The organism is Duganella vulcania (assembly GCF_009857655.1).
GTDB lineage: Bacteria > Pseudomonadota > Gammaproteobacteria > Burkholderiales > Burkholderiaceae_D > Rugamonas > Rugamonas vulcania.
Window position 1 is genome coordinate 57,672 of the sequence record NZ_WWCX01000014.1, and the last position, 49,626, is coordinate 107,297.

Annotated in this window: 46 protein-coding genes (1 of these 46 cut by a window edge); 30 read left to right on the plus strand and 16 right to left on the minus strand. The window is 65.4% G+C overall.

Annotation, left to right across the window (positions count from 1 at the left end):
• Nucleotides 1–150: the 3' portion of a gamma carbonic anhydrase family protein gene (locus GTP90_RS11420; protein WP_161083636.1), read on the plus strand. 381 nt of this gene lie to the left of the window's left edge; 150 of the gene's 531 nt are visible here — the last part of the coding sequence; its start codon lies beyond the left edge, outside the window; it ends in the stop codon at nucleotides 148–150.
• 5 nt (nucleotides 151–155) lie between these two features.
• Here the strand turns inward: GTP90_RS11420 and GTP90_RS11425 are convergent, their stop codons facing one another.
• Both GTP90_RS11425 and GTP90_RS11430 read right to left on the minus strand, forming a co-directional pair.
• A complete protein-coding gene (locus GTP90_RS11425; protein WP_161083637.1) occupies nucleotides 156–623 on the minus strand; it encodes a hypothetical protein in 468 nt (155 codons plus the stop codon).
• 22 nt (nucleotides 624–645) lie between these two features.
• Nucleotides 646–1,713, minus strand: coding sequence for an extracellular catalytic domain type 2 short-chain-length polyhydroxyalkanoate depolymerase (locus GTP90_RS11430; RefSeq protein ID WP_161083638.1), 1,068 nt, complete (start codon nucleotides 1,711–1,713; stop codon nucleotides 646–648).
• Nucleotides 1,714–1,953: 240 nt separating this feature from the next.
• Here GTP90_RS11430 and GTP90_RS11435 point away from each other — a divergent pair, with 240 nt between their 5' ends.
• The 5 genes from GTP90_RS11435 (at nucleotide 1,954) to GTP90_RS11455 (ending at nucleotide 8,369) form a co-directional block, all read left to right on the plus strand.
• Nucleotides 1,954–4,254: a TonB-dependent receptor domain-containing protein gene (locus GTP90_RS11435; protein ID WP_161083639.1), complete on the plus strand. Its 2,301-nt coding sequence runs from the start codon at nucleotides 1,954–1,956 to the stop codon at nucleotides 4,252–4,254.
• A 9-nt stretch (nucleotides 4,255–4,263) separates the two neighbouring features.
• Nucleotides 4,264–5,436 carry a hemin-degrading factor gene (locus tag GTP90_RS11440; RefSeq protein WP_161083640.1) on the plus strand — a complete coding sequence of 391 codons (1,173 nt, stop codon included), beginning with the start codon at nucleotides 4,264–4,266 and terminating at the stop codon, nucleotides 5,434–5,436.
• Nucleotides 5,437–5,493: 57 nt separating this feature from the next.
• Complete coding sequence (locus tag GTP90_RS11445; RefSeq protein ID WP_161083641.1) at nucleotides 5,494–6,246, plus strand: DUF4440 domain-containing protein; 753 nt, start codon at nucleotides 5,494–5,496, stop codon at nucleotides 6,244–6,246.
• A 112-nt stretch (nucleotides 6,247–6,358) separates the two neighbouring features.
• Nucleotides 6,359–7,645, plus strand: coding sequence for a methanethiol oxidase (gene mtoX, locus GTP90_RS11450; RefSeq protein ID WP_161083642.1), 1,287 nt, complete (start codon nucleotides 6,359–6,361; stop codon nucleotides 7,643–7,645).
• Nucleotides 7,626–8,369 carry an SCO family protein gene (locus tag GTP90_RS11455; RefSeq protein WP_161083643.1) on the plus strand — a complete coding sequence of 248 codons (744 nt, stop codon included), beginning with the start codon at nucleotides 7,626–7,628 and terminating at the stop codon, nucleotides 8,367–8,369. Before mtoX ends, GTP90_RS11455 begins: the two co-directional genes overlap by 20 nt.
• On the opposite strand, the gene GTP90_RS11460 is transcribed toward GTP90_RS11455, so the two are convergent.
• Nucleotides 8,363–9,139 (minus strand): MipA/OmpV family protein, encoded by a 777-nt coding sequence (locus GTP90_RS11460; protein WP_161083644.1) that lies wholly within the window; start codon nucleotides 9,137–9,139, stop codon nucleotides 8,363–8,365. The two genes, GTP90_RS11455 and GTP90_RS11460, sit on opposite strands and share 7 nt — an antisense overlap.
• Before the next feature lie 158 nt (nucleotides 9,140–9,297).
• Between GTP90_RS11460 and GTP90_RS11465 the strand changes: the two genes are divergently transcribed.
• Nucleotides 9,298–9,990: a response regulator gene (locus tag GTP90_RS11465; protein WP_161083645.1), complete on the plus strand. Its 693-nt coding sequence runs from the start codon at nucleotides 9,298–9,300 to the stop codon at nucleotides 9,988–9,990.
• Complete coding sequence (locus GTP90_RS11470; protein WP_371875044.1) at nucleotides 9,987–11,405, plus strand: ATP-binding protein; 1,419 nt, start codon at nucleotides 9,987–9,989, stop codon at nucleotides 11,403–11,405. The genes GTP90_RS11465 and GTP90_RS11470 overlap by 4 nt, the downstream gene beginning before the upstream one ends.
• Nucleotides 11,406–11,474: 69 nt before the next feature.
• Here GTP90_RS11470 and GTP90_RS11475 read toward each other — a convergent pair whose 3' ends face one another.
• Both GTP90_RS11475 and GTP90_RS11480 read right to left on the minus strand, forming a co-directional pair.
• Nucleotides 11,475–12,644 carry a glycerophosphodiester phosphodiesterase gene (locus GTP90_RS11475; RefSeq protein ID WP_161083646.1) on the minus strand — a complete coding sequence of 390 codons (1,170 nt, stop codon included), beginning with the start codon at nucleotides 12,642–12,644 and terminating at the stop codon, nucleotides 11,475–11,477.
• Nucleotides 12,644–15,085 carry a TonB-dependent receptor gene (locus GTP90_RS11480; protein ID WP_254451827.1) on the minus strand — a complete coding sequence of 814 codons (2,442 nt, stop codon included), beginning with the start codon at nucleotides 15,083–15,085 and terminating at the stop codon, nucleotides 12,644–12,646. Before GTP90_RS11480 ends, GTP90_RS11475 begins: the two co-directional genes overlap by 1 nt.
• A 73-nt stretch (nucleotides 15,086–15,158) precedes the next feature.
• On the opposite strand from GTP90_RS11480, the gene GTP90_RS11485 reads away from it, so the two are divergent.
• From GTP90_RS11485 to GTP90_RS11495, 3 genes are read left to right on the plus strand one after another with little or no spacing between them, the layout of a single operon-like run.
• Nucleotides 15,159–15,473, plus strand: a complete 315-nt coding sequence (locus GTP90_RS11485) for a hypothetical protein (RefSeq protein WP_161083647.1) — start codon at nucleotides 15,159–15,161, stop codon at nucleotides 15,471–15,473.
• A gap of 55 nt (nucleotides 15,474–15,528) precedes the next feature.
• On the plus strand, nucleotides 15,529–16,104 hold the full coding sequence (locus GTP90_RS11490; protein ID WP_161083648.1) for a GNAT family N-acetyltransferase: 576 nt from the start codon (nucleotides 15,529–15,531) through the stop codon (nucleotides 16,102–16,104).
• Nucleotides 16,097–16,585 carry an MgtC/SapB family protein gene (locus GTP90_RS11495; RefSeq protein WP_161083649.1) on the plus strand — a complete coding sequence of 163 codons (489 nt, stop codon included), beginning with the start codon at nucleotides 16,097–16,099 and terminating at the stop codon, nucleotides 16,583–16,585. The genes GTP90_RS11490 and GTP90_RS11495 overlap by 8 nt, the downstream gene beginning before the upstream one ends.
• A 63-nt stretch (nucleotides 16,586–16,648) precedes the next feature.
• On the opposite strand, the gene hslO is transcribed toward GTP90_RS11495, so the two are convergent.
• A complete protein-coding gene (hslO, locus tag GTP90_RS11500; RefSeq protein ID WP_161083650.1) occupies nucleotides 16,649–17,608 on the minus strand; it encodes an Hsp33 family molecular chaperone HslO in 960 nt (319 codons plus the stop codon).
• Between the two features lie 3 nt (nucleotides 17,609–17,611).
• Nucleotides 17,612–18,136, minus strand: a complete 525-nt coding sequence (locus GTP90_RS11505) for a gamma carbonic anhydrase family protein (protein ID WP_161083651.1) — start codon at nucleotides 18,134–18,136, stop codon at nucleotides 17,612–17,614.
• Between the two features lie 156 nt (nucleotides 18,137–18,292).
• Here GTP90_RS11505 and GTP90_RS11510 point away from each other — a divergent pair, with 156 nt between their 5' ends.
• From GTP90_RS11510 to bamC, 10 genes are all read left to right on the plus strand, one after another.
• Entirely contained in the window at nucleotides 18,293–19,177 is an 885-nt protein-coding gene (locus tag GTP90_RS11510; protein ID WP_161083652.1) for an alpha/beta fold hydrolase, read from the plus strand.
• A gap of 251 nt (nucleotides 19,178–19,428) precedes the next feature.
• Entirely contained in the window at nucleotides 19,429–20,469 is a 1,041-nt protein-coding gene (locus GTP90_RS11515) for a threonine ammonia-lyase (protein WP_161083653.1), read from the plus strand.
• 29 nt (nucleotides 20,470–20,498) lie between these two features.
• Complete coding sequence (locus GTP90_RS11520) at nucleotides 20,499–21,332, plus strand: 3',5'-nucleoside bisphosphate phosphatase (RefSeq protein ID WP_161083654.1); 834 nt, start codon at nucleotides 20,499–20,501, stop codon at nucleotides 21,330–21,332.
• 110 nt (nucleotides 21,333–21,442) lie between these two features.
• A complete protein-coding gene (gene htpX, locus GTP90_RS11525) occupies nucleotides 21,443–22,327 on the plus strand; it encodes a protease HtpX (RefSeq protein WP_161083655.1) in 885 nt (294 codons plus the stop codon).
• Nucleotides 22,328–22,370: 43 nt separating this feature from the next.
• A complete protein-coding gene (locus GTP90_RS11530) occupies nucleotides 22,371–22,994 on the plus strand; it encodes an L-threonylcarbamoyladenylate synthase (protein ID WP_161083656.1) in 624 nt (207 codons plus the stop codon).
• Between the two features lie 106 nt (nucleotides 22,995–23,100).
• Nucleotides 23,101–23,778, plus strand: a complete 678-nt coding sequence (locus tag GTP90_RS11535) for a site-2 protease family protein (protein ID WP_161083657.1) — start codon at nucleotides 23,101–23,103, stop codon at nucleotides 23,776–23,778.
• A 6-nt stretch (nucleotides 23,779–23,784) separates the two neighbouring features.
• Nucleotides 23,785–24,987, plus strand: coding sequence for a tryptophan--tRNA ligase (locus GTP90_RS11540; RefSeq protein WP_161083658.1), 1,203 nt, complete (start codon nucleotides 23,785–23,787; stop codon nucleotides 24,985–24,987).
• Nucleotides 24,984–25,532: a class I SAM-dependent methyltransferase gene (locus tag GTP90_RS11545; RefSeq protein WP_161083659.1), complete on the plus strand. Its 549-nt coding sequence runs from the start codon at nucleotides 24,984–24,986 to the stop codon at nucleotides 25,530–25,532. The genes GTP90_RS11540 and GTP90_RS11545 overlap by 4 nt, the downstream gene beginning before the upstream one ends.
• A gap of 87 nt (nucleotides 25,533–25,619) precedes the next feature.
• Nucleotides 25,620–26,495, plus strand: coding sequence for a 4-hydroxy-tetrahydrodipicolinate synthase (gene dapA / locus GTP90_RS11550; protein WP_161083660.1), 876 nt, complete (start codon nucleotides 25,620–25,622; stop codon nucleotides 26,493–26,495).
• A gap of 138 nt (nucleotides 26,496–26,633) precedes the next feature.
• On the plus strand, nucleotides 26,634–27,749 hold the full coding sequence (gene bamC / locus GTP90_RS11555; RefSeq protein WP_161083661.1) for an NlpB/DapX family lipoprotein: 1,116 nt from the start codon (nucleotides 26,634–26,636) through the stop codon (nucleotides 27,747–27,749).
• Between the two features lie 177 nt (nucleotides 27,750–27,926).
• On the opposite strand, the gene GTP90_RS36905 is transcribed toward bamC, so the two are convergent.
• The 3 genes from GTP90_RS36905 to GTP90_RS11570 all read right to left on the minus strand — a co-directional run bounded on the left by GTP90_RS36905 (nucleotide 27,927) and on the right by GTP90_RS11570 (nucleotide 30,079).
• Nucleotides 27,927–28,169, minus strand: coding sequence for a hypothetical protein (locus tag GTP90_RS36905; RefSeq protein WP_161083662.1), 243 nt, complete (start codon nucleotides 28,167–28,169; stop codon nucleotides 27,927–27,929).
• Between the two features lie 296 nt (nucleotides 28,170–28,465).
• Nucleotides 28,466–28,942, minus strand: a complete 477-nt coding sequence (locus tag GTP90_RS11565) for a DUF7931 domain-containing protein (RefSeq protein WP_161083663.1) — start codon at nucleotides 28,940–28,942, stop codon at nucleotides 28,466–28,468.
• Nucleotides 28,943–28,957: 15 nt separating this feature from the next.
• Nucleotides 28,958–30,079, minus strand: coding sequence for a cupin domain-containing protein (locus tag GTP90_RS11570; RefSeq protein WP_161083664.1), 1,122 nt, complete (start codon nucleotides 30,077–30,079; stop codon nucleotides 28,958–28,960).
• A 103-nt stretch (nucleotides 30,080–30,182) separates the two neighbouring features.
• Here GTP90_RS11570 and GTP90_RS11575 point away from each other — a divergent pair, with 103 nt between their 5' ends.
• Complete coding sequence (locus tag GTP90_RS11575; protein WP_161083665.1) at nucleotides 30,183–30,725, plus strand: FKBP-type peptidyl-prolyl cis-trans isomerase; 543 nt, start codon at nucleotides 30,183–30,185, stop codon at nucleotides 30,723–30,725.
• 10 nt (nucleotides 30,726–30,735) lie between these two features.
• Here GTP90_RS11575 and GTP90_RS11580 read toward each other — a convergent pair whose 3' ends face one another.
• A complete protein-coding gene (locus tag GTP90_RS11580) occupies nucleotides 30,736–31,722 on the minus strand; it encodes a hypothetical protein (protein ID WP_371875045.1) in 987 nt (328 codons plus the stop codon).
• Nucleotides 31,719–34,409, minus strand: a complete 2,691-nt coding sequence (gene mutS, locus GTP90_RS11585) for a DNA mismatch repair protein MutS (RefSeq protein ID WP_161083666.1) — start codon at nucleotides 34,407–34,409, stop codon at nucleotides 31,719–31,721. Before mutS ends, GTP90_RS11580 begins: the two co-directional genes overlap by 4 nt.
• Nucleotides 34,410–34,631: 222 nt before the next feature.
• On the opposite strand from mutS, the gene GTP90_RS11590 reads away from it, so the two are divergent.
• Complete coding sequence (locus GTP90_RS11590; protein ID WP_161083667.1) at nucleotides 34,632–35,534, plus strand: LysR family transcriptional regulator; 903 nt, start codon at nucleotides 34,632–34,634, stop codon at nucleotides 35,532–35,534.
• Here the strand turns inward: GTP90_RS11590 and GTP90_RS11595 are convergent.
• Together GTP90_RS11595 and GTP90_RS11600 are read right to left on the minus strand one after the other, a co-directional pair.
• Nucleotides 35,506–36,876 (minus strand): MFS transporter, encoded by a 1,371-nt coding sequence (locus tag GTP90_RS11595; RefSeq protein WP_161083668.1) that lies wholly within the window; start codon nucleotides 36,874–36,876, stop codon nucleotides 35,506–35,508. The two genes, GTP90_RS11590 and GTP90_RS11595, sit on opposite strands and share 29 nt — an antisense overlap.
• A gap of 105 nt (nucleotides 36,877–36,981) precedes the next feature.
• Complete coding sequence (locus GTP90_RS11600; RefSeq protein WP_161083669.1) at nucleotides 36,982–37,731, minus strand: CPBP family intramembrane glutamic endopeptidase; 750 nt, start codon at nucleotides 37,729–37,731, stop codon at nucleotides 36,982–36,984.
• Nucleotides 37,732–38,153: 422 nt separating this feature from the next.
• Here GTP90_RS11600 and GTP90_RS11605 point away from each other — a divergent pair, with 422 nt between their 5' ends.
• The 6 genes from GTP90_RS11605 (at nucleotide 38,154) to GTP90_RS11630 (ending at nucleotide 44,867) form a co-directional block, all read left to right on the plus strand.
• Nucleotides 38,154–41,045, plus strand: coding sequence for a reprolysin-like metallopeptidase (locus GTP90_RS11605; RefSeq protein WP_254451828.1), 2,892 nt, complete (start codon nucleotides 38,154–38,156; stop codon nucleotides 41,043–41,045).
• 87 nt (nucleotides 41,046–41,132) lie between these two features.
• The gene (locus tag GTP90_RS11610) at nucleotides 41,133–41,717 is read left to right on the plus strand and encodes a cohesin domain-containing protein (protein WP_161083671.1); all 585 of its coding nucleotides are present in this window, start codon (nucleotides 41,133–41,135) and stop codon (nucleotides 41,715–41,717) included.
• Nucleotides 41,718–41,866: 149 nt separating this feature from the next.
• A complete protein-coding gene (locus tag GTP90_RS11615; RefSeq protein ID WP_161083672.1) occupies nucleotides 41,867–42,340 on the plus strand; it encodes a VOC family protein in 474 nt (157 codons plus the stop codon).
• Nucleotides 42,341–42,352: 12 nt separating this feature from the next.
• Nucleotides 42,353–42,766: a YciI family protein gene (locus tag GTP90_RS11620; RefSeq protein WP_161083673.1), complete on the plus strand. Its 414-nt coding sequence runs from the start codon at nucleotides 42,353–42,355 to the stop codon at nucleotides 42,764–42,766.
• Between the two features lie 33 nt (nucleotides 42,767–42,799).
• Nucleotides 42,800–43,612 carry a YciI family protein gene (locus tag GTP90_RS11625; protein ID WP_161083674.1) on the plus strand — a complete coding sequence of 271 codons (813 nt, stop codon included), beginning with the start codon at nucleotides 42,800–42,802 and terminating at the stop codon, nucleotides 43,610–43,612.
• Nucleotides 43,613–43,643: 31 nt separating this feature from the next.
• Entirely contained in the window at nucleotides 43,644–44,867 is a 1,224-nt protein-coding gene (locus GTP90_RS11630) for an RNA polymerase sigma factor (RefSeq protein ID WP_175048055.1), read from the plus strand.
• 70 nt (nucleotides 44,868–44,937) lie between these two features.
• Here the strand turns inward: GTP90_RS11630 and GTP90_RS11635 are convergent, their stop codons facing one another.
• A complete protein-coding gene (locus tag GTP90_RS11635; RefSeq protein ID WP_161083676.1) occupies nucleotides 44,938–47,598 on the minus strand; it encodes a TonB-dependent receptor in 2,661 nt (886 codons plus the stop codon).
• Between the two features lie 287 nt (nucleotides 47,599–47,885).
• Here GTP90_RS11635 and GTP90_RS11640 point away from each other — a divergent pair, with 287 nt between their 5' ends.
• Nucleotides 47,886–48,629 carry a GntR family transcriptional regulator gene (locus tag GTP90_RS11640; RefSeq protein ID WP_161083677.1) on the plus strand — a complete coding sequence of 248 codons (744 nt, stop codon included), beginning with the start codon at nucleotides 47,886–47,888 and terminating at the stop codon, nucleotides 48,627–48,629.
• Here the strand turns inward: GTP90_RS11640 and GTP90_RS11645 are convergent.
• On the minus strand, nucleotides 48,596–49,465 hold the full coding sequence (locus GTP90_RS11645) for an alpha/beta hydrolase family protein (RefSeq protein ID WP_161083678.1): 870 nt from the start codon (nucleotides 49,463–49,465) through the stop codon (nucleotides 48,596–48,598). The genes GTP90_RS11640 and GTP90_RS11645 overlap by 34 nt on opposite strands.
• Between the last annotated feature and the right edge of the window lie 161 nt (nucleotides 49,466–49,626).

Here is a 49,626-nt window from a genome sequence, read left to right on the forward strand (position 1 = left end):
GTCCCGCCGGGCAAGGTGCTGGAGAGCGGCCACCTGTACGTTGGCCGCCCGGCGCAGAAGGTGAGGGCGCTCACCGCCGAGGAGATCGCCTACCTGAAGTACTCGGCGGAGCACTACGTGCGCGTCAAAAACAACTACCTGGCGGGTTGACCGCCCTATAGTTTCTGGCTGGCCCAATAGCCGAAGTCGACGTCGATGTTTTCCAGCAGCGCCACGAAGTCGGTGGCCTGGCTGGTCATCAGGTCGGCCGATTGCGAGATCAGGTTACCCTGCTTCTCCAGCAGCTTGGACATGGTGTTGGCTTGCCGTAGCTGCGCGTAGTCCTCGGCCAGGATGGCAAAGCCCTTGCGCCAGTTCTGGTTCTGCAGCTGCAGCCGCTGCGCTATGGCCGCCTGCATCTGCGTCAACTCGCTCCACACCGACGGATCCCACAGGCGCGCCGCCAGCGCCATCGACAGGGCGCCATTGTTCATCAGGTGGCTGGTGTCCTTCTGGATCAGCCTTTGCGCGGTCATCGCGTGCGCCAGTGGCGCTACCGTGCCGGTGGCAAACGCGGCGGATTCGGCCACGACGTTCTCGTTCTGGATCGGATTCAAGCTGACAGTGGCGGGAAATTTGTTCATTACGTTCTCCATGAATGCGCGCTCAGGCGCAAAGTCGGTCCAGCATTTTGTGGATGGCCTTGATCTGCACCGCCTCGCGCGAATAGTAGGGCGACTCGGCGTACCGGGTGCTGTATCCCCACCAGTCCCAGCAGCCGTCCGGGTTCTGGATCTCGCCGTTGTCCGTGCCTTCGGCCTGCGGATACAGCACGATGATGTCGTTGCTCTCGGCGATGTGGTTGTAGCCGGTGGTGGTGAAGTAGCGGTTGCCGTACGGTGGCTGGTTGGCGATGTCCGCGCGGCCGTTGACGTAGTCGGTGTAGTTGTAGCCCTGCTTGCAGCCGTGCAGGGCGATGTGCACGCGCGGCTCGGCCACTTCGCCCGCCAGCACCCTCGACGGAATGTAGGCGTAGCCGAACTTGCTCATGCTGGCCCACGGCGCGTCGTCGCCCAAGAATTCGGTCTGGTCGAAACACTGCAGCTGGCCGGTGAGCTGCTCGGCGGGTGGCTTCAGCGGGCCGTAGATGTGGCGCAGGATGTCGTGCGATTGCATGAAGCCGCCGTTGTTGATGTACGGCGGCTGGTTGGTCGCCAGCGCCGAGTCTTCCGGGTTGTCGGTGATGATGCTGTGGCCGGCGGGGATGTTGTCGTGATAGGCGATGTTCTCACGCTTCACGCCCAGCATCTCGTAGAACTCGCGGGTGCGCAGCACCACGTCGGAATACACCACATCGTCCTCGCTGCCGGTGAAGATGTAGAGCCGGTCGTCGGCCAGGTTGGCGACGTCGTCGATCAGGCCGGCCTGGGCCGTGTCGCGCGCCATGTTCACCAGCCGCTGCGCATCCGGGCTGGTGGCCGGTATCAGCGGGTTCATGCAGATGTACAGCGAGTTCTCGATGCGGGAATCCTGCGGCGTCACCATGCCGCCGGCCTGGTAGGTCTCGGCGCAGCGGAACGGCCCGCCGGCAATGATGCCGGCCCCCGCGAAACTGGCCGAGCGCGCCAGGTGCAGCTGCACGGTCATGAAGGCGCCGGACGAAAGCCCGGAGATGGAATTTTTCTGCTTCGACGCCGCATACGATCCGAGTTGAACAATCTTGCCATTGGCCATCGTGGACCTCCTGTTTGAGCTGGGGATGAATTTTCCGGGGGGAATTGGCTGGAAGCGGTATTCTGCGGGCGCCTCGCGCAAGGCCCTTGAGCTTTATCAAGCTAAGCGAAGAACAATTCGATGCAAGAAAAATAATTACTCTCATAGACTTGTAAATGAGAATCATTATTGTTAAGATGCGGTTTTGCCAGCAATCGCCGTAGGTCCGAGAGCCAGCCGTCACCCCACTCCTGGAACTCTATGGCCGCTACCACTTCGGGCGCCCGGCATACGGCCGCGCCTTTCACTCTTCATGCCGTCACGCTGGCGGTGCTCACCTCGCTGTTGCCGGCCCACGCCGCCGACGCGCCCGCCACACCCGCGCTGGGCGAGATCCTGGTCAAGGCCAAACGCGACGACAGCGGCAACACCCGCAACGGCGCCACCACCGTCATCGACGCCGAGCAGATCGGCAAGAACAACGCCATCGACCTGGCCAACATCGCCCGCTATTCGCCGCTGGTCAGCGTGCCGTCCGCCGCCAGCGGCTCCGGCAATATCTGGGATGGCGCCGGCAATACCGGTATCAACATCCGTGGCGCCGAAGGCAACCGCGTCAGCCTGCAACTGGACGGCATCGCGCTGCCCGACGCCGCGCCCAAGCCGGACGCCAACTCCACCAACGCCTTCGGCATCGGCCGCGACTACTTCGATCCCGAAACCTTCCGCGAAGTGCGCATCGGCTCCGGCACCAGTCCAGCCGGCGCCGGCACGCCGGGCATCGGCGGCGCGGTCTCGTTCATCACCAAGACGCCGGAAGAGTACCTGACCACCCGCAAGCTCTACGCCGACTACAAGTTCGGCTACACCTCCGACCACGCGCAGCGCATGCATGCGGTGACTGCCGCCGCCCAGCTCAGCGATGATCTGCAAGGCCTGATCGTCGGCGTGCACCGCGACGGCGAGCAAGGCAAGAGCAAGGGCGGCACGCCGCAGAACCCGGACGACTGGAGCTCCGACGCCGTGCTGGCCAAGCTGAACTGGACGCTGACGCGCGACCAGAAGCTCAACTTCACCGTCGACAATTACAAGGCCCAGCACGACCTGGTGTTCGCCAACAAGCTGGCCGCGTCCTACCCGGAAGGCGCGACGCAGGATGCGCGCACCGAGCGCACCCGCTACAGCATCGAACACCATTACACGCCGGGCGCCGGCCTGCTGTTCGACACGCTGGACACCCGCGCCTACACGCAGAACGCGTCGGTGGTGGACCAGACCCGCGCCAGCTACATCACCGGCGGCCAGCCCTACCTGCGCAACATCTCGACCGGCTTCTACAACAACAGCAAGGGCCTGGCGCTGGACGCGACCAAACAGCTCGATCCGCAGACCATGCTGAGCTACGGCGTCAGCTACGAGCAGCAGGAGTCGCGCCGTCCATGGCTGGAGGACCGCACGGTGATCAAGACCGGCGCGCACCAGGTCACCATGAAGAACCGCATGGCCGACATGGACACCGACAAGCTGGCCGCCTACCTGCGCGGCGAGTTCGGCTTCACGCTGCTGGGCCACCAGGCCACGCTGACGCCGGGCCTGCGCGCCGAACGCCGCAAGCTGACGCCGAAGAACCTGGCGGCCTACCTGATCGCCGTGCCCAGCGCGGCGAAGGAAATCCGCGAGGAGACCGATTCCTTCCTCGCGCCCAGCCTGAACCTGTCGGTCGAACTGGCGCCCGGCTTCAGCACGTACGCGCAGTACAGCCGGGGCACGCGCTTGCCCACGGCGGCCGAACGCACCGGCACCTACGATTCGTTCAGCTACACGGCGACCGGCAACGCCTACGCCGTCCTGGGCAATCCGAACCTGCAAAAGGAAACCAGCAACGCGTTTGAAATCGGCGTGAAGGGCGCGCCGGCCAACGGCGTGGAACTGAGCGCGTCGGCGTTCTACACCCGCTACAGCAACCTGATCGAATACGCCGCGCAGCCGCTGGACCCGGTCAACTATCCGACCATCACCTTCGGCCTGTATCGTCCGGAGAACGTCGGCAAGGCCAACACCAAGGGCATCGAAGTCAGCAGCCGCTTCCTGCTGGGCCAGTGGGCCGAGGCAATGAAGGGCTACAGCGTGGCGCTGGCCGGCGGCATCTCGCAGGGCACGGCGGAGAACCGCCTGACCGGCAAGCAGGCCGACCTGCCGTCGATCCAGCCCTACAAGGCCAACGCGACCTTTGCTTATGACGATCCGGCCTTGCGCGGCGGCGCGGCCTTCGTGGTCAGCACCGTGCGCGGCAAGAAGGCGGCCGACGATGTGATCTCCGACACCAGCGCCGCGCGCTTCGCCGTGCCAGGTTCGACGGTGATGGATGTCACCGCCTACTGGAACATCGGCAAGCATGCCGTGCTCAACGCCGGCATCTACAACCTCGGCGACAAGAAGTACTGGGACTACGCCTCGGCGCGCAGCCTGCCGGCCGGCACCACCGCCGCGACCCTGGCCGATATCGAACGCTATGTCCGTCCGGGCCGCAACTACGCGGTCAACCTCAAAGTGATCTACTAAGGAGTTCATATGAAAGCTCATCACCGTTTTGCCTTGGCGCTGACCGGCGCCCTGATGCTGGCCAATCTGCCGGCCCACGCCGCCAGCCTGTCCGAGCGCTACGACGCGCTGCGCGCCGAACAACCCAGGTTGCAACTGCGCGACGCCGCCAAAACGCTCAATGTCTCCGAAGCCGAGCTGCTGGCCACCGGCATCGGCAAGACCGTCACCCGCCTGAAGGAAGGCGAGAACGTGCCGCGCGAAATCATGCGCCGCGCGCTGGACCTGGGCACCGTGCTGGCGCTGACCCGCAACGACAACGGCGTGCTGGAACGCACCGGCGTCGCCACGCGCCTGAAGCCGCAGGAAGAAATCACCGGGCTCGACGCCGACAAGGAAAAGGAACGCGAAGCCCGCCTGCGCAACATCGCCGGCGGCTACCTCGGCGGCGAGATCGACCTGCGTTTCACTTTCAAGAACTGGAAGTATGCGTTCGCCGTGGTCCAGCCGGGCAAGGATGGCGCGCTCACGCGCAGCCTGCAATTCTTCGACACGCACGGCAACGCCGCCCACAAGATCTACGTGAAGAGCGATGCCGGCGTGCCGGTGTTCGACAAACTGGTGGCCGAGTTCCGCAACCCCGTGCAAAGCGCCGAACTGAAGGTGGCGGCCATGCCGGCCAAGACCGCCGAGAAACCGGACAGCGCCATCGACGTCAAGGAATTGCAGCTGGCCTGGAACGAGCTGAGCGACGTGCACCAGTTCAACCGCCTGCTGACCGAGTTCGGCGTGTCGCGCGAGCAGGCGATGCGGCTGGCCCCGGCCGGCGCCGTGCAGCGCATCACGCCGCTGGCTGTGCGCCAGCTGCTGGAGGAATCGGCTAAACAAAAACTGGACATCATGGCCTTCCTCGGCAACGAGTCGACCATCCAGATCTATAGCGGCAAGGTCGGCAAGGTGCAGGAGGCGGGCGGCTGGTTCAATGTGCTGGACCCGGACTTCAACCTGCACCTGCGCGACAACGCCTTCAACAGCGGCTACGTCATCAAGCGCGCCGGCGTGACGTCGGTGGAATTCTTCGACAAGAACGGCGAGCTGGTGGTGAGTTTCTTCGGCGTGCGTGAGCGGAACAAGCCGCAGCCGCAAAGCTGGGTCGACATGACGGCCGCGCTGCCCAAGCCCGATACCATAGCGCGCCGCTGATTGCTTTAATATCAATGTTTCGCTATGCTGGGGCCCTTATTGAAAAGGGAGAGCTCCATGTGGACCCATGTATCGAGCATAGAAACCAGCGCCTCGCCGGCGGAGGTGTGGGCAAAGTTTGCGGACGTCGCCGGCTGGAAGCGCTGGAACGCCGGCATCGTTAACATCGAGCTGCACGGCCCCTTCGCCGAAGGCACGCGTTTCACGATGCAGGTGCCGGGCGGCGACACCTTCGTCAGCACCTTGCGGGCCGTGCGCGAGAATGAAGAGTTCACCGACGAAACCGTCATCGACGACAACCGCGTGCTGGTGTTCCACCGCATCGAAGCCTTGCCGTCCGGCGGCAGCCGCATCAGCTACAGCACCGAGATCACGGGGCCGCAGGAAGCCGAGTTCGGCCCGATGGTGGTGGGCGACTTCCCCGACGTGCTGGCCGCGCTGAAGCGCCACCTGGAAATCCCCGCCGCCGAGGAGCGCTTGCGGCTGGCGATGCAGGCCTCGGACGTGCAGGAACTGGACCGGATCCTGGCCGATGACCTGCTGTTCACCAACCACATGGGCCATATCGTCAGCAAGGCGCAGGACCTGGAGCTGCACCGGTCCGGCACGATGCGTTTCCGCAGCGTCGAGACGGTCGAACTGCAAGTGCTGGGCAACGCCGCGCTGCCGATGACGTCGATCTGCGTCAAGCTCGACGGCTCGTATGGCGGGCAGAATTTCGAAGCCCTGCTGCGCTTCACCCGCATCTGGCGGCAGGCGGACGACGGGCAGTGGCAATTGGTGGTGGTCCACAGCAGTCCGGTGCATTAATTTGCAGAGTTAAGGCCGCCTGTTGTTTTTCGTTCGCGTGAAAAGTATCGGTTGATTTTTCAAGCTATCGATGCCAAATTGTATAGATTGACAAATACGCACGGAGCGCGAAATGAAATTTCTGCCTGTCGCAAGTTTGTGCTTGTCGGTGTTGCTGGCCTGTCCGGCCGGCGCCGACGAGACCTGCAATTCTCCCTACATGGCCAACCTGATCAAGGGCCAGGAAGACTATGTCCATGTCTGGACGCTGGGCATCAAGGGCATCGGCGACGGCCGGGACAAGCTCGTCACCATCGACGTCAATCCGGCCTCGCCCAAGTACGGCAAGGTGATCCACGCGCTGTCGGTGCAAGGGCACGGCGACGCGCACCACTTCGGCTTCACCGAGGACCGCAAATACCTGTGGGCCGGGCGCCTGGAGGACAGCAAGATCTTCGTGTTCGATGTCGGCACCGATCCGGCCCATCCCAAGCTGGTCAAGACCATCGACAACGTGGCCGCCAAGACCGGCTTTGTCGGCCCGCACACCTTCTACGCGCTGCCGGGCCGGATGCTGGTCGGCTTCCTGTCCAACCCGCGCGACAAGGGCGGCGCCACCGGCATCGCGGTGTACAACAACAAGGGCGACGTGGTGGCCAGCTATCCCAACCCGACCGGCAAGATCGGCGACGTGCAGGGTGACGGCTATGGCTACGACGTGGCGATCAATCCCGCCCGCAACGCCATGCTCACCTCCAGCTTCACCGGCTACGACAACTACCGCACCGACCTGGACAAGCTGATCAAGGATCCGGCGGCCATGCAAAAATTCGGCAACACCATGGTGCTGTGGGATTTCAAGGCCATGCAGCCGCTGCAGATATTCAGCACGCCGGGCGCGCCGCTGGAGGTGCGCTGGTCGCAGTCTCCCGGCGACAACTGGGCGATCACGGCCACCGCGCTGACCTCCAGGCTGTGGCTGGTCCGGCCTGACGCCAACGGCCGCTGGCAGGCGCGCGACGTCGGACCGATCGGCGACCCGGCCAGCACGCCGCTGCCGGTCGACATGTCGATCCGGGCCGACGGCAAGGGCCTGTGGGTCAACACCTTCATGGACGGCAAGACGCGGCTGTTCGACCTGAGCAATCCGGAGGCGCCGCGCCAGGTCTATGAAAAGGTCACGGGCAAGCACGTCAACATGATCAGCCAGAGCTGGGACGGCAAGCGCCTGTACATCACCACCAGCCTGCTGGAACACTGGGACCTGGGCAACGACGACCACTTCATCAAGCTCTACACCTGGGACGGCCACGAGCTGAGCGAACAATGGAAGATCGACTTCTACAAGGAGAAACTGGGCCGTCCGCACCACATGAAGTTCAGCGCGAAGCCGGCTCCCAATGTGGCGTCATTGCACTGACCGCTGGCCGCTGCTGCCGGTCCTGCTCGTGTTCCTGCTGTTGAGCGGAACGGAGAACGTGCCGATAGCAGGCGCTGCGCCACAGCCGGCGCCGGCGCGGCTGATCGTGCCGGCGGCGGGCAGTTACCGCCTGCCTGTCATACAGCCCGGCCCGCGCGGCATGGTGCTCGACAGCGACGGCCGCGACATGCCGCTGGAACGCTACACCACCGGCCGCGTCACGCTGCTCAGCTTCATGTACACGTATTGCACCGACGCGACCGCTTGTCCGGCGCTGTTCTCCACGTTGAACGCCTTGCGCGAACGGCTGCTCAACGCACCCGCGCTGGCGCACCGCGTGCGCCTGGTCAGCATGTCGTTCGACCCGGTCAACGATACGCCCGAGGCCATGAAGAACTATGGCGGCGCGCTGGCGCAGCCCAGCCAGTCGCTGCGCTGGCATTTCCTGACATCGCGCTCGGTGGAACGCTTGCAGCCCATCCTCGATGAGTTGGGACAAAGCACCTCGGTCCAGCTCGACAAGCAGGGCAGGCCGACGCGCCTGTACTACCACCAGGTCAAGCTGTTCCTGTTCGACCAGCGGGGACGGGTGCGCGAGATCTACAGTCCGGCCTTCCTGCAGCCGGAGCTGATCTACCGCGATATCCAGACCCTGCTGCTTGAAGCCGACACGGCGCAAACCCACGCCGCCGCGCCGGCCGACCGGCGCCGCCAGGCTCAGTAGGCGTAGCTGACGTAGACCGCGCCGGTGGGGCTGGTCTTGCGCTGGGTGAGGGGGCTGCGCGACGCGTCGCGCAGCAGGTGGTTGGCGCCCAGCATCGCGGTCACGCCCCATTTCTGGTCGATCTTGTGCTGCCAGGTCAGCATCAGGCCCGCCTCGTACAGGCCGGACTTGGCCTGGTAGGCCTTGAACTGCGACGCGGCCGCCTGCTGGGCCGTGACGCCGTAATAGGTCTGCGCATATTTGTTGTCGGCAAAGCCCACCGTCGCGCCCAGCGAAACCTGGTCGTTGGGCGCGTCGAGCAGCTGGGCCGTCACACCGGCGCGGTAGGTCTTGCCGTTCTCGCGCTGCGACAGCGGGAGCTCCGCGCCGACGTTGAACTCCAGCATGGACAGCGGCTTGTAGCCCAGGCTCAGGTTGGCGGTGGCGCTGCCCTTGACGTCGCCCATGCCTTTCAGTTCCGCGCTGCCGGTGTTGCCGAAGATGCCCTTCTCGTTCTTTTCCTTGCGCTCGCCCCGATAGCCCAGTGCCGCGCTATAGGTCAGCGGGCCTTGCTGGCCGCCGTAGCCGATGCCGCGCAGGGTGCTGGCGAAGAAGCCGCTGGCGTGGCTGTAGTCCAGCAGCACCACCGGCGCCACGGTGTTCTGCTTCGATCCCGAGTAGCGCGCACCGGCCGCCACGCCACCGCCGAGGGTGAACTGGCTATCGTCGGCCGCCAGGGCCAGGGAAGGGAGCAGCAGGCAAGCCGCGATGGAGATCAGGCGTAAATTCATGGTCTATTCCGTTCAGTAGGAGGACCGGCGCCCCAATGGCCCGGTCAACTGCATGCAGTATGGATAACTGCCATGAAGGCAATCTGAGCCTTTGATGAAGAAAACATGAAGACGGCATCTTTAGCTCATCTTCAGATTGGAATGGTCTAATATCGCTCATGAAAATCCTGTTGATAGAAGACGACCTCGACCTGGGCAATGGCGTGCGCATCGCGCTGTCGGAACAGGGCATGGAGGTGGTGTGGGTGCGCACCCTGGACGACGCCACGCGCAGCCTGGCGCGCGACGGCTGCGACCTGGTGTTGCTCGACCTGGGCCTGCCCGACGGCGACGGCCTGACCCTGCTGGGCCAGCTGCGCCGCAACAAGGTGCCGGGCGACAGCGGCGGCCTGCCGGTGCTGATCCTCAGCGCGCGCGACACGCTGGACGACCGCCTGTCCGGCCTGGACGGCGGCGCCGACGACTACCTGGTCAAGCCCTTCGTGCTGGCCGAGCTGCTGTCGCGGGTACGGGCGCTGGCGCGGCGCAGCTACGGCTTCGACGGCGAGACCATCGAGGTGCGCGGCCTGGTGCTGCACGCGCCGACCCGCCGCGTCAGCGTGGCCGGCCGCACGGTGGAGCTGACGGCCAGCGAATATGCGCTGCTCAAGATGCTGCTGATGCGTACCGACCGCGTGCTGACCCGGCGCGTGCTGGAGGAGCAGACCCTGCCCGGCAGCCAGACCAACGCCAGCAACACGCTGGACGTCCACATGGCCAACCTGCGCCGCAAGATCGGCGAAGGCTACATCCGCACCGTGCGCGGCATCGGCTACGTGATCGACCTGCAAGCGCCGGGCGGTGCCGCGTGAGCTGGCTGCGGCGCCTGTGGCGCGAAGTCGCCGAGCCGACCCTGGCGCGGCGGCTGATGCTGGTGCAGGTGGCGCTGGTGTTGGTGATGTGGGGCGGCGTGATCGCCATCATCGTCCACAACGGCGGCGACAGTTCCGGTTACCTGAACTCGGCCAGGAACTTCGAAGCGGTCATCAGCGTGGCCGACAACCTGGCCGACCAGCCCGCGCGCCTGCGGCAGAGCCTGATCGTCATCGACAGCGCGCTGCGCGACGATTTCGAGACCAGCGATCTCGGTGAGCTCGGGCCGATCCTGCTGGTGTGGCAGGGCGGGCGGCTGGTCTACCACTCGAAAGGCGCCCCGCCGGACCTGCGCGCCGGCGCCGTCAACGGCATGGAAACCCTGTACATCCGCGACAAGCGCTACCGCGCGCGCACCGTGCGCTCGCCCACCAGCGATACGCAGGTGATGATGGCGGGGCCGGTAGGCTTCCTGAAAGTGTTCTTGACAATCAACTCACGCGGCTACTTCCTGCTGCCGCTGGTGATCAGCCTGCCGTTGCTGCCCTTGCCGGCGTGGTGGTCGATCCGGCTCGCCATGCGGCCGTGGCGGCGGGTGGCGCAGGAGGTGGCCGCGCGCGGCCCGCAGGACCTGACGCCGCTGACCTTCCGGCCGCCGCACCGCGAGCTGGCGGCGATGGTCGACAGCGTCAACGCCTTGCTGCTGCGGGTGAGCCAGAGCGCGCTGCGCGAACGCAGCTTCATCGCCGACGCCGCGCACGAGCTGCGTACGCCGCTGGCGGCCATGCGCGTCAACGCCGAGGCCTTGCAGGGACAGGCCAACGGGCCGGTGCAACGCGAGCTGTTGAACGGCATCCTCAGCAGCGGCAACCGCGCCGGGCGGCTGGTGGGCCAGCTGCTGCAACTGATGCGCAGCGACGCCACCAGCAGCGAGCCGCACGCGCCGCTGGCGCTGGACGCCTTGCTGCAGGACCGGCTGGCGGCGCTGTCGGGGCTGGCCTCGCGCAACGGCGTGGAGCTGGAACTGGCCGCGACCGAGCCGGTGCGCATCATGGGGCAGCGCGAGAGCCTGGTGTCGCTGGTGGACAATCTGGTGGAGAACGCCATCAAGTACAGCCCGCCGCATGGCGTGGTGCGGGTCGGCCTGGCCGGTGTGGCGGGGAGGGCGGTGCTGACGGTGGAGGACCAGGGGCCGGGCATCGCGCCCGAGTTGCGCGAGCGCGTGTTCGACCGCTTCTTCCGCGATCCGCAGCAGACCAAGAGCGGCAGCGGACTGGGCCTGGCGATCGCCGCTTCGGCGGCGGCCAGCCATGGCGGAAGCATCGCGCTGAGCGACGCGCAGGGCGGCGGCCTGCTGGCCACCGTCGTGCTGCCGCTGGCTGTCATTCCCGCGCAGGCGGGAATCCATACATAAGCGGTAGTCCCGCGACAGCATGCGTGGCATGCACACTGCGTATGGATGCCCGCTTGCGCGGCAAGGACGCTAGGCCAGCGCAGCCCGGCCCAGCGCCGGGTCGTCGGTGAAGAAGCCGTCCATGCCGGTGGCGATGTAGCGCTTGATTTCAGCGATCGAGCCGGCCTCGTTGCGCGCGGCGTCGCCGGCGCTGTTGCGGAAGTCCGCCGCCAGGAAATGGTTCTCCGGACGGAAGGTCCACGGCTCCACCCGCAGGCCCGCCTTGTGCGCGTCATCCACCAGCGAACTCGGCTGGTCCAGGCTGCCATCCTTCTTCAGCGGAATCAGCGAGCGCGTCGGCGGCGCCACCACGTCGGCGTACTGCGCGATGTCGCGCAGGCCGGCCGGCGTGCACATCTGCGCGAAGGTCAGCGTGCCGCCGGCCTTGGCCACGTCCATCGGCCGCACGTTTTCGCCGATCACCAGCTGCATCAGGCGCAGGTTGGCGCGCTGGCCCAGCTTGCCGCGCATGTACTTCAGGTTGGCCACTTCGAACGATTGGATCTCGACCGGGTTGCGGCGCGTGTAGTCGTGCGCGGCCAGGATGGACAGGAAGCGGTCCTCCAGCGGCAGGCCGACGCTGGCGAAATAGGTCGAGTGCTTGAGCTCCGGCACCAGGCCGATGATGCGCCCGCGCGCGGCCGCCTCGGCCGCCGTGAAGTCGATGATCTCCTCGAACGTCAGCACCTGGAACATGCCGTTGTACTGCGCGCTGGCCTGGCGGTATTGCGGCAGGCGCTCCACCGCGCGCAGCGTCTTCAGCTCGGCCAGCGTGAAGTCGTCGACGAACCAGCCTTCGTGGGTTTCGCCGTCGATGGTCTTGCGCGTCTTGCGGCTGGCGAACTCGGGATGGTTGGCGACGTCGGTGGTCTCGCTGAGGAAGGCTTCGTGGCGCGCCACCAGCACGCCGTCCTTGGTGCTGCACAGGTCCGGCTCGATGTAGTCGGCGCCGTCGGCGATGGCCTTGGCGTACGAGCCCAGCGTGTGCTCGGGCCGCAGCGCGCTGGCGCCGCGGTGGCCGAACACCAGCGGCGTCTTCGGACCGGCGCCGACCGGGCCGACGCCCGGCAGGCCGGACAGGTCGGGCGTGGCGGCCGCCAGCACCGGGCCGGGCAGGATCAGCGCCGAGGCCGTGGCGGCAGCGGCGGTCTGGATAAAGCCGCGCCGGGACAGGCGCTTGGGCAGATAAAGATTGCTCATCAGAAGTCAGCCATCAAAGTCAGGAAGCCCTGGCGTGGTGCGATCGGATAGGTATTGTACGTTCCGCTGGCCGCGCCGACCACCACGTTCAGGCTGCCTTCGCGGTTGGCCAGGTTGCTGACGTTGAGGCGATAGCGCGCGTTCTTGATCCAGCTGTTGTTCAACATCGGCAGCTTGCCCGACACGCCCAGGCTCATCAGGAAGTAGCTCGGCACGTCCAGGTCGTTGGTGTAGGTGGCGTAGCGCTTGCCGACGTAGTCGCCGATCAGCTGGAACTCGGTGTCGGCCACGGTCATCGTGGCGACGAACTTGTTCATCCACTCAGGGCTGCCCGGCACCGACTTGCCGGAGGTCGGCACCACGTCCTTGCCGTTGTTGTAGTTGTCCGAATAGGTCGAGCGGTTGAACGACAGCGCGTCGTAGAACGAGAACATGCGGCCGAAGTGCAGCGTGCCGGAAATGTCGATGCCGTCGGTCTTGACGCCGCCGACGTTGGCCAGCACCGGATTGCCGCCGATGATGGAGGTGATCACCGGCGTCGGGCTGATGGTCAGCAGGCGGTCCTTGAAGTCCACGTGGTAGATGTTGACCTGGCCGTCGATGGCCTTCAGTGGACCGAGGTCCAGCTGGTGGCTGGTGCGCAGGCCCAGTTCGTAGGTGATCGAGGTCTCGGGCTTGGCGCTGCTCTTGAACAGGTCGAACGCGGCCTGGCTCGCCAGGCTCCACGGCGAGGCGCCGCCACCGCCGTAGGTGACGAACTGGCGCATGTTCTTCTGCACGTTGACGAACATCTGGTCCTGCGGCGTGATGTCCCAGCGCGCGCCCAGCTGCGGCAGGAACCATTTCTTGGTGATGATCTCGCCCACCGGCAGCGCCAGCGAACCGTTGGCGATGGCGCCCTTGGCCGGCTGCACCGGGAACTGGCCGTCGGCAAATTGCAGGCTGGACTTGAAGCCGGCCTGCACCGCCAGGTCGCTGCGCACGCGCCACTCGTCCTGCAGGTGGAGCTGGGCGACCTTGTTGTCGATCTCGCTGCCGTACTGCGTGATCAGCGGATTGCTTGGACGGTCGTATGGCGAGCTCGGGTTGTTGACGTCCAGCGCGTACCAGCGGCGGTAGGCCGACGAGCGGTTATGTTCCAGCCACAGGCCGCCTTGCAGCTTGTGGTTGCCGAACTCGCTGGTCAGCGTCGACAGCCAGCCATTGCGGTTGATCGCGTATTCGGTGGTGCGGGTGGCGTAGCCGGAGTTGCCGAACACCTGCTTGAGGTTCTGGCCGGGGAAGTAGACCGCGAACAGGCCGGGCAGGCCGGCCACGCCGATCGGGCCGGCCACCACGCCGACGCCGTCGTCGTTGTGGTAGTAGATCTGGTTGGACCAGGTGGTCGACTCGTTGAGGTTCAGGTCGTACTTGGCGTAGGTCAGGTAGTCCTTGCGCTGGGCGTCGCTGTAATAGTTGCGGTAGTTGTTGCCCTCGGCCGCAGGCGTGGCGCCGGCCGGCGACAGGTAGGCCAGCGCGGCCTTGAAGTCCGGGTAGGTGAACGGACGGGTGTAGGGCTGGAACTTCTCGCTGGCCGAGCGCACGGTGGCGTCTTCGTTCGGCTCGATCTTGTCCGAATAGTTGAAGTACAGCGTCAGCTTGCCGGCGTTGCCCTGGTTGATGTACTTGGCGTTGATCTGGTCGCCGCCCTGGCGGCCGTTGAAGTCCCAGGCCTTCTGCTCGTGGTGGATGGCCGAGATGTAGGCGCTGTTGCCGTTGCCGAAGTCGCCCGTGTCGTAGCGCAGGAAGGTGCGCGAGGTGCTGTGGCTGCCGACGGTCTGCTGCACGGCCAGGTTGCGGCTGCGCTGCGGATCGCTGGAGTAGGTCTCGATGGTGCCGCCCAGGTTGCTGGTGGACGCGGTCGACAGGTCGCCGGCGCCGGACGACAGGATCACGCTGCCCACGTTCTCGCTGATGACGGCACGCTGTGGCGACAGGCCGTTGTAGTTGCCGTACTGCTGGTCGCCGAGCGGCACGCCGTCCATGGTGTAGCCCAGTTGCTGGCCGCTGAAGCCGTGCACGAACAGCGACAGGTTTTGTTCATTGTTGCCCCAAGGGTCGGCGGTCTGGAAGCTCACGCCCGGCAGGGTCTCCAGCGCCTTCAGGGGATTAATCCCGGGCAGGATCTTCTGCATATCGCCCTTGGTCAGCGCGACCGAGGAGCGGGTCTTGCGGGTGGCGATTTCAATCGTGGCGACTGGCGCGGCAGCGGCCGCCTCGGCTTCCGTGGCGTGTCCGGCGGCTGCGGCGGGCGCATCGGCGGCCATGTCGGCAACGGCGGCGGCGACATTGGCGGCCATCGCCAGCATAGGGAAGCTCAGCGCGGCGAAGCACACTGCGGATAATTTCTTGTTCATGATCAGCCTTGGATACCAGTTGGAGGAAATGTAAACTTTGCGCATGATAGGCACCGAGTGTTACCGGGTGATGACGCCGTGCGCTACACTGCTGGCTGGAAATAACGAGAGGATCGCGATGCGCAAACTTTGGATGCTGGCGCTGGCCCTGCCACTGGGCGGTTGCTACACGGTGAATCAAGCGGGGCTGGGCAACTTCATCACGCAGACGGTACAGCCGGGCATGCCGCTCGAGCAGGCGCTGGTGCGCATGCGTGCTGAAGGCTTCTACTGCAACACCAGCATGGCCGGCACGGTAACGATCTGCACCCGCAACCAGGAGCGCCTGCTGCGCGGCTCATGCGTGGAGCGGGTCGACCTGGTGCGCAGCGCCACCTCGACGCAAACGCTGGGCAAGATCGACGTCATGGAAACCCGTTGCGCAAAACTATGATGGGGTCAAGTCTGGCATTCGGACACGGCCTCTGCCGTAGCGGGTTGGTGCCTGCATGACTTCGCCGATCCAGGTCGCGGAGATGACTACCGGCCGCCTGCTGCTCAAGCCCCCTGGCGCTGCCGACAGCGCCAGGCTTCTCGCATATCGCGAACGGAACCGCGCCCATCTTGAACCATGGGAGCCCAAGCGCACCGGGCAGTTCTACACCTTGCAGGCGGTTGAGGAACAGCTCGGCCGGATGGAACGGCTGGCCGAGGAAGAATCGGCGCTGTTCTGGCTGCTGCAATTTCCCGATAGCGATGAAGTGGTCGGCGAGTGCGCCTTCACCAATATCGTCCGGGGACCGTTCCAGGCGTGCCACCTTGGCTTCTCGCTGGACAGCCGGCACACGGGCAAGGGCCTGATGCACGAGGCTCTGACGGCGGCGATTGCGCACATGTTTGAAGTGTACGGCCTGCATCGCATCATGGCCAACCACCAGCCCTCCAACACCAGCAGCGAGAAGCTGCTGCGCCGGCTGGGTTTCGAGCGCGAGGGCCTGGCCAGAAAGTACCTGAAGATAAACGGACGCTGGGCCGACCATGTGCTCACGTCCCTGATTAACCCTGTGGAAGCAAAAGATGATTGATTACTGGGATATCGCGGGCCGCCTCGTGATCGCGCTGCTGTTCGGCTGCATCATCGGCATCGAACGCAATCTGCACGGCAAGCCCACCGGCATGAACACGCTGGGCCTGGTCGCGATGGGCGCGGCGCTGGTGACGATGGCCGGCATGGAGTTCGCCCCGCTCGATGGCGCCTACAGCCACGATGCGCTGAGCCGCGCGATTCAGGGCGTGGTGACGGGCATCGGTTTTCTTGGCGCCGGCGTCATCGTGCTCAACAACCAGTCTTCCAAGGTGAAGGGGCTGACCACGGCCGCCTCGATCTGGATGACGGCGGGCATCGGCATCGTCTGCGGCATGGGGGCGTGGCGGATCGCCGGCATCGGCCTGGTGCTGGTGCTGCTGCTGTTCCTGGTCGGCCATCCGCTGGAGCGCATGCTGCACCGGCGCTGGCTGGGCAAGAGCGAGAACGAGCGGGCCGACATCAATCTGCACGACGACTAGGTCGCAAAAAAAACGCGCCGGACTTGAACGTCGGGCGCGTTTTTTTATGATGCAGACGGTGGCTTAGTGCTTGACTTCACCCGCCGGTATCAGCGCTTCGACCGGCGCGTCGCTGGCGAACAGCTGCGCGCAGTCGACCTTGTCATAGTCGTAGCGCTGGCCGCAGAAGTCGCAGTTGACGCCGACGTGGCCTTGCTCTTCCAGCACGCTGTCGACCTCGGCGCGGCCCAGCATCTTCAGCATGTTGCCGACCTTCTCGCGCGTGCAGGTGCAGTGGAAGGCCGGATGCAGCGGGTCGAACACGCGGATGGTCTCTTCCCAGAACAGGCGCTGCATCAGCACGTCGATGGTGGTCGACAGCAGTTCCTCTTCCTTCAAGGTCGAGCCGAGGATCACGGCGCGGTTCCAGGTTTCCAGCGCTTCGTCCTCGGTCAGCGGCGCCGCTTCGGTCTTGCCGCCGTTGTAGGGCAGCTTCTGCAGCAGCAGGCCGCGCGAGACGTTGTCGTCCGCCGCCAGCCACAGCTTGGTGTCCAGCTGTTCCGAACGCAGCATATAGTTTTCAATGACGGTGCCGACATCGTCGCCATCCAGCGGCACGATGCCCTGGTACGGCTGCTGGCCCGGCATCTTGTCGGCCGGATCGAGCGTGATGATGAAGCGGCCCTTGCCGTGCGCGTTCAGCAGCGCCGGCAGCTTGGCGTCGTCCGCGATCACCGCTTCGGGATCGATCTTGGCGGTGGCGCGCAGATGCAGGTCGGCGTCGCACTCGACCACCAACAGGCGCACCGGACCGTCGCCATGGATCTGCATGATGATCGAGCCGTTGAACTTCAGGTTGGCGGACAGCAGCGCTGCGGCCGCCACCATCTCGCCCAGCAGTTTCTTGACCGGGGCAGGGTAGGCGTGGCGCGACAGCACCTCGCGCCAGGTGGCGGAAATATCGATGAACTCGCCACGCACGGCGGCGTTGTCGAAGATGAATTTCTGCAGGGTGTCCTGGCCGATGATGGGGGTAATGCTCATGTGTTATCCAATCTTTTTGAGTTGCGTCTTGAACAGTTGGCCGCGCTTGACGTAGCTGTCGGCGCTGGCGAGCAGGCGCGCGGCGTCCTCGTCGGTCAGCGTGCGCACGGCCTTGGCCGGCGAGCCGATGATCAGCGAGTTGTCCGGGAATTCCTTGCCCTCGGTGACCAGCGCGCCGGCGCCGACCAGGCAGCCCTTGCCGATCCTGGCGCCGTTGAGGATCACGGCCTGGATGCCGATCAGGGCGCCGTCGCCGATGGTGCAGCCGTGCAGCATGGCCTGGTGGCCGATGGTGACATTCTTGCCCACCGTGAGCGGATAGCCCATGTCGGTGTGCATGACGGTGCCTTCCTGGACATTGCTGTTTTCGCCGATGGTGATGCGTTCGTTATCGCCGCGCAGCGTCGCACCGAACCACACCGACGTGTTGGCGCGCAGGCTGACTTTGCCGATCACTGTGGCAGTGTCGGCAACAAATGACGATGCATCGATCTCGGGCGCATGGTCGCCCAGTTGATATATAGACATTGGAAACCTCAGGTTGAGTGCTGAATACAGCGCTGATGAGCGGTGGGATGGCGCTATTTTACGCTTGAGCGGCTATCGAACGGTCGTGCTATTATTTTACTTCATCGCCAGCAAGCAACCGATATTGCGGCGGCTCACGCAATTTCAAGGACCACCATGACCTTCACTTCGTCCCGTTCCGAGTTCCTGACCATCCGCGGCCTGCGCTGCCACGTGCGCCACTGGGGGCGGGAGGGCGCGCCCAAGATCTTCATGCTGCACGGCTGGATGGACGTGGGCGCCTCGTTCCAGTTCGTGGTGGACGCCCTGCAGGGCGACTGGCACGTGATCGCCCCGGACTGGCGCGGCTTCGGCCTGTCGCAGCGCTGCGGCACCGACACCTACTGGTTCCCCGACTACCTGGCCGACCTGGACGCCATCCTGCGCCACTATTCGCCGGAGGAGGCGGTCAACCTGCTGGGCCACAGCATGGGCGGCAACGTGGTCGGCATCTACGCCGGCGCGCGGCCGGAGCGCATCCGCAAGCTGATCAACCTGGAAGGCGGCGGCCTGCGCTCGAGCAAGCCGGAGCAGGCGCCCGGCCGCTACGCCAAGTGGATGGACGCGCTGCTGGAGCAGCCGGAACTGCGCAACTATCCGACGCAGGCCGCCGTCGCGGCGCGGCTGCAAAAGACCAATCCGCGCCTCAGCGACGAGCGCGCCGCCTTCCTGGCGCAGCACTGGTCGGCGCAGAACGATGCAGGCGAGTGGGAGATCCTGGGAGATCCCGCCCATAAGCAGCCGGGCCCGCTGCCTTACCACGTCGAGGACATCATGGCGTGCTGGAGTGCGATCAGCGCGCCGGTGCTGTGGGTGGAGGCGGACCAGACCAATATGTGGACCTGGATGGGCGGCGAGCAGGAAGGGCGTGCCGAGCTGGTGCGCCGCCTCGGCTATTTGCGCGACGTTGAGTGCAAGGTGCTGGCCGATGCGGGACACATGCTGCATCACGACCAGCCGGAGGAACTGGCCCACCTGATCGAGGCTTTCCTGCGGCGCTGACACGAAAAGCTTGCCAAGCCTTTGCGGTTTTGGCATGATTGAACGCATGAACTCCCATCCGACCATCCAGCCAACCCGCCGCCACGTCGCTACCGACGCTGGTGCCGCCGCGTTGGCCGGTCGGAACCTGTCCGCCGTCTCCATTATTCGAATTATTCAGGGTCGCTGAGCTGCGGCTGCGCCGGTGCTCGGCGCCCCCAGACTCCACGCGGCCATGCCGCATTCCCTCGAATATTTTATGGAGCTGCACCATGACACCATCCTATCCCTCGCTGGCCGAAGTCCGCGATACCGCCCGCCGCCTGCATGGCAAGATCCTTGAAACGCCGGTGTGGCGCTGGCAGACCGGCGTGGCCGAAGAACAGTTCGCCGGCGGCGAGGTCTGGCTCAAGCTGGAACTGTTCCAGAAGACCGGTACCTTCAAGCTGCGCGGCGCCCTCAATTGCATCGAAGCGCTGGACGAGGCGGCGCGGCGGCGCGGCATCGTCGCCGTCAGCGCCGGTAACCATGCGATCGCCGCAGCCTACGCCGCCCGGCTGGCCGGGTGCGGCGCCAAGGTGGTGATGCCGCGGCACGCCAGCCCGGCCCGCATCGCCGCCTGCCGCGAGTTGGGCGCCGAAGTGCTGCTGATGCCCGACGTACACCAGGCTTTCGCGCGCGGCCGCGAGATCGAGCGCGACGAAATGCGCACCATGCTGCATCCCTACGAAGGGCCGCTGACCGCGCAAGGCACGGCGACGGTCGGCCTGGAGTTGATGGCGCAGGTGCCGCAACTGGACGCGGTGGTGGTGCCGGTGGGCGGAGGCGGCCTGTGCGCGGGCATCGCCGCCGCCGTCAAGCAGATCAACCCGGCCTGCGCGGTGTACGGCGCGGAGCCGTTCGGCGCCGACGCGCTGTACCGCAGCTTCGCCTCGGGCCAGCCGGAAGCGCTGGAGCGGGTCGATACCGTGGCCGACAGCCTGGGCGCGCCGTACGCGATGCCCTACAGCTTCGGCGTGTGCCGCCGCTTCGTCGACGAGGTGGTGCGGGTGACGGACGACGAGATCTGCCTGGCGATGCTGAACCTGTTCCGCGACGCCAAGCTGGTGGCGGAACCGGCCGCTGCCGTGGCGACCGCCGCGCTGTTCGGGCCGCTGCGCGAGCGGCTGGCGGGCAAGCGCGTGGGCGTGCTGGTGTGCGGCTCGAACATCGATCCGGTGCGCTTCGCCGAGCTGCTGGCGCGCGGTGCGCGCGTGCGCGGCGCGGGTCTTGATACAGCCATGGATGGACTTTGCCCAGGCAGCGTACAATGAAGTCTTCATTGCCGTAAATATTGAGCCATATGTTGAAAGTCGATCTGCACTGCCATTCCAACGTTTCCGACGGCGTCCTCGCGCCGGCCGCCGTGGCGCGGCACGCGCGCAAGGCGGGCGTGGAGGTGTGGGCGCTGACCGACCACGACGAAGTGGGCGGCATCCCCGCCGCCCGCGCCGCCGCGCAGGAGCAGGGCATGCGTTTCGTGACCGGGGTCGAGATTTCGATCACCTGGGCCAACGAAACCGTGCACATCGTCGGCCTGCAGATCGATGAGAACAATGCCGGCCTGGTCAATGGCCTGGCCTGCACCCGCTCCGGCCGCGACAACCGTGGCCGCGAGATCGCCAACCAGCTGGCCAAGGTCGGCATCGAGGGCGCCTACGAGGGGGCGCTCAAGTACGTGGGCAATCCCGACCTGATGTCGCGCACGCACTTTGCGCGCTACCTGGTGGAAATCGGCGTGTGCGCCAATATCCCCGAGGTGTTCAAGAAATACCTGTCCGAAGGCAAGCCGGGCTACGTGGCGCATTGCTGGGCCACGCTGGCCGATTCGGTCAACTGGATACGCGGCGCCGGCGGCATCGCCGTGATCGCCCATCCGGGCCGCTACAAGTTCAGCCAGCTGGCGCAGGGGCAATTGTTCGACGAGTTCAAGCAGCTCGGCGGCGCGGCGATCGAGGTGGTCACCGGCAGCCACACGCCGGAGCAATACCCGGTCTACGCGCAGCTGGCCAACAGCTACGGCTTCCTGGCCTCGCGCGGGACCGATTTTCACGCGCCGGGCGAGTCCCGCGTCGACTTCGCGCTGCTGCCGCCGCTGCCGGCCAATGTTACCCCGGTCTGGCACGACTGGTTCTGATCGGTAATTTACCGCGCCGATTACCGGCGCGTTGCAAGAGCTTGTATCTTGAATTCGCACGGTCACACCTTAATGTTTGGACATACTGCTGTCCGTAACGGAGTCCTCCAATGAAACGCATCGTCCTGTTTATCGCCACCAACCTCGCCGTGATGCTGGTGCTGTCCATCGTCCTGTCGCTGCTGGGCATCGGCCGTCCGGGGTCGGGCAACACGCTGCAACTGGGCAGCCTGCTGGCGTTCTCGCTGGTGGTCGGCTTTACCGGCGCGATCTTTTCCCTGTTGATCAGCAAGCCGATGGCCAAGTGGTCGACCGGCGCCCGCGTGATCGAGACGCCGTCGTCCTCGACCGAGCTGTGGCTGGTCAACACCGTCAAGGCGCTGTCCGAGCGCGCCGGCATCGCCATGCCGGAAGTGGCGGTCTACGACGGCGAGCCGAACGCCTTCGCCACCGGCGCCTTCAAGAATTCGGCGCTGGTGGCGGTCTCGACCGGCCTGCTGGCGAACATGAACCGCGACGAGGTGGAAGCCGTGCTGGGCCACGAAGTCGCCCACGTCGCCAACGGCGACATGGTGACCATGACCCTGATCCAGGGCGTGGTCAACACCTTCGTGGTGTTCCTGGCGCGGGTGGTGGGCTTCTTCGTCGACAACGTACTGCTGAAGAATAACGACAGCGAACGGCGCGGCCCCGGCATCGGCTACATGGTCACGGTGTTTGTGTGCGAGATCATCTTCGGCCTGGCCGCCTCGCTGATCGTGGCCTGGTTCTCGCGCCAGCGCGAGTTCCGCGCCGACGCCGGTTCCGCCAAGCTGCTGGGCAGCAGCGTGCCGATGCAGCACGCGCTGGCCCGCCTGAACGGCATGGAGCCGGGCGCCTTGCCGCAGTCGATCGCGGCAAGCGGCATCACCGCAGCCGGTGGCTGGACCGCGTTGTTTTCCACCCATCCACCTTTCGAGCAGCGTATTGCGGCCTTGCGTAGCGTACAATCTTAACCGTGATTAACAGCGGCCGGGACCATGCACCGGCAGCGCCCATATGAGTCAATTTTTCCAGGTCCATCCCGTCAATCCGCAGCCGCGCCTGATCAAGCAGGCGGCGCAGATCGTGCACGACGGCGGCATCGTCGCCGTGCCGACGGATTCCTGTTACGCCCTGGTCTGCCATCTGGACGACAAGGCGGCGGTCGAGCGCCTGCGGCGCATTCGCGGCATCGATGAAAAACACCACCTGACGCTGCTGTGCCGCGACCTGAGCGAGATCGGTGTGTACGCGCGGGTCGACAACCGCCAGTTCCGCCTGCTCAAGGCGGCCACGCCGGGCCCGTTCACCTTCATCCTGGAAGCGACCAAGTGCGTGCCGCGCCGGCTCAGCCATCCGTCGCGCAAGACCATCGGCCTGCGCGTGCCGGAGGACGCCATCGTCCACGCGCTGCTGGAAGAGCTGCATCAGCCGCTGCTGGGCACCACGCTGATCATGCCGGGCGAGGAGGACGCGCTGAACGACGCCGACGCCATCTGCGAGCGGCTGGGCAAGCAGATCGAGCTGGTCATCGACGGCGGCGCCTGCAGCCTGGAGCCGACCACGGTGATCGACCTCAGCGGTCCGGGCGCCGAGCTGGTGCGCCAGGGCAGGGGCGACGCGGCCATGTTCGGCCTGTAAGCCCGGCCTAAGCCTGGGCTGTCAATGTCAGGCTTTTAACTGGGCAAGCGCGCCGGCCCTCGACGGCGCAGCAAGAGCACGCTCCGGCCTCTGGTAAAATCCCCCCATGAACGAAACCGATAGTATTATCCAGACCATTGCGGTCTACCTGATCCCTGTTCTTTTTGCAATTTCCCTGCATGAAGCCGCACACGGATACGTCGCCCGTTATTTTGGCGACCCCACCGCAGCCAACGAAGGCCGCCTGAGTCTCAATCCGCTGCGCCACATCGACCCGTTCGGCACGGTGATCCTGCCGCTGATCCTGAGCCTGCTGCACCTGCCCGCGCTCGGCTACGCCAAGCCGGTGCCGGTCGACTACGGCCGCCTGCGCAATCCGAAAAAGCAAATGGCCCTGGTGGCGGCGGCCGGCCCGGCTGCCAACTTCGCCATGGGCCTGGGCTGGATGGCGCTGTGGGTGGTGTTGACCTATGCGCTGGGCATCCCTCAGGACGACTTCTTCATCGAGATGAGCAAGGCTGGCATCGGCGTCAACTCCGCCATGTGCGTCTTTAACCTGATACCCCTGCCGCCGCTGGATGGCGGCCGCATCGTCACCGGCATCCTGCCGCTGCCGCTGGCGCGCAAGTACGCGCAAATCGAGCGCTATGGCATGTACGTATTCATCGGCCTGATCCTGATGATGCAATTCGGCCTGCTGACCGGCTTCCTGATCGGCGGTATGCACATTTTGCAGAGCATGTTTCATGTGCTGTTGTACCCCCTTATTTTCCTTCTGAGCTGAGCGACTATGTATCCCGATCGTGTTGTATCCGGCATGCGCCCGACAGGGGCCATGCACCTGGGCCATTACCACGGCGCCTTGAAAAACTGGATCAAGATGCAGACCGAGCTGCCCTGCCTGTTCTTCGTGGCCGACTGGCACGCGCTGACCACGCACTACGACGACCCGTCCATCATTGAACGCAGCACCTGGGAAATGCTGGTCGACTGGCTGGCCGCCGGCGTCGACCCATCGCAGTCCACGCTGTTCATCCAGTCCCGCGTGCCCGAGCACGCCGAGCTCCACCTGCTGCTGTCGATGGCCACGCCGCTGGGCTGGCTCGAGCGCGTGCCGACCTACAAGGACCAGATCGAGAACCTGTCCAGCAAGGATCTGGCCACCTACGGCTTCCTCGGCTACCCGCTGCTGCAGGCGGCGGACGTGCTGATCTACCGCGCCAGCCAGGTGCCGGTGGGCGACGACCAGGTGCCGCATATCGAGATGATGCGCGAAATCGCGCGGCGCTTTAACCACCTGTACGGCAAGGAAAAAGGCTTCGAGGAAAAGGCGCAGGACGCCGTCAAGAAGCTGGGCAGCAAGCGCGCCAAGCTCTACAACGAACTGCGCACCGAATACCAGCAGGACGGCAAGGAAGAGGCGCTGGAGCAGGCCAAGGCCATGCTGGACGACGCCCAGAGCCTGTCGATGGGCGACCGCGAGCGCCTGTTCGGCTACCTGGAAGGCAGCCGCAAGCTGATCCTGGTCGAGCCGCAGGCCCGCCTGACGGCCGCCTCGCGCCTGCCGGGCCTGGACGGCCGCAAGATGTCCAAGAGTTACGGCAATTCCATCGCCTTGCGCGAGGACAAGGCCACCGTGGAAAAGAAGATCCGCACCATGCCGACCGATCCGGCCCGCGTGCGCCGCACCGACGCCGGCGACCCGGCCCGTTGCCCGGTCTGGCAGTTCCACCAGGTGTACTCCGACAACGCGACCCAGGAATGGGTGGTAAAAGGATGTAAATCCGCCGGCATCGGCTGCATCGAATGCAAACAGCCGGTCATCGACGCCATCGTCAAGGAACAGGAGCCCATGCACGAGCGCGCCCAGCAGTATCTGGACGACCCGTCGCTGGTGCGCGCCATCGTCGCCGACGGCAACGACGCGGCCCGCAAGATGGCGCTGGAAACCATGCGCGACGTGCGCGAAGCCATGGGGCTGGCGTACTCATGAGCGACTTGATCTCCCCGTGGGTGCAGCGCTATGCCCCGCTGATCCCCGGTGGCGAAGTGCTGGACCTCGCCTGCGGCAGCGGACGCCACGCGCGCCACCTGGCCTCGCTGGGCCACGCCGTGGTGGCGGTGGACCGCGATCCCGAGGCGCTGGCCGCCGCGGCAGGGCCTGAAATCACCACCACCGCCATCGACCTGGAAGAGGCGGGCGCGACCTGGCCTTTTGGTCCGGATCGATTTGCCGGTATCGTGGTCACAAACTACCTGCATCGGCCGCTAATTGCCGGCATGCTGGCCAGCCTGGCGCCGAATGGCGTATTGATCTACGAAACCTTCGCGGATGGCAACGCGCAGTTCGGCAAGCCCTCGAATCCGGCCTTTTTGCTGCAGGCCGGCGAGTTGCTGGACTGGGCCCGCAACCACGGCTTGCGCGTGGTGGCCTTCGAGGACGGCGTCATCGACACGCCAAAAGCTGCCATGGTGCAACGTCTATGCGCCGTGAAGCCTGATTTCCCGCGCGTGGCGGCGCTTTTACCGCCATTTTGAGGGCCGATTTGTCGCCCCGAATGCACCATACGGGCAGGCTATCGTCTACAATCGTTGTTTTATACTTTATGCAGGCAGTGGTTACCTATGATTAAGGGCAGCATAGTAGCAATCGTCACCCCGATGAACGCAGACGGCAGTCTGGACTTCGAGGGTCTGAATCAGCTGATCGACTGGCACATCGCCGAAGGTACGGACAGCATCGTCATCGCCGGCACCACCGGCGAATCGGCCACCGTGAGCGTGGAAGAGCATTGCGCGCTGATCAAGGCGACGGTTGCCCACGCCAAGGGCCGCATCCCCATCATCGCCGGCGCCGGCGCCAACTCCACCGCCGAGGCGATCAAGCTGACCCGCTTCGCCAAGGAAGCCGGTGCGGACGCCACGCTGCAAGTGGTTCCTTACTACAACCGTCCTACCCAGGAAGGCATGTACCAGCACTTCAAGGCCATCGCCGAAGCGGTGGACCTGCCGGTCATCCTGTACAACGTGCCGGGCCGCACCGTTGCCGACATGAGTAACGAGACCATCCTGCGCCTGGCGCAAATCCCGAACATCGTCGGCGTCAAGGACGCGACCGGCAACATCGGCCGCGGCTACGACCTGCTGCGCCTGGCGCCGAAATCGTTCGCCGTGTACTCGGGCGACGATCCGACCGCGATGGCCCTGATGCTGGCTGGCGGCGCCGGCAACATCTCCGTCACCGCCAACGTCGCCCCGCGCGACATGGCCGACATGTGCGAAGCGGCGATCGCCGGCAATATCGCCAAGGCGGTCGAGCTGAACAATAAAATGTTCCCGCTGCACCAGAAACTGTTCATCGAGCCGAATCCGGTGCCGGTCAAATGGGCGCTGGCGGAAATGGGCAAAATGCCGGCCGGCATCCGCCTGCCACTGGTGCCGCTGGCGGCCGAATGCCACGACGCGGTACGCGCGGCCCTGCGAGAAGCCGGCGTACTGTAAAAACCTTAGCCTCAAGCCCCGACTTCGGTTCGGATCATCCCTGATTTGCTGCTTTTCAGCTTCTTAAACAGTAACGACATGACTATTCGCAAGACAGCTTCTATTTCCTCGCAGCGCGCCGTTGTAGTCGGCGCATTGATGGCCAGTTTGACCGGTTGCGGCATGATCAGCTCCGTGGTCGGCAACGATAAGGTGGACTACAAGTCCGCCAAGAAGGCCAGCACGCTGGACGTGCCGCCGGATCTGACGCAATTGCAGAAAGATAACCGCTACTCGCTGCCGGACTCGAACAACGGCATCGCCACCGCCTCGGGCTACAACGCCTCCAAGGGCATCGTCACCGGCCCGGCCGCGATCATGCCGGGCACGCCTGCCGCCGGCACGGTGGTGCCGACCAGCATCAACGACATCAAGGTCGAGCGCGACGGCAACCAGCGCTGGCTGGTGATCAAGCAGACGCCTGAACAACTGTGGCCGCAGCTCAAGCAGTTCTGGGAAGATTCGGGCTTCGTGCTGGCCAAGGAAAACGCCACCGCCGGCACCATGGAAACCGAATGGAACGAAAACCGCGCGAAGATTCCGCAGGACTTCATCCGCAACACCATCGGCAAGGTGTTTGACTCGGTCTATTCGAGCGGCGAGCGCGACAAGTTCCGCACCCGCATCGAACGCCGCGCCGACGGCGCCAGCGAGATCTACATCAGCCATCGCGGCGCCCAGGAAGTGGCAACCGGCGCGCAGAAGGAATCGACCACCTGGATGCCGCGTCCCAACGATCCCGGCCTGGAAGCTGAATTCCTGGCGCGCCTGATGACCAAGCTGGGCAACGGCTCGGAAGTGGCGCAAGCCAAGTCCGCCGTGGATACCGCGATTGTGCAGCCGCAGCATGCGTCGCTGGTGGGCGCGGGCGCCGACCGCGCCGTGCAGGTGGACGAGGGCTTCGACCGCGCCTGGCGCCGTGTGGGCCTGGCGCTGGACCGCGCCGGCTTCACCGTGGAAGACCGCGATCGCACCCAGGGCACGTACTTCGTCCGCTACGTCGACGATGCCGCCGAAAGCAAGGGCTTCTTCAGCAAGCTGTTCAGCTGGGGCTCGTCGTCGGAAGCCGATAAGGAAGCGCAGCGCTACCGTATTTCGGTGAAAGCCGGCGCGGGCAATAGCAGCACCGTTACCGTGTTGAGCAATGCCGGCAAAGCGGAAGCCACTCCGGTCGCCGAAAAGATCCTGACCCTGCTGCACGAGCAATTGAAATAAAGGGATAGCCGGTTATTGCCGGCTATTCAAAACAAAACCCGCCAGCCTGAACGCGATCTTGCGTGCGTTCAGGCTGGCGGGTTTTTTATATCTGCATCCAAATGGAACTTTCCCCTTGGATGCAAAAGCATCAGGCGTAAAAAAACCGGCCCGAAGGCCGGCTTTTCCACAAGCTGATTACTTCGAAGCAGCAGGAGCAGCAGCAGCCGAAGCGGCTGGAGCAGCAGCAGCGTCCGAAGCAGCAGGAGCAGCAGCAGCTGGAGCCGAAGCGTCAGCAGCTGGAGCAGGTGCTGGAGCAGCAGCAGGAGCAGCGGCTTCTGGAGCAGCTACTGGAGCTGGAGCAGCAGGAGCTTCTTCTTTTTTCGAGCAAGCAGCCAGAGCAACAGCCAGCAGGGAAACGATCAGCAGGGATTTTTTCATGGGGTTTTCCTTAATTAATTCAAAATTAAACACAATTGTTGCGATTAATAATTACCGGTAATTATCGCTCATTAGGTCGTCTTCGAAGGCTTTCGTACCGAAAATGGTGCCTGCCAGACAACGGAAACTTCCTAACCGAATATTATAGCGATTTTTAGTGCGTCGCAATAGGAGAAACAGCCGTTTCCACAACTATTTTGCGATATCGCAACTTTTCCGTTTCGACTCTACTTTAGCAGATTCGCCACAGAATACCAGTGTTCGCATCGAACACCGGCATTTTACCTTGAACTGGATCATAATCCAGTTGAGTTTGCTAACAAACCGGGCGTTGACTCTAACCAAATCGTAATAAAACGGTCACCACTGGTTTGGGTATCTTCCGGCCCGTCAAAAACCGCTTCGCCACGGAAATGATCCGAGTGGAATCGCCGCACGATATGGCGTTCGTCGGCGATGCAAAAAGAGTCCGTCAGCTGGCGTAATTGCTGGCTGGTACGGCGCACCTCCACCAGATGGCTGTAATCCTTGATCAAGCGCAGAAAGCGCGGCGCGTCGCGTTCGATGTGGTGGCCGTCATGCCCGGCCAGTTGCAGCTGGCCGCCATTGTGCAGGAATCGGCGCAGCAGGGCGTCGGTGGCGCTGCTGCCCAGTTGCCAGATGGCGAAATCCGGATCGAACAGCGTCAGCGTGCGCTCGGCGCGGGTGAAGCAGCTGGCCAGGTGCTCAAGAAATTCCGCCCTGGTGGTGAATGGAAATCTCTGCCTGTCCATGCCGCCTCCCCGTGATTAGCCCAACTCGATCCAGCCGTCCTGATACCAGGTGTACAAAGCGTCCATGACGTCGTCCGACGCCTTGGCCACCTCCGCGCCGGTCAGCGCACGGTTGTTGGCCAGCAGCTCCAGCGTGATCTTGTCTGCGCGGCTGACGCCGAACGATTCGCCGTTGATGAACACGTGCTTGCCGCGGTACAGCATCTGCGACTTGCGCGACAGCGACAGGCCCTTCTTCGCCACCGCTTCGCCGAACTTGCCGAACGTCAGCGGCTTGGCCGGGCCGGTGAAGAACACATTGTGCTTGGGCTCGGACATGTACTCGCCCAGGAAGATGGTGATGTCCTCCTCGGTGAAGCTGACCTTGTTGATTTCCTCGGCGATCGTGTTCAGCATGTTGCGGGGGATCTCGGCCGGCTTGGAGGTCGCCTCCAGGTCGGGATCGCCGTAGCGGCCCGGCAGGTCGATCGAATCGGCCATGAACTGCAGGAAGGCCTCGCCCAGCTCCTGGTAGGACGGCGAACGGAAGCCGATCGAATAGGTCTGGCAATCGCCGATGGCCACGCCGTCATGCGCGTAGTGCGGCGGCAGGTACAGCATGTCGCCCGGATTGAGCACGAACTCCTCTTGCGGCTTGAAATTGGCCAGGATCTTCAGCGGCAGGCCTTCGACCAGGCTCAGGTCCTTCTGCGGGCCGATCTGCCAGCGGCGCTGGCCCTGCGCCTGCAGCAGGAACACGTCGTAGGAATCGAAGTGCGGACCGACGCCGCCGCCATCGGTGGCGAAGCTGACCATCAGGTCGTCCAGGCGCGCGTCCGGCAGGAAGCGGAACTGGCGCAGCAGCGCGTCGGCCTTGGCGTCGAACAGGTTGACGCCCTGGACCAGCACGGTCCATTCCTTCTGGTCCATCGGCGGCAGGCCCTCCAGCGGGCCGTGCTGCATATTCCACTGGCCGTCGACATTGGTCACCAGGCGCGATTCCGCGTGGTTGGTCGAGGCCAGCTTGGTCAGCGCCTCCATGCTCAGCAGCGGCTTGAAGCCGGGGATGGCGTTACGGATCAGCAGGGGCTTTTTGTGCCAGTAGTCGCGCAGGAACTGCGCCGGCGTGATGTCGCCGAGGAGAGGTAATTTTTTCATGCGCTCATTATAACCATGGCCGCGCCGATTGTCGGGCCGGCGGCGGCCAGGCAGGCGATCCAAGGTATAATTCCGGGGCTTATATACAGAAAGGAATTACAAAATGAAGATTGCCAAGAACACGGTCGTGACTGTGAATTACAAGCTGTCCGATGCCCAGGACAATCTGATCGAAGACGGCCGTCAGCCTATGGTCTACCTGCACGGCGGCTACGAGAACACCCTGCCGAAGATCGAAGAAGAGCTGGACGGCAAGGAAGTCGGTTATTCCTCCATCATCCAGATCGAACCGGAAGATGCGTTCGGCGACTACGACGCCGCGCTGGTCAAGGTCGAGCCACGCAACCGCCTGCCTGAGCCGCTGGAAGTGGGCATGCAGTTCGAAGGCATGCCGGACGGCGACGATGGCGAAGAAGCGATGATCTTCACCGTCACCGATATCGCTGACGACAAAGTGGTCCTGGACGGCAACCACCCGCTGGCCGGCATGGCGCTGCGCTTCTCGTTGAACGTGGCCGAAGTGCGTGAAGCCACGGACGAGGAAATCGCCCACGGCCACGTGCACGGCGCCCACGGCCACCACCACGGTGACGAGGACGACGAAGGCGAAGAGGGCGATCACGTCGCCATCCACCCGATCCACTAAGTTGTAGAAGTTACTGCGTCGCCTCGGCGGCGCCGCCCTTGAGCGTGAACAGGGCGGCGCTGCCGGGCGCGACGCGCACCTCGGCCCACTCCGCGGCCAGGCTCAGATGTCCCACATTGCCGCGCCAGACGATGGACGGCTCGGTCCCGGCGCCGCCCTGGGTATCGACCAGCAGCACCTTCCCTTTGAATTTTTCCGCCATCGCCCGTATCTGCCGGCGCGGTTCGGCGAAGCCATCCTGTTTCGACTGAAAACTCGGCAGCAGCGAGAAGCCTTGCTCCGCCTGCACGCCGACATCGCCGTCCGAGAACAGCACCAGCCCGTGCATCTTCTGCCGCTCGGCCAGCGTGAACAGGCGGTGCAGCCAGGCGCGGTTGGCGACCAGCCGGTCTTCGTACTCGCTGTTGCGGCCTGCCTCGGCGCGGAAGTGGTTGTTGTTGGCCGGCAGATTGATGGTGGCGAACAGCACCTTGCCGTATTCCCAGTGCGCGTTCTCCGCGTAGCTGCGGAACTTGGCGCTGGCCGACAAGCGCGTCATCGGCAGGCGGCGCTCGCCCAGCGACTCGCCGTCGGCGTAGAACAATTCGCGCAGGCGGTTCAGGCGCTCGATGGCGTTCGAGCGGCCGATGGAATTGACGCAGCCGCTCCAGTCGCTGCCGGCCAGCGAGACGATCATCGGCGCCGCCGCGTCGTTCAACAGCGCGCGGCGCTGGGCATACAGCCTGTCGCTGCAAGGCTCCGTGCTGGACTTGATGCCGGTGGCGACGATGAAGGCCGGCGCGACCTGCGTCACGCCGGCGATGGCGCGCTTGAGCACCGATTCATCCGGGCCGCTCTTGAACGAATGGCCGATCACGCCGAACTGGAAGCCGCGCGTGGCCGGCTGCGCGGCCTGCGCCTGGGACGCGGCCAACGCCGTCACGCCGGCCGCGATCGCGACCAGGTAGCGCAACGGCGCAGCGGCGGTGGCCGTGCCAGGGACGCGCAGCGGCATCATGCCTGCGCCGTCTCCGTCAGGCGCTTGAGCTGATACAGGCGTTCCAGCGCCTCGCGCGGGGTCAGCGCATCGGGATCGAGATCGTCGAGCGCCTCGAGCAGTTCGCGCATCGCCGGGCTGGCCGCTGCGGGCGCGCTGTGCGCCGGCGTGTCGAGCACCTCGTCGTCCGCATCGGCGGTCGGCGCGGCGAACAGGTCCAGCTGCGGCGTGGCGTCCAGCGCCTGCGCCTCGAGCCGCGCCAGATGCTTGCGCGCGGCCTTGATCACCGGCTGCGGCACGCCGGCCAGCTGCGCCACCTGCAAGCCGTAGCTCTGCGACGCCGGACCATCCTGCACCGCATGCAGGAACACGATGCTGTCCTTGTGCTCGACCGCCGACAGGTGCACGTTGGCCGCCGTCGGATGGCTCTCCGGCAGCTGCGTCAGTTCGAAGTAGTGGGTGGCGAACAGCGAGAAGCTGCGGCTGGTGTCGATCAGGTGGCGCGCGATGGCCCACGCCAGCGCCAGGCCGTCGAAGGTCGAGGTGCCGCGTCCCACTTCATCCATCAGCACCAGCGAATGTTCGGTGGCGCCGTTCAGGATCGCGGCCGATTCGGTCATCTCCACCATGAAGGTCGAGCGGCCGCCGGCCAGGTCGTCGGTGGCGCCGATGCGGGTGAAGATGCGGTCGATCGGACCGATGGTCGCGCTGGCGGCCGGCACGTAGCTGCCCACGTAGGCCAGCAGCGTGATCAGCGCCACCTGGCGCATGAAGGTCGATTTACCGCCCATGTTAGGGCCGGTGATCAGCAGCAGGCGGCGGTCTTCGACGAAGCGGCAATCGTTGGCGATGAAGCGTTCGATCTGGTTCTCCACCACCGGATGGCGGCCTTCGACGATGTTGATGCACGGCGTATCGACCAGCTGCGGCGCGCACCAGTTGTGGCGCAGCGCGTGGTCGGTCAGCGAGGTCAGGGCGTCGAGCTGCGCCAGCGCCTTCGAGATCGTCTGCAGCGTGCCGATGTACGGCGCCAGGTCGCCCAGCAGCTGGTCATACAGCATCTTCTCGCGCGCCAGCGCCTTGTCCTGCGCCGACAGCGCCTTGTCCTCGAAGGCCTTCAGCTCCGGCGTGATGTAGCGCTCCGCGTTCTTCAGCGTCTGGCGGCGGCGGTAGTCGTCCGGCACCTTGGTGGTCTGGCCGTGCGTGACCTCGATGTAGAAGCCATGCACCTTGTTGTACTCCACGCGCAGGTTGGCGATGCCGGTGCGGGCGCGCTCGCGCGTTTCGAGATCGACCAGGAACTGGCCGGCGTTCTCCGACAGCGCGCGCAGCTCGTCGAGCTCCGCGTCGAAGCCGCGCGCGAACACGCCGCCATCGCGCACCATCGCGGCCGGCTCCAGCGCCACCGCGCGTTGCAGCAGGTCGAGGCAGGCGGCCGGCGTGGCCATGTCGGCATGGACGCAGGACAGCAGGCCGTTCGGATCGGTCAGCGCGCGCTGCATCGCCTGGCGCAGCGACGGCAGCTGCTGCAAGCCGTCGCGCAGGCTGGCCAGGTCGCGCGGACGCGCCGACAGCAGCGCGATGCGGGTGGTGATGCGTTCGATATCAGGCACCTGCGCCAGCGTGTGCGACAGCGCGCCGGTGGCGTCGGCGTGGCCCAGGGCGGCGATGGCCTCGTGGCGCGAGCGGGCGATGGCCTGGTCGCGGCGCGCGTGGTGCAGCCAGTGGCGCAGCAGGCGCGAACCCATCGCGGTGCGGCAGTGGTCCAGCAGCGAGAACAGGGTGGGCGACTCCTGGCCGCGGATGGTCTCGGTCAGTTCCAGGTTGCGGCGGGTGGCGGCATCGAGGCCGATGAATTCATTCTCGGTTTCGGTGGCCAGCGAGCGTACGTGCTGCAGGCCGCGTCCCTGCGTCGACTGTGCGTAGCGCAGCAGCGCGCCGGCCGCGCCGAACGCCGCGCCCAGGCCATCGGCGCCGAAGCCGGTCAGCGTCGCCACGCCGAGTTGATCGAGCAGCGACTTGTGGCCGCTGACCACGTCGAAGTGCCAGTCCGGCACGCGGTTCACGTGGCAATGGACATCTTCCTCGAACAGGTCGGCGTTATCGCCGCGCAGCACCTCGGCCGGCGCGATGCGCTCTAGCTCCTGCTGCATGCGGGCGGTGACGGTGCGGGTGTCGCCGGAGAACTCCATCAGCTTCAACGCGCCGCTGGCCAGCGACAGCCACGCCAGGCCGGCCGTGGCCACCTTGCGCTGGCTGATGATGCACATCGCCAGCAGCGGACGTTCGGCCTTTTCCGGCAGCAGGTCGGCATCGGTCAGCGTGCCCGGCGTGACCACGCGCATCACCTTGCGTTCGACCGGGCCCTTGCTGGTGGCCGGATCGCCGATCTGCTCGCAGATCGCGCACGACTCGCCAATCTTGACCAGCTTGGCCAGGTAGCCTTCGAGCGAATGGAATGGCACGCCGCACATCTTGATCGGCTGGCCGCCCGAGCTGCCGCGCGCGGTCAGCGTGATGCCCAACACGCGCGCCGCCTTTTCCGCGTCCGAGTGGAACAGCTCATAGAAGTCGCCCATGCGGTAGAACACCAGCATGTCCGGATATTCGGCCTTGATGCTCAGGTACTGAGCCATCATGGGGGTGACTTTTTCGGTAGGGCTGTTCTTGACGGCGGCGGCGTTGATTTCGGTCGGGACGGTGGTCATTGGTTCTTTTTCGGCGGTGCGATGAGTCTGGTTTTGCAGGGGTAAAATCGGCCCCGGCGCGTAACCCATCATTCTACCGCTTTCGGGCGCCCACTCCCAAAGAACTGCGCGAAGGTGGCTGCCTTTCGGCTCACAGTGTAGCATTGCATAAAAAGTAAGCTGGCGGTGAAGCAGGGAAACCCGTCCTGGCATGTCGAACATCAGAACAGAAGGCGGACAGCAATGGATAAATTGAAGGCGATGCAAATTTTCGTCAAGGTCGTGGACAAGAAAAGCCTGACGGTGGCAGCGCAGAATTCCAATCTATCCGTGTCGATGGTCAGCAACTACCTCAAGTATCTCGAGGACGACCTGGGCACCGCGCTGGTGGCCCGCACCACCCGCAACCTGTCGATCACCGATTTCGGCGCCTACTATTACGGCGTCTGCCAGAACGTGCTGGCGCTGGTCCGGGAGAGCGGAGAGGCCGCCTCCAATTTCACCGTCAATCCCGAAGGCACGCTGAACCTGGCCGCGCCCCGCACCTTCGGCGTCGCCGCGCTGCTGCCGCGGCTGGGCGAGTTCTACGCGCAGTTCCCGAAGATCCGCGTCGACGTCTCGATCAGCGACGACATCGTCGACATGACCACGACCGATTACGACGCCGCCATCCGGCTCGGCCCGCTGTCCGATTCAAACCTGGTGGCGCGGCCGCTGCGGCCGTATTCCCTGGTGCTGTGCGCCTCGCCCGCTTACCTGGCCGGCCATCCGCCGCCGTCCTCGCCCGAGGACCTGGCCCGGCATCCGTGCATCGCCACCTACTTCGATCACAAGACCGTCTGGAACCGCCTGCAAACCACGTGGGAATTCATCGGTGGCGGCGACGTGATCCACAAAGTGAGCGTCCCCTTCAAGATGCAGGTGAACGACGCGCAGGGCGCCTGTGCACTGGTCCTGAACGGCGCCGGCATCGCGCTGATACCGGCACTGCTGGCGCAACCCTGGCTGCAAAACGGCCAGCTGGTGCGCCTGCTGCCGGAATACCGCGTCCCCGACCGCGCCATGCACCTGGTCTACCGGAAAATGGACCACATGCCATCGACGCTGAAGGCCCTGGTCAGATTCCTGCTGGACGAATTTTCCTGACACCGGGCGCCACGATCAGCGCGCCGACGGCCAGCGCGGCGATCGCGCACAACAACGCAGGGGCCATGCCGGCGGCCAGGCGCGCGGCCGTGACGTCGCCGACCATCAAGCCCGTCGTGGCGACGCCGATCAAGCCGCCGATCTGGCGCGAGGCGTTCAGCACGCCGGACGCGACGCCGATGTAGCGCTGTTCGGTTGACGACACCATCGCATTGGTCAGCGCCGGCACCGCCAGTCCGATGCCCAGCCCGGCCACGACGAACTGGACGCCGATGTGCGCGTAGTGTCCATCGCCGACAAACGGCAGCATCGCCAGGTAGCCCAGCGCGGCCAGCGAGATGCCGGACACGAGCACCGTCCTGTCGCCATGCCTGACCATCAGCTTTCCGCACAACAGGTTGGCGGCCATGATGGAGCCGGTCATCGGCAGGAAGGCCAGGCCGGTGTCGAGCGGCGAGTAGGCCCACGCATATTGGAAGAACAGGCTGAACAAAAAGATCTGCCCATAGAACGCGAAGTTGACCAGGATGCCCGCCAGCGCCGACGAGGCGAAATGGCCATTCCTGAACAGGTGCAGCGGCAGCATGGGCTGTGCCATATTCTTTTCGGCCGCGATAAACGCCGCGCCGGACAGCAGGAACACCATCATCCCGCCCACCACCAGCGGCGCATAGGGACCGGACGAATTCACCTGTATCAAGGCCAGCGTGAAGCCGCCCAGCGCCAGGGCGGCCAGCAGCTGTCCCGGAATGTCGATCGCGCGGCCGGCCGTGCTGGCGGCGTCCTTCACGCAGCGCCAGGCGATCAGGCTGCCGGCCAGCGCGATCGGCACGTTGACGTAGAAGATCGATCGCCAGCCGGTTAGCGAGATCAGCACGCCGCCGAACACCGGCCCGAGCGCCAGCGCCATGCCGCCCGACGCGGCCCACAGGCTGATCGCCCGGCTGCGCGCGTCCTTGTCCGGGAAGGCCTGGTGGACGATGGCCAGCGAGGCCGGCACCACCAGCGCCGCGCCCAGGCCTTGCAGCAGGCGGTAGACGATCAGCGCGGCCAGGCTGCCGGCGACGCCGCACAGCAGGGAGGCCAGCGCGAACAACACGAAGCCGGTGACGAAGACCTTGCGGGGACCGAAGCGGTCGCCCAGCGCGCCGGCCGTCAGCAGGAAGGCGGCGAAGGTCAGCGTGTAGCCGCTGACCACCCATTCAAGCTGCGACATGGTGCCGGTGAATTCGGCGCGCAGGCTGCGCAGCGCGACGTTGACCACGCTGACATCGAGTATGACGATGACAAAGGCGAGGCAGGATGACAGGAGCGCGAGCCGCTTCCCGGTTGGCGTGGACATGATGAGGTTCTCCGGTTGCGTGAGGCAAGGCGTCGATCGTAGTGCCTGGCCGAGTGCGCCGTAAAGAACCCATCCCTGAAAACAGTTTGCAGCGGCGTTAAACAATCATGAAGCGAGCGCCCGCTGGCTGCCGCGCAGCAGGAACACGCCGTACAGGCAAAGCGGCAGCACCGCTAGCACCGCGGCAAACGGCAGCACCGAACCCTCGCCGGTGCTGGCCGCCGCGAGTGCCGACGTCACCAATGCGAAGTCCCACAGGCCGTGCACCACCACCATCGGCCACACCGAACGCGTGCGCAGGCAAATGGCGGCGTAGCCCACCCCCTGCAGGGACGCCGCGAGCGACTGCCACAGCGCGCTGCCGAAGTCGCCGCTCGCCCAACCATTGACGGTATGGACCACGCCGAACAACAGCGACGAGGCCAGCACGGCTGGCCATACCCCGTGCCGGTCCAGCAGGCCTTGCAGCAATAGCGACCGGAACATCAACTCTTCCGACACGGCCACCAGCGCCGTATTGCAGCCGACGACCAGCAGCACTTTTGCCGGCGGCCATCCGTCGGCCCACGCCACAAGCAGCATCAGCAGCGAGAAGAGCAGGGGCGGCAAGACCAGCCGCAGCGATTTCCACGATTCGGGGGCATGCAGGCCGGCTGCCCGGCGGTCGGCCGAAGCCAGCGCCACCGCCGACGCAAACAGGGCCGCCAGCACCCACCCGGGGCCGATGCCGCCGGCCACCGATTCAACCAACGATAGCTGGCCGCCGCCGAGCAATCTGCCGGTGCCCAATGTCAGGCCCAGCCAAACCGCCAGCGCAGCGAGCGCCACAGGGAAAGTAATACGGAGTCGTTTCATGCCATCGTTTCTTGGTTTATTTATGAAGCAATAATACAGGAGTGCAATTTCAGCGGTGAACAAACGAAAGTTCCCGCCATCGTCCCTTCGCTTTTTCCTAACATTCAAACCAAAGCTGTGTATTAAAGACAACAGTGATTTTTTGTGTCTATGGCTGAAACGCTCACGCTTGCTGGCTGCGAGAAAAAAAACCACGCAATCTGTTGTGACAACAAATTAATTAAGTGATACTTAAATTGAAACTTTTGCATGTCTTGTTCGCAACGCATGAATGTTTCACTGGGCATATTTCACAGGAAAAATGAACCTTTCGTATTAACAATAACATTAAGGGTATAGCAGGCATGAAACTTTCAGTGAACCCGTCATCGACTCCCCGCCTCAAAAAGGCGAGGGCAACGCTGCGTCCCACCGCTGGACGCATGTTAATTGCTTTCATGGCATTGGGCTGGACCATCTCCAGCTCCGCCGCCGCTCCAAGCCAGACGACCGGCGAGTTCTGGCAGGACGTTGGTCCCGCGGGCGGACGCAGCGCGCAAGCGGCCGGCACGTCCGGCCCGCGCCGCTTCCATGCCGCCAGCCTGAACCGCAACGGCCTGAAGCAGCTGGCCCGGTCGGCACCGCTGGAGCGCACCGACGCCGCCGCCGTCAGCCCGCTGATCATTTCGTTGCCGCACCCGGACGGCGGCTACCAGCGCTTCGCCATCGTCGACTCGCCGATCATGGAAGCGGGCCTGGCCGCCAAGCACCCTGAAATCAAGACCTACGCCGGCAAGGGCATCGACGATCCGAACGCCAGCCTGCGCATGGACATCACGCCGCTGGGCCTGCACGCCTCGGTGCGCACGCCGGCCGGCGCCTGGTATGTCGATCCGCAGACCGCGCTGGACGACAGCGTCTACAACAGCTATCACAGCCGCGACCTGCCCAACAGCCACGGCGCGCTGCGCGAAGCGCCGCTGACCGAGGCGCAGATCGCGCTGTCGCGGGGCTTCTACCACGCCGACGACAAGGTCGAAGTACGCGGCGCCGGCTTCACGCCGGGCGCCTCGATCACGGTTTCGGTGCGCAACGAGGGCGACAGCGCCACGCGCCAGAGCGTGGTCGTCAACGCCGACGCCGAAGGCGTGATCAACACCACGCTGGTGGCCGATCCGTCGCGCAACACCGGCGCCTACGAAGTGAGCGCCACCGACGGCAACACCACCAGCACCGCGGCCTACCACGTGGTGGACGACCTGGCCGTGGCCGCCCCGGCCTCCGGCAACCAGCTGCGCACCTACCGGCTGGCGCTGGTCACCGATCCATCCTACGCCACCTATTTCGGCGGCTCGGCCAATGTCACGGCGGCCAAGGTCACGCTGATCAACCGCGTGACCCAGGTCTATGAGGACGAGACCGCGATCCGCCTGATGTTGATTAACAATACCGACGCGCTGAACCTGGACACCCCCGCCCTGATGACCGGCGCCAACGGCCCCTGCGGCGGCGCGGCCTGCTTCACCACCGCGCAGGCGGCCGGCTGCGACAGCCCCACGCTGTCGCGTAACCGCATCGTGGCCGGCCTGCTGGCCGGCGCCGGCAACTTCGACATCGGCCATATCGCGTTCGGCCTCAACGGCGGCGGCATCGCCAGCCTGGGCGTGGTGGGCGGCAGCGGCAAGGCGCAGGGTTGCACCGGCATCCCCACCCCGGTCGGCGACTTCTACGCGGTCGATTACGTGGCGCACGAAATGGGCCACCAGTTCTCCGGCAACCACACCTTCAACGGCGTGATCAGCAATTGCTCGGGCGGCAACCGCAACGCCGGCACCTCGGTGGAACCGGGCAGCGGCTCGTCGATCATGGCCTACGCCGGCATTTGCGGCACCGACAACCTGCAGACCCACAGCGACGCCTATTGGTCGCAGCGCAGCTTCGATGAAATCGTCACCTACACGTCAAGCGCGGAAAGCACCATCAACGAAGTGCAGATGGTGGCGCTGACCAACTTCAGCGACACCAAGCAGTTCAAGTTGCGCTACAACGGCCACGACTCGGCGCCCATCATCCGCGGCAGCAACTTCACCACCGGCGGCATCAAGAACGCGATCCAGGGCATCAGCGGCTGGCCTGCGGGCGGCACCGTGTCCGTCAGCGCCGTGAGCGACAACGCCGTCACGCTGACCTTCGGCGGCACGCTGGCCGGCACCCGGGTTGCGCTGCTGGAGCTGGTCGGTTGCAGCGGCGGTTGCAGCGGCTATGTCGGCGAGATCGCGGCCGGCGGCAGCACCAACCGCCGCGGCGCGCTGTCGTTCACCGGCAATACCACGCCGGTGGTGACGGTGCCGGCGGGCTACACCATTCCGGTGCGCACGCCGTTCGCGCTGACCGGCAGCGCCACCGACGGCGAAGCCGACACGCTGACTTATCTGTGGGAGCAGAACGACCGCGCCGACAGCACCGGCACCGGCTTGATCAGCAATGCCAAGACCAACGGCCCGCTGTTCCGCCAGTTCGGCGTGCGCGCCGTGGTCAGCAGCGACGACACCATCAAGTACGGTTCGCCGGGCGAGAACCATGTCAGCACCGATCCGACCCGCGTGTTCCCGGACATGGCGCAGATCCTGGCCAACAACACCAACGCCGAAACCGGCGTTTGCCCGACCGCCGCCGCAACGCCGACTGCGGCCGACATCGAGTGCTTCTCGGAGTTCCTGCCGACGGCCAATTACGTGGGTTACGGCGCCAACGCCAGTCCGGCCTCGCTGAACTTCCGCCTGACCGTGCGTGACGGCCGTGGCGGCGTGGGCAACGCCGGCACCAAGCTGGTGCTGGCGCCAAACGCCGGCCCCTTCCTGGTGACGTCGCCGAACACGGCGGTGTCGCTGGACGCCGGCTCGACCCAGACCGTGACCTGGAGCGTGGCCAACACCAACGTGGCGCCGGTCAATACCGCCAACGTGAAGATCACGCTGTCCACCGACGGCGGCAAGACCTATCCGTACACGCTGGCGGCCAGCACGCCCAACACCGGCAGCAAGGCGGTCACGCTGCCGATGGTGGGCAGCGCCATGGCGCGCATCAAGGTGGAAGCGGTCGACAACATCTTCTTCGATGTGTCGAACGCCAACTTCACGATCCGCCTGGTGGGCGACGTCAACGGCGACGGCGCGGTCAACTGCGACGACCTGGCCATCATCAAGGCCGCGCTGGGCAAGCGCACCGGCCAGGCCGGCTTCGACGCGCGCGCCGACCTGAACAAGGATGGCGTGGTGGATGCGCGCGACTTGTCGGCCGAGACGCAACGCATACCGGGCGGTTGCCGCCTGTAAGCGGTCACACATGAACAGCGCCGGCGCCGGGTGTACCCGGCCCGGCGCCGATGCTGAATTGAAGCCCGTTGGGCAAAGGAAAACAATATGTTGAGTTTGAAAGAATGGAAATACCAGGCCGGCGCCGCGCTGCTGGCCGCCGCCTTCGCCGCGCCGTCGGCCTACGCCGCCGACCCGGTGCTGAGCATCGTCGCCACGCCGTCCAGCGGCGTGGTGGGCTCGACCATCGACCTGGACATCCGCATCGCCGGCGTCACGGACCTGTATGGCTACAACTTCTCGCTGGTGTTCAATCCGGCCTACCTGCAAGTGGCCGGCAGCAGCGAAGGCGCCTTCCTGGGTTCGGACGGCGGCGCCACCGACTTCGGCGTGGCCGACGCGACCGGCACGCCGGGTGTGGTGTCCTACGTGTATGGCAGCAAGTTCGGCCAGGTGCCGGGCATGAGCGGCAGCGGCAGCCTGGCGCACCTGACGTTCAACGTGATCGGCGCCGGCACCAGCACGCTGAGCTTTACCGACGCCTTGTTCCTGAACTCCAACCTGGCGGACATCACCACGCAGCTGGGCACGCAGACGCTGGTCACGACCGCCGTGCCGGAACCGTCGGCCTACCTGATGCTGGGTGTCGGCCTGGTGGGCCTGGCGGCGTTGCGCCGCCGTAAAGCCTGCTGATGTTTCACCGCGCTGCCGCCCCGCGCGGCAGCGCTCCCCGGAATATTTAAAAAAATTTAAAATTATTTGTCGATTTGATGCCTGCTGCTTCGTCGTGGAGGTAGAGTGAGCGTTTCACTCGGTCCTACTTTCACTTAAAGGAGAGCAACATGACTGCAAAAGTAAATCCTATCCCGGAAGGCATGCACAGCGTCACCCCGCACCTGGTCGTCGACGGTGCGGCGGACGCCATCGAGTTCTATAAAAAAGCGTTCAATGCCGTGGAAACCGCGCGCATCCCCGGCCAGGAAGGCAAGCTGATACACGCCGCCGTCCGCATCGGCGACTCCACCGTCATGCTGGTGGACGAGTTCCGTGACTTCGGCAACCTCGGCCCCAAGGCGCTGAAGGGCAGCCCGGTTACGCTGCACATGTACGTGCCCGACGCCGACGCCACCTACGCCCAGGCGATCGCCGCCGGCGCCGCCGAGAAGATGCCGCCGGCCGACATGTTCTGGGGCGACCGCTACGCCCAGGTCACCGACCCGTTCGGCCACGTCTGGTCGATCGCCACCCACACCAGGGACATGACGCGTGAGGAAATGGACGCGGCCATGAAGCAACAGATGCCCGATTGCGGCTGAGCGGAGAACACCATGCGTTTCATGATTATCGTTAAAGCCACCGAGGATTCCGAAGCGGGCAAGATGCCGAGCACCGAGCTGCTGACCGCGATGGGCAAGTTCAACGAGGAACTGGTGAGCGCCGGCGTGCTGCTGGCCGGCGAGGGCGTGCATCCCAGTTCCAAGGGCGCGCGCATCCGCTACGAAGGCACCAAGCGCACCGTCATCGACGGCCCGTTCGCCGAGACCAAGGAGCTGATCGCCGGCTTCTGGCTGCTGCAGGTGAAGTCGAAGGAGGAGGCCATCGAATGGATGAAGCGCTGCCCGAATCCGTTCGACACGCCGTCGGAAATCGAAATCCGCCAGGTGTTCGAGATGGAGGATTTCGGCGACGCGGCCACGCCGGAGCTGGTCGCGCAGGAAGAAGCCTTGCGCGCCCGCCTGTGATGCTGCTACCTTAGCGGAAAAAAGGAGCTAGCGATGGAATACATGGTACTGCGCCGCGCCAACCAGAGCACCGAACGCGGCCAACAGCCGCCGGCGCTGGAGCCGGGAACTTTTCTCAAGCCCAGCACGGAAGCGGTGCGGCTGCTGCGGCGCGACGGCGTCTGGAGCCAGCAGCACGGGCCGTTCGCGCCCCGGGAGCTGGTGGCCGGCTTCACGCTGATCGAGGCGGCATCGAAGGAGGACGCCATCGAGCAGGTGCGCTGGTGGCCGTTGTTCGACAGCGGCGCCGTGTATGAAATCCGCGATGCGGGTTGCCCCGGCAACTGCATCGGCTTCGATGAACGCGGCACGGCGGCGGGCACCATCCCCCGCCGTGACGAGGCGCTCACGCGCTACGTGGTCTTCATCCGCTCCGACGAGGCCGCCGAAGCCAACGCGGTGCCGCCGCCGGAAGTCATCGACGTGATGAACGCCTACAACGAGGCCGGCGTGCAGCAGGGCGTGCTGCTGGCGGGCGAGGGCCTGAAGGCCAGCGCCTCCGCCACCCGCGTCCACTTCGCCAACTCGAAAACCTCGGTGGTGGACGGCCCGTTCACCGAAGTCAAGGAACTGATCGCCGGCTACTGGATGCTGCAGGCGGCCTCGCTGGACGACGCCATCGCCTGGGCCAAGACCTATCCCTATCCCAGCCCCGGCGACCTGACGCTGGAGATCCGCGAAGCGTGCGAGCGCATCGCCCACCAGGAATTCACACCCGAGATGCGCGCGGCCGAGGAACGCCTGCGCGCCGAACTGCTGGAGGCCGGCCTGCGCGACGCCTTCAGGAAAAAAGCCCGTGGCGGCTGACGTCCACAAGATCGTCGAGGCGGTATGGCGGATGGAGTCCGCCAAGATCATCGCCGTGCTGGCGCGCATGCTGCGCGACGTCGGCCAGGCCGAGGAGCTGGCGCAGGACGCGCTGGTGATGGCGCTGGAGCGCTGGCCCGACACCGGCGTGCCGGACCAGCCGGCCGCATGGCTGACCACGGTCGCCAGGAACCGCGCGCTGGACGTGCTGCGGCGCCGCCAGCTGCACCAGGAAAAGGAAGGAGAGCTCACCTACGAGATCGAAGGCGTGCTGCAGGACGCCGCGCCCAACCTCGACGCGGCGGTGGCCGACGCGCTGGAGAACGACATCGGCGACGACCTGCTGCGGCTGGTGTTCGTAGCCTGCCATCCGGTGCTGCCGACCGACGGCCGGGTGGCGCTGACCTTGCGCATGCTGGGCGGCCTGGGCACCGGCGAGATCGCCCGCGCCTTCCTGGTGCCGGAAGCGACGGTGGCGCAGCGCATCGTGCGCGCCAAGCGCACGCTGGCCGAGGCCAAGGTGCCGTTCGAGGCGCCGCGCGCGCACGAGCTGGCCGAGCGGCTGGCCTCGGTGCTGCAGGTGGTCTACCTGATCTACAACGAAGGCTATTCCGCCAGCGCCGGCGCCGACTGGATGCGGCCGGCGCTGTGCGAGGAAGCGCTGCGGCTGGGCCGCATCCTGGCCGAGCTGGCGCCGGACGAGCCGGAAGTGCACGGCCTGGTGGCGCTGATGGAGATCCAGTCCTCGCGCGCCCGCGCCCGGGTCGGCCCCAAGGGCGAGCCCATCCTCTTGCTCGAGCAGGACCGCGCGCGCTGGGACCAGCTGCTGATACGGCGCGGCCTGGCGGCGCTGGAACGCGCCGAGCGCACCGGACGCGGACTGGGATCGTATGGCGTGCAGGCGGCCATCGCGGCCTGCCATGCGCGCGCGCGGCTGGCGGCCGACACCGACTGGCAGCGCATCGCCGCGCTGTACGACGCGCTGGCGCAGCTGACGCCGTCGCCGGTGGTGGAACTGAACCGGGCGGTGGCGCTGGCCATGGCCTTCGGACCGGAAGCGGGGCTGGAAGTGGTGGATGGCTTGATGGATGTGGCGGCGCTGAAGCACTACCATCTGCTGCCGAGCGTGCGCGGGGATTTCCTGTCCAAGCTGGGACGGCACGACGAGGCGCGGCACGAATTCGAACGCGCGGCGCAGCTGACGCAGAACGAGCGCGAACGCACCTTGCTGCTGGCGCGCGCCGCCGCCCAATAAAAAAAGCTGGCCCCCACGGGAGTTAAGGGCCAGCCAACCTTGGTGCTACTACCTCTTTACACACTACGCCTTACAGCTTGGCGCGCAGGCCCAGGTAGAAAGTGCGGCCGTTCGAGTAAAACGCACGCGGCTGGTCAGGCGTTTCCGCGTACATCTTGATGGTGGTGTTGGTCAGGTTCAGCGCATCGAAGGTGATGGTCAGCTGCTCGTTGATCTTGTAGTTCAACGAAGCGGCCAGGTTGCCCGCGCCCTTCACGTGCTGGCTGGCGCCACGGTCCACGCCGGCCTTGTAGCTGGAGCGGTAGTTGTACGCCAGGCGCGCGCTGAACTTGGCGTCCTCGTAGAAGCCGGTGATGTTGTAGGTGCTCTTCGAGGAGTTCAGCAGCTCGCTGCCGTCGGCCAGCTTGCCGTCCGCGTAGGTGTAGTTGGCCAGCACGCCGAAGCTGTTGAACAGCGGCTGCTGGTAGCTCAGCTCCACGCCCTTGTTCTTGCCGCTGGTGGTGTACGGCGAGGTGATCTGGTACTCGGTCATCTTGCCTTGCTTGTTGTTGAAGAAGGTGCCCACGCTGCCGCCCTGCGCCACCACCGACACCAGGTCCATGTAGAACAGGCCGGCCGACAGCGAGGACTTCGGCGCGAAGTACCACTCGGCGCTCACTTCGGCGTTGTTGGAGCGGACCGGATCGAGCTTGACGTTGCCGCCCGATGCGCTGAGCGCATCGTCGTTCAGCGACACCGAGCCGCCCAGCGCGCTGTAGTCGGGACGCGAGATCGCCCGCGCCAGCGCGCCGCGCACCACCAGGTCCTGGTTCACGTCGTACTTGATGTTCGCGCTTGGCAGCACGTCGTTGTAGGTGCGTTCGAAGGTCGTCGGCGTGTAGTCGCCGAAGGCCGAGCCCTTGATCGGGTTGGTGCCGCCGGACAGGTTGACGATCGAGGTCTGCCTGGTGCGCACGCCGCGCAGGCCGACGTTGCCGCTCCAGCTGTCGCCGGTCAGGTTGGCCATGCCGTACACCGCGGTGGTCTTCTCGTTGACCTTGAATTCATCCTGCCAGTTGTGGCGCGCCACGAAGTCGATCACGCGGTTGCCCGGCACCGCGCCCCAGGCGCCCAGCGCCGCGCCGTCGTAGCGGAAGTAGGCCGACGACAGGCCGCCGCCCAGGTTGGAGGCGAAGTCGCTCGGATATTGCTGGCCGCTCCAGGCCGGGCCGGGATTGCTGCCGCCCAGCGGGCCCAGCTTCGATTCCAGCGGATGCTCGGCGCTGCGTTTGTGGTCGGTGGCGCGGACGCCGAACTTGACCGAATCGAGCACGCCCTGGCTGATGCGCAGCTCGCCGTCCAGCTGGGCGTAGCGTTCCTTGTCGATCGATTGCGACTCGCCGCCGCCGGCCCAGGCGGTGCTGCCGGGCTTGGTGGTCACGCCGCCGGGATAGGAGACGCTGGCCGGGCTCAGGCCGTTCAGCTGGAAGGTCATGCCGCCGCTGACATTGTTCTGGTAGTAGACGTCGCCGTGGTCCCAGCCTTCGCCGTGGGTCATGCCGGCCTTGCCGCTGATGGTCAGGTCCTGCGTGGCGCGGTAGCGGAAGTTGAAGTCGACGTAGTAGGCTTCGCCGCCGGCGTCCGGACGGTAGATGTTGTCGACCTCGCCCGAGTTGCTGGCGAAGGAGGCGCCGGTGATGGTGCCGCCCTTGGTGGTGACGTTGGTCGGCACCAAGTTGTCGCGGTTGAAGGAGTTGCCGGGCGCCGCCAGCCAGTTGGTGTTCTGGTGCGGTGCGTCCAGCTTGGAGTAGAAGCCGTTCAGGTCCAGCGTCAGCTCTTTCGACGGTTTGAACTCGGCGTCGAAGGCGCCGCCCTCGCGTTTTTTCTTCTGCTCGAACAGCGAGGCGCCGATGAAGGTCGGCACATACAGGCCGGCCAGCGCCGGATTGGCCTTGGCGGCCGCGCTGTTCTTGCCGACCGTGACATAGCCCAGCACTTCCTGGCCGTCGCGGCGCACCGTGGTTTTTTCGGAGAAGGCCTGCACCAGCACGCCGGCGGTGTTGCTGTCGTTCTTCCACGCGAACAGGCCGGAGAATTGCGGCTCGGTCTTCTTGGCCAGGTCGTTGTACACCGCCTGCACCGACGCTTCCAGCGTCAGCGCCTTCTTGAATTCCAGCGGGCGGCGGGTGATGACGTCGATCGCGCCGGACACGCCGCCCTCGACCAGGTCGGCGGTCTGCGACTTATGCACCACCACGGAGCTGACCAGCTCGGAAGGCAGCAGCGAGAAGCTGCTGGAGCGGCCGACGTTGCCGCCGAACTGGTTCAGCACGAACCAGTCGCCGGTGCTGATGGCGTGGCCGTTGAACAGGGTTTGCTGCAGCGAGGGGCTGGTGCCGCGCAGGCTGACGCGGTCGTTCTCGCCGAAGCCGCCTTCGCCGCCGGCCGACGACTGGATGTTCACGCCGGGCAGGCGCTGGATGGCGTCGGCCACATTCTTGTCGGGCATTTTGCCGATGTCTTCGGCGGTCACCACCTCGACCACGGAATCGGCATTGCGTTTTTGCTTGAGCGATTGTTCCAGGGCGGCGCGGACGCCCGAGACGGTCACCACGGCCGGTGCGTCGCCGGCCTGGGTGGTCTGCGCCATCGCCGGCGTGGCGAAGGCGATCATCATGCCGACCGCCGCGGCGATCGGGGTCAGGCCGGTGCGGGCCGCTGTGCTGCTTGCTGCGTGCTGTTGAAACGTCATTGCAAATCTCCAGTATGGCCCATGCGGACCTGTTCACTTCTTGTGATGATGAATCTCTCGCAAGATTCCCCCTTGCAAACCAAACAACAAACCAGTTCGATGCCAATATACTGTAAACAATGATACCAGAGCGCTACCAGTTGTAAAAAAATATAGCGATGTGGTGTTTTTTAGACAAAAAATGGCTTAGTATTCACCTGTTTGGTGCAAAATATTGAAATTACATCAAGATTGCGCTGAAATTCCGGTACTTAATTGGTACTATATTTGTGGCGGGAGGGTATCGTATGATGACGTTGACCAACATCGTGAAGGTGCTTGGAGAAAGCAGCAGCCTGCCGCTGTATCACCAGTTGCAGCGTGCCTTGCGCGAGGCCATTGCCCAGCGCGTGCTGCTGCCGGACGACGCGCTGCCGCCCGAGCGCAAGCTGGCCAGCGACCTGAACGTGTCGCGGCTGACGGTGCGCAAGGCGCTCGACGGGCTGGTGGCGGAGGGCTTGCTGGTGCGGCGCCCCGGCTCGGGCAACTTCATCAACCACACCCGCATCGAGCAGAATTTTTCCAAGCTCAGCTCATTTTCCGAGGACATGCGTGCGCGCGGGCGCCAGCCCAGCAGCACCTGGCTGCACCGCGCCACCGGCATCGCCACCTGCGAGGAGGCGGTGCGGCTGCGCCTGAGCCCGGGCGAGGCGGTGTACCGCTTCCACCGCATCCGCTACGCCGACGGCACGCCGATGTGCGTGGAGTACGCGGCCGTGCCGGGCAGCTGCCTGCCGTCGCTGGAGTCGGTGGACAAGTCGATGTACGAGGCGCTGAACCGCTGCGGCAACCGGCCGGTGCGGGCGTTGCAGCGGCTGTCGGCGCTGCTGCTCAACGCCGAGCAGGCGCGCCTGCTGGACGCCCGCGAGGCCGACGCCGGCCTGGCGGTCGAGCGGCTGGGCTTCCTGGCCGATGGCCGGGTGGTGGAGTTTTGCCGCTCGTATTTCCGCGGCGACGCCTACGACTTCGTGGCGGAGCTCACCTCGGTCTGAAACCAGGCCAGCGCCGCTTCCCACAGCGGCTGCGCCTGCGCCTTGAAGTAGCCCATGTGGCCGATGGGGCCGAAGCCGGCCCGCGCCGGATCGATGGTGACGGCGGTGACGGCGGCGTTGCGGTAGCCGGCCATGAAGGCGTCGCGCGAGGCGGGGCCGGCCCACAGGTCGTCCACCGAGTTGGCCGCCAGCACCGGCATGCGCACCCGGTCGTAGCTGTCGCGGATGCCGGCCATCGCCGGATCGTCGAAGAAATAGTGCGGGTAGCGGCACCAGCGTTTCCACTGGTGGTAGACGGTCAGCGGCAGGTCTTCGCCCATGCCCAGCTTGCTCCAGGCCAGATAGCCTTTCCAGCGCGTCAGCAGCGGGCCGAACACGTTCCAGGTCAGCCAGACTTTGACGCGCTCCAGCGGCGGCATCCAGCCGTGCCAGCCGGCACTGACGCCGAACAGATAGCAGGCCGCGACCTTGTGCTGGTTGGGCAGCAGCCCCAGCGCGTGGCCGCCGTAGGAATGGCCGACCAGCAGCAGCGGCAGTTCGTCGCTGGCCATGTGCTCGACGGCGGCGGCCAGGTCGAGCCGGCCCCAGTCCAGGAAGTCCACTTCGAAGCCCTTGAGCGTGGCCGGGCGCGACAGACCGATGCCGCGGTAGTCCAGCGTCAGCACGCGGTAGCCGCGCGCGGCGGCGAACTCGGCGAAGCGGCGGTAGAAACCCTGCGGCACGCCGGTGGCGCTGGCCACGACCAGGTGGGCGTGCGGCGCGCCGGCGGCCGGGTAGAGCGTGGCGACGACCGGATAGCCGTCGGCGGCCTGGAGGGTGAGGACTTGCTTGGTCATGGGCGGCCTCCGGGGGAGCGTGCGCGCAGCAGCGCGAACAGGGCGGCGCCGGCCTGCTCCATCGGCGCTACGCTGCCGGCCACGCGGGCTTGCAGCAGCGCGCCTTCATAGGCGGCCACGACCAGCCCGGCCAGGCCCTCGGCGTTGGCGATGCGGCCCGA

What these genes read in the sequence shown, in the direction of transcription:
- GTP90_RS11425 (WP_161083637.1), bottom strand. Translation starts at nt 623, where the DNA reads ATGAACAAATTTCCCGCCACTGTCAGCTTGAATCCGATCCAGAACGAG.
- GTP90_RS11430 (WP_161083638.1), bottom strand. Translation starts at nt 1,713, where the DNA reads ATGGCCAATGGCAAGATTGTTCAACTCGGATCGTATGCGGCGTCGAAG.
- GTP90_RS11435 (WP_161083639.1), top strand. Translation starts at nt 1,954, where the DNA reads ATGGCCGCTACCACTTCGGGCGCCCGGCATACGGCCGCGCCTTTCACT.
- GTP90_RS11440 (WP_161083640.1), top strand. Translation starts at nt 4,264, where the DNA reads ATGAAAGCTCATCACCGTTTTGCCTTGGCGCTGACCGGCGCCCTGATG.
- GTP90_RS11445 (WP_161083641.1), top strand. Translation starts at nt 5,494, where the DNA reads ATGTGGACCCATGTATCGAGCATAGAAACCAGCGCCTCGCCGGCGGAG.
- mtoX (WP_161083642.1), top strand. Translation starts at nt 6,359, where the DNA reads ATGAAATTTCTGCCTGTCGCAAGTTTGTGCTTGTCGGTGTTGCTGGCC.
- GTP90_RS11455 (WP_161083643.1), top strand. Translation starts at nt 7,626, where the DNA reads ATGTGGCGTCATTGCACTGACCGCTGGCCGCTGCTGCCGGTCCTGCTC.
- GTP90_RS11460 (WP_161083644.1), bottom strand. Translation starts at nt 9,139, where the DNA reads ATGAATTTACGCCTGATCTCCATCGCGGCTTGCCTGCTGCTCCCTTCC.
- GTP90_RS11465 (WP_161083645.1), top strand. Translation starts at nt 9,298, where the DNA reads ATGAAAATCCTGTTGATAGAAGACGACCTCGACCTGGGCAATGGCGTG.
- GTP90_RS11475 (WP_161083646.1), bottom strand. Translation starts at nt 12,644, where the DNA reads ATGAGCAATCTTTATCTGCCCAAGCGCCTGTCCCGGCGCGGCTTTATC.
- GTP90_RS11480 (WP_254451827.1), bottom strand. Translation starts at nt 15,085, where the DNA reads ATGCGCAAAGTTTACATTTCCTCCAACTGGTATCCAAGGCTGATCATG.
- GTP90_RS11485 (WP_161083647.1), top strand. Translation starts at nt 15,159, where the DNA reads ATGCGCAAACTTTGGATGCTGGCGCTGGCCCTGCCACTGGGCGGTTGC.
- GTP90_RS11490 (WP_161083648.1), top strand. Translation starts at nt 15,529, where the DNA reads ATGACTTCGCCGATCCAGGTCGCGGAGATGACTACCGGCCGCCTGCTG.
- GTP90_RS11495 (WP_161083649.1), top strand. Translation starts at nt 16,097, where the DNA reads ATGATTGATTACTGGGATATCGCGGGCCGCCTCGTGATCGCGCTGCTG.
- hslO (WP_161083650.1), bottom strand. Translation starts at nt 17,608, where the DNA reads ATGAGCATTACCCCCATCATCGGCCAGGACACCCTGCAGAAATTCATC.
- GTP90_RS11505 (WP_161083651.1), bottom strand. Translation starts at nt 18,136, where the DNA reads ATGTCTATATATCAACTGGGCGACCATGCGCCCGAGATCGATGCATCG.
- GTP90_RS11510 (WP_161083652.1), top strand. Translation starts at nt 18,293, where the DNA reads ATGACCTTCACTTCGTCCCGTTCCGAGTTCCTGACCATCCGCGGCCTG.
- GTP90_RS11515 (WP_161083653.1), top strand. Translation starts at nt 19,429, where the DNA reads ATGACACCATCCTATCCCTCGCTGGCCGAAGTCCGCGATACCGCCCGC.
- GTP90_RS11520 (WP_161083654.1), top strand. Translation starts at nt 20,499, where the DNA reads ATGTTGAAAGTCGATCTGCACTGCCATTCCAACGTTTCCGACGGCGTC.
- htpX (WP_161083655.1), top strand. Translation starts at nt 21,443, where the DNA reads ATGAAACGCATCGTCCTGTTTATCGCCACCAACCTCGCCGTGATGCTG.
- GTP90_RS11530 (WP_161083656.1), top strand. Translation starts at nt 22,371, where the DNA reads ATGAGTCAATTTTTCCAGGTCCATCCCGTCAATCCGCAGCCGCGCCTG.
- GTP90_RS11535 (WP_161083657.1), top strand. Translation starts at nt 23,101, where the DNA reads ATGAACGAAACCGATAGTATTATCCAGACCATTGCGGTCTACCTGATC.
- GTP90_RS11540 (WP_161083658.1), top strand. Translation starts at nt 23,785, where the DNA reads ATGTATCCCGATCGTGTTGTATCCGGCATGCGCCCGACAGGGGCCATG.
- GTP90_RS11545 (WP_161083659.1), top strand. Translation starts at nt 24,984, where the DNA reads ATGAGCGACTTGATCTCCCCGTGGGTGCAGCGCTATGCCCCGCTGATC.
- dapA (WP_161083660.1), top strand. Translation starts at nt 25,620, where the DNA reads ATGATTAAGGGCAGCATAGTAGCAATCGTCACCCCGATGAACGCAGAC.
- bamC (WP_161083661.1), top strand. Translation starts at nt 26,634, where the DNA reads ATGGCCAGTTTGACCGGTTGCGGCATGATCAGCTCCGTGGTCGGCAAC.
- GTP90_RS36905 (WP_161083662.1), bottom strand. Translation starts at nt 28,169, where the DNA reads ATGAAAAAATCCCTGCTGATCGTTTCCCTGCTGGCTGTTGCTCTGGCT.
- GTP90_RS11565 (WP_161083663.1), bottom strand. Translation starts at nt 28,942, where the DNA reads ATGGACAGGCAGAGATTTCCATTCACCACCAGGGCGGAATTTCTTGAG.
- GTP90_RS11570 (WP_161083664.1), bottom strand. Translation starts at nt 30,079, where the DNA reads ATGAAAAAATTACCTCTCCTCGGCGACATCACGCCGGCGCAGTTCCTG.
- GTP90_RS11575 (WP_161083665.1), top strand. Translation starts at nt 30,183, where the DNA reads ATGAAGATTGCCAAGAACACGGTCGTGACTGTGAATTACAAGCTGTCC.
- GTP90_RS11580 (WP_371875045.1), bottom strand. Translation starts at nt 31,722, where the DNA reads ATGATGCCGCTGCGCGTCCCTGGCACGGCCACCGCCGCTGCGCCGTTG.
- mutS (WP_161083666.1), bottom strand. Translation starts at nt 34,409, where the DNA reads ATGACCACCGTCCCGACCGAAATCAACGCCGCCGCCGTCAAGAACAGC.
- GTP90_RS11590 (WP_161083667.1), top strand. Translation starts at nt 34,632, where the DNA reads ATGGATAAATTGAAGGCGATGCAAATTTTCGTCAAGGTCGTGGACAAG.
- GTP90_RS11595 (WP_161083668.1), bottom strand. Translation starts at nt 36,876, where the DNA reads ATGTCCACGCCAACCGGGAAGCGGCTCGCGCTCCTGTCATCCTGCCTC.
- GTP90_RS11600 (WP_161083669.1), bottom strand. Translation starts at nt 37,731, where the DNA reads ATGAAACGACTCCGTATTACTTTCCCTGTGGCGCTCGCTGCGCTGGCG.
- GTP90_RS11605 (WP_254451828.1), top strand. Translation starts at nt 38,154, where the DNA reads ATGTTAATTGCTTTCATGGCATTGGGCTGGACCATCTCCAGCTCCGCC.
- GTP90_RS11610 (WP_161083671.1), top strand. Translation starts at nt 41,133, where the DNA reads ATGTTGAGTTTGAAAGAATGGAAATACCAGGCCGGCGCCGCGCTGCTG.
- GTP90_RS11615 (WP_161083672.1), top strand. Translation starts at nt 41,867, where the DNA reads ATGACTGCAAAAGTAAATCCTATCCCGGAAGGCATGCACAGCGTCACC.
- GTP90_RS11620 (WP_161083673.1), top strand. Translation starts at nt 42,353, where the DNA reads ATGCGTTTCATGATTATCGTTAAAGCCACCGAGGATTCCGAAGCGGGC.
- GTP90_RS11625 (WP_161083674.1), top strand. Translation starts at nt 42,800, where the DNA reads ATGGAATACATGGTACTGCGCCGCGCCAACCAGAGCACCGAACGCGGC.
- GTP90_RS11630 (WP_175048055.1), top strand. Translation starts at nt 43,644, where the DNA reads ATGGAGTCCGCCAAGATCATCGCCGTGCTGGCGCGCATGCTGCGCGAC.
- GTP90_RS11635 (WP_161083676.1), bottom strand. Translation starts at nt 47,598, where the DNA reads ATGACGTTTCAACAGCACGCAGCAAGCAGCACAGCGGCCCGCACCGGC.
- GTP90_RS11640 (WP_161083677.1), top strand. Translation starts at nt 47,886, where the DNA reads ATGATGACGTTGACCAACATCGTGAAGGTGCTTGGAGAAAGCAGCAGC.
- GTP90_RS11645 (WP_161083678.1), bottom strand. Translation starts at nt 49,465, where the DNA reads ATGACCAAGCAAGTCCTCACCCTCCAGGCCGCCGACGGCTATCCGGTC.